General features: G+C 71.0%; 38 protein-coding genes and 3 pseudogenes (1 of these 41 cut by a window edge). 24 read left to right on the forward strand and 17 right to left on the reverse strand.

Features of this window, described 5'->3' with window-relative positions:
- Positions 1–102, forward strand: partial view of a serine hydroxymethyltransferase gene (gene glyA / locus ACIRU3_RS35965; RefSeq protein ID WP_404065674.1) — the end only. 1176 nt of this gene lie to the left of the window's left edge; 102 of the gene's 1278 nt are visible here — the last part of the coding sequence; its start codon lies off the left edge, out of view; the stop codon is at positions 100–102.
- 96 nt (positions 103–198) lie between these two features.
- Positions 199–1566, forward strand: a complete 1368-nt coding sequence (locus ACIRU3_RS35970) for an L-serine ammonia-lyase (protein WP_404065676.1) — start codon at positions 199–201, stop codon at positions 1564–1566.
- A 61-nt stretch (positions 1567–1627) separates the two neighbouring features.
- Here ACIRU3_RS35970 and ACIRU3_RS35975 read toward each other — a convergent pair whose 3' ends face one another.
- From ACIRU3_RS35975 to ACIRU3_RS35995, 5 genes and pseudogenes are all read right to left on the reverse strand, one after another.
- Entirely contained in the window at positions 1628–2071 is a 444-nt protein-coding gene (locus ACIRU3_RS35975) for a hypothetical protein (protein WP_404065679.1), read from the reverse strand.
- A 10-nt stretch (positions 2072–2081) separates the two neighbouring features.
- Positions 2082–2495 carry a DUF4279 domain-containing protein gene (locus ACIRU3_RS35980; RefSeq protein ID WP_404065681.1) on the reverse strand — a complete coding sequence of 138 codons (414 nt, stop codon included), beginning with the start codon at positions 2493–2495 and terminating at the stop codon, positions 2082–2084.
- Positions 2496–2522: 27 nt separating this feature from the next.
- Positions 2523–2954: pseudogene (locus ACIRU3_RS35985) on the reverse strand (putative adhesin).
- A 71-nt stretch (positions 2955–3025) separates the two neighbouring features.
- Positions 3026–4996 carry a phosphocholine-specific phospholipase C gene (locus ACIRU3_RS35990; RefSeq protein ID WP_404065683.1) on the reverse strand — a complete coding sequence of 657 codons (1971 nt, stop codon included), beginning with the start codon at positions 4994–4996 and terminating at the stop codon, positions 3026–3028.
- Positions 4997–5025: 29 nt separating this feature from the next.
- Positions 5026–6789: an endonuclease/exonuclease/phosphatase family protein gene (locus ACIRU3_RS35995; RefSeq protein WP_404065686.1), complete on the reverse strand. Its 1764-nt coding sequence runs from the start codon at positions 6787–6789 to the stop codon at positions 5026–5028.
- Between the two features lie 460 nt (positions 6790–7249).
- Between ACIRU3_RS35995 and ACIRU3_RS36000 the strand changes: the two genes are divergently transcribed.
- Together ACIRU3_RS36000 and ACIRU3_RS36005 are read left to right on the forward strand one after the other, a co-directional pair.
- Positions 7250–8281, forward strand: a complete 1032-nt coding sequence (locus ACIRU3_RS36000; RefSeq protein WP_404065688.1) for a phosphatidylinositol-specific phospholipase C domain-containing protein — start codon at positions 7250–7252, stop codon at positions 8279–8281.
- Positions 8282–8371: 90 nt separating this feature from the next.
- On the forward strand, positions 8372–8926 hold the full coding sequence (locus ACIRU3_RS36005; protein ID WP_404065691.1) for a GH25 family lysozyme: 555 nt from the start codon (positions 8372–8374) through the stop codon (positions 8924–8926).
- A gap of 21 nt (positions 8927–8947) precedes the next feature.
- On the opposite strand, the gene ACIRU3_RS36010 is transcribed toward ACIRU3_RS36005, so the two are convergent.
- The 3 genes and pseudogenes from ACIRU3_RS36010 to ACIRU3_RS36020 form a co-directional block, all read right to left on the reverse strand.
- Positions 8948–9799 (reverse strand): NADPH-dependent F420 reductase, encoded by an 852-nt coding sequence (locus ACIRU3_RS36010; RefSeq protein ID WP_404065693.1) that lies wholly within the window; start codon positions 9797–9799, stop codon positions 8948–8950.
- Positions 9796–10008, reverse strand: coding sequence for an EF-hand domain-containing protein (locus ACIRU3_RS36015; RefSeq protein WP_356156472.1), 213 nt, complete (start codon positions 10006–10008; stop codon positions 9796–9798). The genes ACIRU3_RS36010 and ACIRU3_RS36015 overlap by 4 nt, the downstream gene beginning before the upstream one ends.
- A gap of 59 nt (positions 10009–10067) precedes the next feature.
- A pseudogene (locus ACIRU3_RS36020) lies at positions 10068–10978 on the reverse strand (MerR family transcriptional regulator).
- A 48-nt stretch (positions 10979–11026) separates the two neighbouring features.
- Here ACIRU3_RS36020 and ACIRU3_RS36025 point away from each other — a divergent pair.
- Positions 11027–11686 (forward strand): GNAT family N-acetyltransferase, encoded by a 660-nt coding sequence (locus tag ACIRU3_RS36025; protein ID WP_404065696.1) that lies wholly within the window; start codon positions 11027–11029, stop codon positions 11684–11686.
- Here ACIRU3_RS36025 and ACIRU3_RS36030 read toward each other — a convergent pair.
- From ACIRU3_RS36030 to ACIRU3_RS36055, 6 genes are all read right to left on the reverse strand, one after another.
- Entirely contained in the window at positions 11653–12840 is a 1188-nt protein-coding gene (locus tag ACIRU3_RS36030) for a hypothetical protein (protein ID WP_404065699.1), read from the reverse strand. The genes ACIRU3_RS36025 and ACIRU3_RS36030 overlap by 34 nt on opposite strands.
- Positions 12840–13649: a polysaccharide deacetylase family protein gene (locus ACIRU3_RS36035; protein ID WP_404065702.1), complete on the reverse strand. Its 810-nt coding sequence runs from the start codon at positions 13647–13649 to the stop codon at positions 12840–12842. The genes ACIRU3_RS36030 and ACIRU3_RS36035 overlap by 1 nt, the downstream gene beginning before the upstream one ends.
- Before the next feature lie 97 nt (positions 13650–13746).
- Complete coding sequence (locus ACIRU3_RS36040; RefSeq protein WP_404065705.1) at positions 13747–14250, reverse strand: ATP-binding protein; 504 nt, start codon at positions 14248–14250, stop codon at positions 13747–13749.
- Between the two features lie 312 nt (positions 14251–14562).
- Positions 14563–15330, reverse strand: a complete 768-nt coding sequence (locus ACIRU3_RS36045) for an enoyl-CoA hydratase/isomerase family protein (protein ID WP_404065707.1) — start codon at positions 15328–15330, stop codon at positions 14563–14565.
- Between the two features lie 206 nt (positions 15331–15536).
- A complete protein-coding gene (locus ACIRU3_RS36050) occupies positions 15537–16772 on the reverse strand; it encodes an Ig-like domain-containing protein (RefSeq protein ID WP_404065709.1) in 1236 nt (411 codons plus the stop codon).
- A 159-nt stretch (positions 16773–16931) separates the two neighbouring features.
- The gene (locus tag ACIRU3_RS36055) at positions 16932–18155 is read right to left on the reverse strand and encodes an Ig-like domain-containing protein (RefSeq protein WP_404065712.1); all 1224 of its coding nucleotides are present in this window, start codon (positions 18153–18155) and stop codon (positions 16932–16934) included.
- Between the two features lie 234 nt (positions 18156–18389).
- Between ACIRU3_RS36055 and glgX the strand changes: the two genes are divergently transcribed.
- The 6 genes and pseudogenes from glgX (at position 18390) to ACIRU3_RS36085 (ending at position 24402) form a co-directional block, all read left to right on the forward strand.
- On the forward strand, positions 18390–20633 hold the full coding sequence (gene glgX, locus ACIRU3_RS36060) for a glycogen debranching protein GlgX (protein ID WP_404065714.1): 2244 nt from the start codon (positions 18390–18392) through the stop codon (positions 20631–20633).
- A 115-nt stretch (positions 20634–20748) separates the two neighbouring features.
- Positions 20749–21255: a SigE family RNA polymerase sigma factor gene (locus ACIRU3_RS36065; protein WP_404065716.1), complete on the forward strand. Its 507-nt coding sequence runs from the start codon at positions 20749–20751 to the stop codon at positions 21253–21255.
- Positions 21256–21266: 11 nt separating this feature from the next.
- Positions 21267–21794 carry a hypothetical protein gene (locus ACIRU3_RS36070; protein ID WP_404065719.1) on the forward strand — a complete coding sequence of 176 codons (528 nt, stop codon included), beginning with the start codon at positions 21267–21269 and terminating at the stop codon, positions 21792–21794.
- A gap of 140 nt (positions 21795–21934) precedes the next feature.
- Positions 21935–22657: pseudogene (locus tag ACIRU3_RS36075) on the forward strand (dolichyl-phosphate beta-glucosyltransferase); the annotation flags it as partial.
- A 26-nt stretch (positions 22658–22683) separates the two neighbouring features.
- A complete protein-coding gene (locus ACIRU3_RS36080; protein WP_404065722.1) occupies positions 22684–23934 on the forward strand; it encodes a hypothetical protein in 1251 nt (416 codons plus the stop codon).
- Between the two features lie 132 nt (positions 23935–24066).
- On the forward strand, positions 24067–24402 hold the full coding sequence (locus ACIRU3_RS36085) for a hypothetical protein (RefSeq protein ID WP_404065725.1): 336 nt from the start codon (positions 24067–24069) through the stop codon (positions 24400–24402).
- A 65-nt stretch (positions 24403–24467) separates the two neighbouring features.
- Here the strand turns inward: ACIRU3_RS36085 and ACIRU3_RS36090 are convergent, their stop codons facing one another.
- Positions 24468–26324 (reverse strand): ABC transporter ATP-binding protein, encoded by a 1857-nt coding sequence (locus ACIRU3_RS36090; RefSeq protein WP_404065727.1) that lies wholly within the window; start codon positions 26322–26324, stop codon positions 24468–24470.
- The gene (locus ACIRU3_RS36095; RefSeq protein ID WP_404065730.1) at positions 26321–28108 is read right to left on the reverse strand and encodes an ABC transporter ATP-binding protein; all 1788 of its coding nucleotides are present in this window, start codon (positions 28106–28108) and stop codon (positions 26321–26323) included. Before ACIRU3_RS36095 ends, ACIRU3_RS36090 begins: the two co-directional genes overlap by 4 nt.
- A 195-nt stretch (positions 28109–28303) precedes the next feature.
- Here ACIRU3_RS36095 and ACIRU3_RS36100 point away from each other — a divergent pair, with 195 nt between their 5' ends.
- The 12 genes from ACIRU3_RS36100 to ACIRU3_RS36155 all read left to right on the forward strand — a co-directional run bounded on the left by ACIRU3_RS36100 (position 28304) and on the right by ACIRU3_RS36155 (position 42616).
- A complete protein-coding gene (locus ACIRU3_RS36100; RefSeq protein WP_404065732.1) occupies positions 28304–29212 on the forward strand; it encodes an ATP-binding cassette domain-containing protein in 909 nt (302 codons plus the stop codon).
- Positions 29209–29943, forward strand: a complete 735-nt coding sequence (locus tag ACIRU3_RS36105) for an ABC transporter permease (protein WP_404065735.1) — start codon at positions 29209–29211, stop codon at positions 29941–29943. The genes ACIRU3_RS36100 and ACIRU3_RS36105 overlap by 4 nt, the downstream gene beginning before the upstream one ends.
- 25 nt (positions 29944–29968) lie before the next feature.
- Positions 29969–31249, forward strand: coding sequence for a sensor histidine kinase (locus ACIRU3_RS36110; RefSeq protein ID WP_404065738.1), 1281 nt, complete (start codon positions 29969–29971; stop codon positions 31247–31249).
- Positions 31239–31874: a response regulator gene (locus ACIRU3_RS36115; RefSeq protein ID WP_404065740.1), complete on the forward strand. Its 636-nt coding sequence runs from the start codon at positions 31239–31241 to the stop codon at positions 31872–31874. The genes ACIRU3_RS36110 and ACIRU3_RS36115 overlap by 11 nt, the downstream gene beginning before the upstream one ends.
- A 119-nt stretch (positions 31875–31993) precedes the next feature.
- Complete coding sequence (locus ACIRU3_RS36120) at positions 31994–33730, forward strand: ABC transporter transmembrane domain-containing protein (RefSeq protein ID WP_404065742.1); 1737 nt, start codon at positions 31994–31996, stop codon at positions 33728–33730.
- Positions 33727–35487, forward strand: coding sequence for an ABC transporter ATP-binding protein (locus ACIRU3_RS36125; protein ID WP_404065744.1), 1761 nt, complete (start codon positions 33727–33729; stop codon positions 35485–35487). The genes ACIRU3_RS36120 and ACIRU3_RS36125 overlap by 4 nt, the downstream gene beginning before the upstream one ends.
- A 265-nt stretch (positions 35488–35752) precedes the next feature.
- Positions 35753–37789: a M4 family metallopeptidase gene (locus ACIRU3_RS36130; RefSeq protein WP_404065746.1), complete on the forward strand. Its 2037-nt coding sequence runs from the start codon at positions 35753–35755 to the stop codon at positions 37787–37789.
- Between the two features lie 253 nt (positions 37790–38042).
- Positions 38043–39707, forward strand: coding sequence for a M4 family metallopeptidase (locus ACIRU3_RS36135; RefSeq protein WP_404065748.1), 1665 nt, complete (start codon positions 38043–38045; stop codon positions 39705–39707).
- A gap of 70 nt (positions 39708–39777) precedes the next feature.
- Positions 39778–40299 (forward strand): DUF1990 domain-containing protein, encoded by a 522-nt coding sequence (locus ACIRU3_RS36140; RefSeq protein WP_404065751.1) that lies wholly within the window; start codon positions 39778–39780, stop codon positions 40297–40299.
- A 183-nt stretch (positions 40300–40482) separates the two neighbouring features.
- On the forward strand, positions 40483–40932 hold the full coding sequence (locus ACIRU3_RS36145; RefSeq protein ID WP_404065754.1) for a hypothetical protein: 450 nt from the start codon (positions 40483–40485) through the stop codon (positions 40930–40932).
- Positions 40933–40934: 2 nt separating this feature from the next.
- A complete protein-coding gene (locus tag ACIRU3_RS36150) occupies positions 40935–42194 on the forward strand; it encodes an amidase domain-containing protein (RefSeq protein WP_404065768.1) in 1260 nt (419 codons plus the stop codon).
- Positions 42194–42616 carry a hypothetical protein gene (locus ACIRU3_RS36155; protein WP_404065757.1) on the forward strand — a complete coding sequence of 141 codons (423 nt, stop codon included), beginning with the start codon at positions 42194–42196 and terminating at the stop codon, positions 42614–42616. Before ACIRU3_RS36150 ends, ACIRU3_RS36155 begins: the two co-directional genes overlap by 1 nt.
- 52 nt (positions 42617–42668) lie before the next feature.
- Here ACIRU3_RS36155 and ACIRU3_RS36160 read toward each other — a convergent pair whose 3' ends face one another.
- Positions 42669–45287, reverse strand: coding sequence for a glycosyltransferase family 1 protein (locus ACIRU3_RS36160; RefSeq protein WP_404065760.1), 2619 nt, complete (start codon positions 45285–45287; stop codon positions 42669–42671).
- A gap of 361 nt (positions 45288–45648) precedes the next feature.
- Between ACIRU3_RS36160 and ACIRU3_RS36165 the strand changes: the two genes are divergently transcribed.
- Positions 45649–46371 (forward strand): maltotransferase domain-containing protein (locus ACIRU3_RS36165; protein WP_404065762.1); only part of this gene is annotated, 723 nt, incomplete at its 3' end.

Below are 46371 nucleotides of genomic sequence, written 5' to 3' on the forward strand. Positions count from 1 at the left end.
AAGGCGCCGTCCCCCTTCGGGGAGGCCCACGCCGAGGCTCTGAAGGCCCGGGTGAAGGCCCTGGCCGACAAGCACCCGCTGTACCCGGGTCTGAACAAGTAAGTCACCTTTTGCGGAGCACCGCGCACACTGAAAGAGCAGCGTGCGCGGTGCCCCCCGGCACCACCCCAGCACCACCCCCCGTATTGAGGAGTTCCCGTGGCCATCTCGGTCTTCGACCTGTTCTCGATCGGCATCGGCCCGTCCAGCTCCCACACGGTCGGCCCGATGCGCGCGGCACGCATGTTCGTCCGCAGGCTGCGCAACGAGGACCTGGTCGGTTCCGTCGCGTCCCTGCGCTGTGAGCTGTACGGCTCGCTCGGCGCCACCGGCCACGGCCACGGCACCCCGAAGGCGGTGCTGCTCGGCCTGGAGGGCGCCTCGCCGCGCACGGTGAACGTGGAGACGGCCGACGAGCGGGTGGAGGCGATCAAGAAGGCGGGCCGGATCTCGCTCCTCGACGAGCACGAGATCCCGTTCTCCTTCGACGACGACCTGATATTGCACCGCCGCAAGGCGCTCCCGTACCACGCCAACGGCATGACGCTCTGGGCGCACGACGCCGCGGGCACGGAACTGCTCTCCAAGACGTACTACTCGGTCGGCGGCGGCTTCGTCGTGGACGAGGACGCGGTCGGTGCCGACCGCATCAAGCTGGACGACACGGTCCTGAAGTACCCCTTCCGCACCGGCGACGAACTTCTCCGCCTCACCAAGGAAACGGGCCTGTCGATCTCCTCCCTCATGCTGGAGAACGAGCGGGCCTGGCGTACGGAGGAGGAGATCCGGGCGGGCCTGCTGGAGATCTGGCGCGTCATGCGCGAGTGCGTCCAGCGCGGCATGTCCCGCGAGGGCATCCTGCCCGGCGGCCTCAAGGTCCGCCGCCGCGCGGCCGTCTCGGCCCGCCAGCTGCGCGCCGAGGGCGACGCGCTCGCGCACGCGATGGAGTGGATCACGCTCTACGCGATGGCGGTGAACGAGGAGAACGCGGCGGGCGGCCGCGTGGTCACCGCCCCCACGAACGGCGCGGCGGGCATCATTCCGGCGGTCCTGCACTACTACATCAACTTCGTGCCCGGCGCCGACGAGGACGGTGTGGTCCGCTTCCTGCTGGCCGCGGGCGCCATCGGCATGCTGTTCAAGGAGAACGCCTCGATCTCCGGCGCCGAGGTCGGCTGCCAGGGCGAGGTCGGCTCCGCCTGCTCCATGGCCGCGGGCGCCCTGGCCGAGGTCCTGGGCGGCAGCCCGGAGCAGGTCGAGAACGCGGCCGAGATCGGCATGGAGCACAACCTCGGCCTGACCTGCGACCCGGTCGGCGGCCTGGTCCAGATCCCGTGCATCGAGCGCAACGGCATGGCCTCGGTGAAGGCGGTCACGGCGGCGAAGATGGCGATGCGCGGCGACGGCTCCCACAAGGTGTCCCTCGACAAGGTCATCAAGACGATGAAGGACACCGGGGCGGACATGAGCGTGAAGTACAAGGAGACGGCCCGGGGCGGGCTCGCGGTGAACATCATCGAGTGCTAGAGGGAAATCGGCCCTGACCAGCGCGTTCGTACCTTCCTGCGCTGTCAGGGCCGTCCGGGGTTCAGTCGAGCCAGGCGAGTGGGTCTTCCTCGTCCTCCCCGGATGCCCGGACCGTCGTGAAGGTGACAGGGACTCCCAGCTCTGCAAGACCTGCAAGAACGCCCGGCGAGACAAACAGTCCGGATCCTGACTCGGCAATGCCTGCCACATCGACCTTCACCGATTTTCCCGCCTCCTTCAGCGCGTCGAGCGCCGGCTTGCGAGGGCTGAGGAATCCGATGAGTTCCACGGCCTGTTCGTCGGCGTTTTCCGAGTGCCGCTCGTCGACGGTGAGCGTGGCCCAGCCGGGGCCGGAATAGATGTCCACACCTTCGGACGAAGAGAACTCTTCACTGTCCGCGAGTTGCAACTCGGCAAGCAGAAAAGCGGAATCCACTTCCTGACCCGATACGACCAGGGAGGTGCTCAAGTTACCCCACGGCTTCAACTTCGCTCCAGGTTCCATAACTGCTCCTTCAGCGCTCATTCATATTGGCCGCCACCCCGAGAGGGAATCCCAGGAGTGCTATTCGCCTGAGTTCATCCGACTGAAGGGCAAGGGTGCAGTCGTTCCCGGCGAATCCGTAGATTCCGACGGTCACCTCATATCCCTGTTCGGTCAGTTGCACCAGCTCGGTCCGCTTGCTTTCCATGGTGGAAAGGATATTGTCCAGCTGCTCGTTAAAGTCCCGGCTGACGTGCTCGTTGCAGCTGATGCTCCACAGTCCGTCGACGTCGCCCGGCCGAGCCCATTTGCTGGGACCCGGGTTGCGCACACCGGTGGGCTCGATACCGAGGAAGGGCGTGATCTCCCCCGGCCGGAGATCACGCCCCTTGATGACGAGTGACACATCCGTCAAGACCCAGTGGCGTTTTTCCGTTACATCCATGTACGGCTCCTCACAGGTTGGGATATTCTACTTGAGCTCACGACACGCCGCCCAGTGAACATTTCCCATGCCGGGCTTCAGCAGCTCGCTCAGTGCGGCCTCTTTGCCGACTGTCATCGAATTCTCGAACACACTGAAACCTCCGCCGTCCGATGAGGCGGGAGGCGTCAGATTTCAGTTCGGAATTACGTCGCCCGGTTTGCATGTCTCCACGTGGCCTCCCGGATGCACGCCTCGCTCGACGGTCAGGCCGTTGAGTCCGGGAAGTGCGTCTCCGTGCTGCACGTAGAAAGAAGAGATGTTGGTTCCCTCGGGGACCACGGTTTCGCCGGCCCTGTCTACGAGATACCCATGACCGGCGAAGACCCTCCCAACGGCCAGGGGGGTGGTTGGCCTCGGGCGACGCTTCACCGGACCGTCCGTGCACACGACGTACGCGCCGTTGTGGACCTCGTCCATGTGTCTCGTGCGCCCGGTGCCGGCCGGCACCGGGCGGTCCGGCTTCCGCGCCCGGTGCCGACCGGGGCTTCTCACACGGTGTGGACGGTTCCGGCGTACCGCTGGGCGAACCGGGTACCGGTGCCGGCGGTGACCGTCATGTCGTAGCGCCCCTCGTCGGTGCGCCAGGTCAGGCGGGTGCGGTCGCCCGGTCCGACCCACACGGTCCGCTCCTTGCCGGCGAAGTCGTTCGGCGTGATCGTGAACGCCACCTCGGTGCCGCCGGCGTTGCGCAGCTCCAGCTCCAGCGTGGCGTCATCCGGCCGCCCGGAGTTCCGCAGGGCCGCCGTCACCGACGGCACCGCCACGTCGTCCTGGCCCGTACGGACGACGGTGCCGGAGAAGCGGCGGACGAAGCCGTCGGCGCCGTACACGGAGAAGTCGTAGCGTCCGTCGGTGCCGGAGGCGTCCCACACATAGGTGCGGGACGAGCGCGGCGGGACGGTGAAGGGCGTGCCGGCGAAGGGCAGGGCGGTGTTCGGCAGCACGGTGAAGTGGTAGCCGACGCTGCCGTCGTTGGTGAGGGTGCAGGTGACCTTGCCGGTGGTCCGGTCGACCTTGACATCGGCCCATGGGCGGTAGGGCAGGGCGCGATGCGGTCGCGGGCCCTTCTCCTGGGCGGGCATGGACTGCTGGTCGGGTATCTTCACCGCCGGCAGGGAGTTGCCCGCGTCGGCCTTGGCCATCAGGGCGACCGTGTCGGGCAGTTCCGGAATGCTGTAGTCGGGCTCGCCGAAGTCGAAGCAGCTGGTGAGGTCGCCGCAGACGGTGCGCCGCCAGTCGGAGATGTTGGGCTCCCGCACACCGGTGACACGCTCCAGGAAGCGCACCACCGACGTGTGGTCGAAGACCTGGGAGTTGACCCAGCCGCCGCGCGACCATGGCGAGACGACCCACAGCGGTACCCGGCTGCCCAGGCCGATGGGCTTGCCGTTCGCGAACTCGTCCTTGGTTCCCGGCTCGGGGATCGGCGGGATGACGTGGTCGAAGTAGCCGTCGTTCTCGTCGTACATGAGCAGGAAGACGGTGTGCTTCCACACGTCGGGGTTGGAGAACAGCGACTGCAGCGCGGTGTTGACCCAGTGGGCGCCGTAGTCGGGGCTGGCGTTCGGGTGCTCGCAGAACAGGTAGGGCGCCACCAGCCAGGAGACGGTGGGCAGGGTGCCGTCCTTGCAGTGCTTGTCGAACGCCGTGAGGTCCCACTTCGTCATGGCGTTGATGTAGCGCGGGTCGTCCTCGGGGAACTCGTGGAACTGCTTGAAGTACGACAGCGCGTTGTCGTCGTAGTCCCCGTACCGGTCGTCGGAGCCGTCGGGGTTGTGGTAGACGCGCCAGGTGACGCCGGCCTGCTCAAGGCGCTCGGCGTACGTCGTCCAGTCGGCCACCGGGTTGCCGGTGACCGGCGTGTTGTCGGTCCACGGGCCGGTGGTGCCGTCGACGCCGGGGCCCGCGGTGCCGGTCCACAGATAGAGGCGGTTGGGGTCGGTGGGGCCGTTCAGCGAGCAGAAGTAGCCGTCGCAGAGGGTGAAGGCGTCGGCCAGCGCGTACTGGTAGGGGATGTCCTGCCGGGTGAAGTAGCCCATGGTCCGCTCGCCCTTGGCGGAGACCCACTTGTCCATGGCGCCGCCGTTGACGGCGCTGTGGCCGGAGTCCCAGTCGTGCGGGAGACCGCCCGCGTTCTGCGCGTTGTACTTCGTGGTGTCCATGCGGAAGGGCAGCAGGTGGCCCTCCTTGCGGCCTCGGTCGGGCTGGCGGAACACGGAGTCGCCGTTCGCGAGGGCGGTCGCCTGGCGGTCGCTGAAGCCGCGCACGCCGTTCAGGGTGCCGAAGTAGTGGTCGAAGCTGCGGTTCTCCTGCATCAGGATGACGACGTGCTTGACGTCGGCGATGCTGCCGTGGCGGGCGCCCTGGCCGGCGGCCTCCGCCGTGCCGGGGAGCCCGGCAGCGAGGGCGGCTCCGGCGGCGGCGGTGCCGATGAAGGAGCGGCGGCTGATCTCGGTCATGGGAGGAAGGTCCTTCGGATCGTTCGCGGTCAGCCGCGGGCGGACAGGGAGAAGGTGACGACGGCGGCGGCGTGGTCGGAGGGCCAGCCGTTGGCGGCGCTGTCCGGCACCGGCCGGGGCCAGCCGGTGAACAGGTTGTGCGCCTCCAGGACCTTGAGCCGCCCGGCGAACTGGATCTGGTCGATCCGGTCCTGCGGTTCCGTGCCGCCGCCCTCGCGCTGCGGTCTGACGGGGGACCAGGTGGTGCCGGGCGCCTTCTCCGGGCCGGGGTGGGCGTCACGGAAGGCGTCGACGAGGCCGGCCTTCTCCAGCGCCTCGGTGACGGGCCAGCGGACCCGGCCCACTCCCCGGTGCGCGGGCGCGGTCCGGCTCGTCCAGTCGTGGTGGGACGGCGAGGCGAGTCCGGCGGCCAGCACGACGGGGGTGCGGGCGGCGAGTTCGGGCCGCAGCGCGGAAACCAGCGCCTGCACCTGCCGGTAGCGGTTCGTCTCCTTCTCCGCGGCCTCGACCTGCGCGGGCGTCCGGCCCGCGAGCAGCGCGTACGGTCCGTAGTCGGCTTCGTCCAGCTGGGCCGTCCACAGGCGTACCGTGCGGGAGCCGGGCAGGTGCAGCGTCGCCGCGGCGGCCGGGAGCGCAGCGGTCGGAGCGACGATGTCGGTGAGCGGGTAGCGGCTCACGATGCCCAGGCCGCCGGCCTGGTGCGCGTGCCAGCCGAGCGCACCGGCGAGGTTCTCGGCCGCCTTGTCCCCGCATTCCTGGAGCGCCACGACGTCCAGGCCCTGGGCGAGCACCAGCCGCAGCTGCTTCTCCAGGAATCCGTCGATGTGGGTGCCGGCGTCCCAGAGGTTCAGCGTGGCCGCCTTCAGCCGGAGCCGCTCCCGGGAGGTGCGCACCGGCACCTGGACGGTGACGGTGTCGCTGTCGACGGCGCTGTCGGTGACGGCGGCCACCAGCCGGCCGGGTCTGCGGGGTGCGAAGAGCGGGGCCTTGCCGCTGACCGTGCCGTCCGCCGCCACCGACAGCCAGGAGTCGCCCCCGACACGCTTGAAGGTCGCGCTGCCCGCGGCGTTGCCCTCGGGCCTGATCCACAGACCGCCGAGCTTCACCGAGACGTCCGTGCCCGCGGTCTGCGGGGCGGTGGTGACGGCGTCGAGCACCGCGTGCGGGCGCGGGATCACGGGGCGGACCACGAAGCTGAACGGGACGGTGCGGGCCAGGATGCCGTAGCCGTCCTTGGCCAGCAGGTAGGCGGTGTACGGGCCGCCGCTGAGTCCGGAGGTGTCGATCGTGATGTCGCCGGAGGCACCGGGGGTGTACTCCCAGGCGAGGGAGGAGCCGTGCCCCGGCTGTCGGTCGCCGTCGTACACGCCGATCCAGTTCTTCGCGTCGGGCGTGTCCGTCGTCCAGTGGAAGGAGAGCTTGTCTCCCTCGTGCGGAGCGGGTGTCGTCAGCTTGACCGAGTCGCCGGCGTGCGTGCCGGCGAAGCTGAAGGCATCTGTCCTGGCGAGGACGCCGTAGCCGTCCTTGGCCAGCAGATACACGATGTACGGCCCGCCGCTCAGGCCGGAGGTGTCGAGGGTGGTCTGCCCGGACGCGCCGGGCACGTATGCCCACACCAGGGAGTTGCTGCCGCCGGCGGGCAGCCGGTCGGCGGGGTAGACGCCGATCCAGTTCTTGGGGTCGGGCGTGTCCGTCGCCCAGATGATGGCCAGTTTGTCGCCGCGCTGCGGGGGCGTCGTGGAGCCGATCGAGATGCTGCTCCCGGACGCGGCGGCCTGTGAGAGGGATGACACGGTGTTGGGTCCTCTCCGCCCCGGGTACCGCCGTGACGACACCCGGGTGAGCAAAGTTGTCTAGATAACTTCGTCCCCCAGGAAGCCGTCTCCCGACGACGCCCCCGTGAACAGGAGGTGGCCGCCGCCCGGGAAGGAGACGGAAATCTGAAGACTCCCCGTGTGGCCAGACAGGCCGAGAATCGGCTGGAAAATAGCATCTGACCTGCCAGTTTCCAAGATCGCCAGCCTCTGTCGCGCCCCCTGGAGGCCATCAGGGCCGCATACCGCCGCGCCGCCGTCCGGACGGGTGCGACACCTCGCGCCCTTCACGGGCGCACTCCCGATCTGTGCACAGCAATGGTCGGAGCGAACACAAGGAGACGGCACGGAACGGTTGATGTTGCCCCTGGGGCTACCGCGCGGTAACCGCTGCCCCCTACGCTGCCGCCAACTCAGCGACAGCAAAGGGGAATTGAGCATGCGCGTGATGAGACGACTGGCGGCGCTCGTGGGCGCCGCCGCTCTGCTGGCGGTGATACCGGCGAATGCCCGGGCGGCGTCGCCGAAGTTCTCCGAGACGACGGCGATCGGCACGCACAACGCGTACGACAAGGCCAAGTACACGTACTTCGCCCAGGCGTTGGACTCGGGCGCCTCGCTGCTCGAGCTGGATGTGTACGTGGACAGCCTGACCCACCGGTGGCGGGTGAGTCACAGCAACCCGTTCGGCAACGACAACAACTGCGAGGCCGCGAAGACGCCGGGCGAGCTGTACAGCAAGAACCGCAACCAGGACCTGGGCAGTTGCCTGGACAACATCGCGGCCTGGAACCAGCTCCACCCCGACCACCCGCCGATCGTCTTCAAGGTCGAGCTGAAGGTCGGCTTCAACAACAAGGCCGGCCTCGGCCCGGACGAGTTCGACACGCTGGTGTCGCAGAAGCTCGGCGGCAGCGTGTACAAGCCGGCCGACCTGCTGGGCGGGACGTACCCGTCCCTGGACGCGGCGGCCAAGGCCGACGCCTGGCCCTCCCGCGACTCCCTCAGGGGCAAGTTCCTCTTCGAGCTGATCCCCGGCACGGTGGAGCAGGCCAACCCGTTCGACCACTACTGGACGGACGAGGAGTACGGCGACCACCTGCGCGATCTGTACGCGGCGGGGAAGACCGCCGAGGCGCAGGCCTTCCCGGCAGCGCTCGGCGCCGAGAACGGCGACCCGCGCACCAGCCGTTACGACGCCTCGATCCGTCCCTGGTTCGTGTTCTTCGACGGGGACGCGGCGACGTACGTGAACAACGGGTACGACACCTCGTTCTACTCCGCGAACCACTACATCCTGATCACGACGGGCGCCGACGGCGTGTCCCCGGCGATCTCCTCGACCGATCCCACGGACGCCGAAGTCGCCGCCCGGCTCTCTCTGCTGGCCAAGGACCACGCCAGCCTCATCACTTCCGACTGGTCGGCCAAGTCGGCATCAGTGCTGGGTTCGGTGACGGGCCGAGGCTGATATTCCGGGTACACGGGCGGATCTCTCGTGCCAAGGTGGGGCATACATCAGTCAACTCCTGTCACCCCACTGACACTCAGGGAGTCCCCCATGCTCCACGGCATTGACGTCAGCGCCTACCAGTCGTCGTCGTACGGCACGGACGGCCTCTCCTTCGTCTTCATCAAGGCGACGGAGGGGCGTTCGTACGTCAACCCGAGACTCTCCGCCCAGACCAAGACCGGCCGCGACGCGGGACTCGTCGTCGGCTTCTACCACTTCCTGTGGCCGGGCCACATCGCCGCGCAGGCCGAGTACTTCGTCAAGCACGCTCCCGAGAAGGCGGGTGACCTGCTCGCCGTCGACTGGGAGACGACCAGCGAGGGCACGCACGCGAGCAACGCGGAGAAGGACCTGTTCATCCGCAAGGTGAAGGAACTCCGCCCCCACAACAAGGTCCTGCTCTACGCCAACCGGGACTACTGGCTGAACGTCGACGTCACCTCGTACGCCGGCGACGGCCTCTGGATCGCCGACTACGTGAGTGCGGGCAAGCCCCGCATCAAGGCCAAGTGGCGCTTCCACCAGTACAGCAGCGAGCCCCACGACAAGGACGTGGCCGACTTCGCCGACAAGAACGCCCTGCGGAAGTGGGCCACGTCCTAGGCCCGGGGAAAGGGCCGGGCCCTAGCCCCGGAAGTCCTCGGGGCGTTCCGGTGAAGCCTTCGCCAGAGCCTTCGTGACGGCCTCCAGGCCCGCCTGCAGGCCGTACACCGGGGTGCCCGGCTGCTGGCGCCAGGAGTCGTCGATGCCGCCCGCGTCGACGGTGTCGAAGCCCAGTTCGCCGACGAGGTCGCGGACGATCCGCTTGGCGGCCGCGTCGTCGCCGGCCACCGGCAGGGCCATGCGCCCGGGATCGCCGGCCGGGCGGGGGCGGTCCAGGATGTCCTGGGCGTAGGTGCCGTTGAAGGCCTTGATCACGGGGTGTCCGAGGTGGCGTTCCGTCCAGCGGCTCTCGGTCAGGCCGTCGTCCTCGATCGCGGCGATCCGGCCGTCCCGCTGCTGCGGGTAGTAGTTGCCGGTATCGATCACGGCGACGCCCTCGGCCGCACCGTCCAGCAGGCCGGAGGGGAGGTCCGGGACCCGCTTCAGAGGGACGGTGACCACGACCACCTGGGCGCCCCTGGCGGCCTCCTCGGCCCGGACCGGGGTGGCGCCGGTCTCCTCGGCCAGTGCCTTGAGCGTCTCGGGGCCCCGGGAGTTGGCCACGGACACGTCGTGACCGAGGGCGGTGAGCCGCCGGGTGAGGTTGCCGCCGATGTTGCCCGCGCCGATGATGCCGATCTTCATGGCAGACCCTTCCAGGATCGATGCATGTGCATACTTCCGTCGGTCGGCGACAACCCCGCGGGCAGCGGGACTATTCCGGCGGCTGCGGCAGACGGGTGAACCCCCCTCGGACCCGTGCGACGATCCTGCCCGCACAACGAAGGGGGTGCCCCTCCACGATGGGACGGGCACCCCCTTCGGGCGCGTCACTTGTTCAGGTAGGCCCAGAACTCGTCGAACGACAGGACCTTGTCGCCGTTGAGGTCGCGGCTCTTGATGATGGCCGCCGCCACCGTCTCGGTGACGTTCCAGTCACCCTCCTGGGCCAGGGCGGACTTGAACTCCGCTGCGGTGATGAATCCGTCACCGTCCGCGTCGATCCGCTGGAACTGCTTGCGTGCTTCCTCGATGTCCGCCACCGATCCGCCCCTTTTGTTCGTGTTTCTCATGCCGTGCCGGCGTACTGTCGCTGGTCAGATTAACGGCCCTGGCGAGCACGGAGTGCGGCGACCACCCAGGCGAAGTCCTCGGCGTGCGGGGGCGCGGGCTGCCGGTTCACGAGGGCGAGCAGTTCGCGGTAGCGGGCGACCCGTTCGTTGAAGCCCGCCGTCATGCGTTCCAGTACGTCGGTCCGGTCCGCGTCGCCGAACAGTTCCCGCAGCACCTCCTCGGCCTCGGGCGCCGCCGGGTCGGTGCCGCGCTCCCGCGCCGGGCCCACCAGTTCCACCAGACGCCTGGCGAACCACAGGGACTGCCCGCGCGGCGCCCCGCGCCCCCGGTCGGCGGCGTTGAACTCGACCGCCCGGCGCATCTGCGCCCGGAACTCCGGGTCCTGGAGCATCTCGGCCAGCTCCACCCAGGCGTCCACCTGCTCGGGCGTCGGGTTTCCGACAGGTCCACGGCGGTGCTCCGCATCCGCTCCCGGATGTCCGGGTCGACGGTGTCGAGGCCGTGCAGCGTCTCGGCCACGAACTCTTCCATGATCCGCTGCCGCTCGGCGGCCGACAGCCGCGCCAGTCTGTTCATCAAGGTCATCTCCTCCGCGCTCGAACCACGTCGTGCCACGCTCGACAGCACCGCCCTCGTCACCTTCAGCGACCGGATCTGCGCGTCCAGCGCCGCGACATGGGTGGCGGCGACCTCGGCCACGCTCCGCTCGCCGGCCAGCACCCGGTGCACGTCCTCCAGGCCGAGGCCCAGCTCGCGCAGGGTGCGGATCAGCTCCAGGCGGGCCACGGAAGCGGCGTCGTAGAGCCGGTAACCGCCCGCCGAGCGGCCCACCGGGGGCAGGACGCCCTCGTCGGACCAGTAGCGGATGGTGCGCACCGTCAGGCCGGTGGCCCGTGCCAGCGCTCCGATGGTGAAAAGTCCGGTGCCGTCGTCGATCACGTCTGCGAGTCTGGGCCTTCCAGTCGGTGGAGACTCAAGGAGCACGGTTTGGAGACCTTGCGGGACATTCTCGACGCTGCGGCGCGGGGCGTCTTCCCGCCGGCGGACGGCGGCACGACGGTCGTGCCCCAGCCCTCACCGCGGGACGCCGGTGTCCTGGCCCTCACCGCCCATTCGGTCGTGTTCACCGACGAGGATCCGGACTGGGTGCACGAGACGCTGCGCGCGGTCGGGGACGAGTGCGACGCGCTGGCCGCCACGATGAACCCGCGCTTCCTGACCGCCCTGATGGACCGGACGGGATGCCGTACGGACACGATCGACGTGGTGCTGGCCGGGCCCCCGCTGCCGGGCCGCCCGGCCCTCGCGCTGCGGGAGATCGCCGACCCGTCCCACCCCCGGGTGGTCAGCTCGCACCGGCGGCGCGACGACGTCCGGGTGTGGGTGGCGGACGGCGGTGTGCTCGTGCTGGGGCGCGGGGTGGCGGGCCGGCTGGAGGCGGCCGTCGAGGTGGACGACGCGGTACGGCACCGGGGGCTGGGCCGGGCGCTGGTGACGGCGGCGCGGCAGTTGGCCGGGGAGCCGGTGTGGGCCCAGGTGTCGGCGGGGAACGCCCGCAGTCTGCGGGCGTTCCAGGCGGCCGGATACCGTCCGGTGGGCTCGGAGGCGCTGCTTCAGCGGAAGATGCCGGTGTGCCCCAGTGAGTAGCGGCCCGGCTGCGGGTAGACCGCGAGGCCGTGCGGGCCGCTGCCGACCCTGATGCGGGCCAGTTCGGTGCCGGTGCGGGTGTCGATGGCGTACACCTCGGAGTTGTAGCGGCCGGAGAGCCACAGCACCTTGCCGTCGGCCGAGACACCGCCCATGTCGGGGCTGCCGCCGCCGGGCAGATGCCACTTCTTGGTGAGCCGGTTCTGGGCGAAGTCGAAGAGGGAGATGGTGCCCTCGCCGCGGTTGGAGATGTACATCTCGCGCGAGTCCCGGCTGATGTACAGCCCGTGGGCGCCCTTTCCGGTGGAGAGGAACTCCGGCTTGGCGAAGGTGTCCCCGTTCAGGATCCACATGCCGTTGGCCGCCATGTCGGCGATGTAGAACAGCTTGCCGTCCGGGGAGATCTTGACGTCCTGCGGCATCGCGCCGTCCAGCGGCAGCTTCTCCTGGGCCACGACCTCCATCCTCGCGGTGTCGACCTTGAGCACTTCGCCGCTGAACTCGCAGGAGACGATGAAGTAGCGGCCGTCGATGGAGAAGTCGGCGTGGTTGACGCCGTAGCAGCTGACCGGGACGGACTTGACGACCTCCATGGTGTGCGCGTCACGGAAGACGAGCCGGCGGTCCATGGAGGCCATGACGATCGCGTACTTGCCGTCGGGCGTGAAGTACAGGTTGTACGGGTCGTGCACGTCGACCGGTCGGCCGGCCCGCCCGGTCTTCGGGTCGATGGGGGTGAGGCTGTTGCCGAGGTCGTTGTTGACCCAGAGGGTCTTCAGGTCCCAGGACGGCACCACGTGCTGGGGCTGCCGGCCGACCGGAATGGTCTCGATGACCCGGTAGGTCTCGGGGTCGATGACGCTGACGGTGTCGGAGTTGGTGTTGGGGACGTACACCCGGGACGGGAAGTCCCTGACGGCCGGGGAGAGCCGGCCGGGCCGGTCGGCGGCGTAGATGTCGGTCGGGTCCTGCACCGGGGGCATCCCGGGCAACACGTCCACCTGCTGCTTCTTCACCTGCGGCTGGACCGGTGGCGCCTTGCTGCCGAGGGCCTCGCTCTCGTTGTGCTGGGCGCCGCCGCACGCGGACAGCAGCGCCAGGGCGGTGAGGGCGGCTCCGGCGGCCAGGAGGCGGGCGGCTTTCGTGGGTTGCATCAGCTCAGCAGCTCCGTGGTGGTGACCGCGCGCAGCCCGCGGCGGTCGAGTTCGTGGAGTACGGCGGGAACGGCGGCGACCGTGTCCGGATACCCGAAGTGCAGGCTCACCACCGACCCGTCGCGCACGTCGGCGAGGACCTTGCGGGTGATGGCGTCGGCGCCGGGGCGGGTGTAGTCGAGCGAGTCGACGTCGTACGAGAGCACATGCGGATAGCCCGCGGCGCGGGCGAGCCTGGCGACCATCGGGGAGGCGGTCGGCGAGCGGGAGGGGCGGAACCAGGTGCCGATGGATCCGGTGAGCCGCTCCAGGCGCTCGGCGCAGTCGGTGATCTCCTTGGCCGCCTCGGGCTCGGCCATGGCGTTGACGGAGATGTGCCGCTGGGTGTGGTTGCCGAGGTCGTGGCCGCCGTCGAGGATGCGGCGGGCGAGGGCCGGGTGTTCGTCCAGCCAGCTGCCGACGGCGAGCACGGTGAGCCGGGCGCCGCGCTGTTCGGCCGTGCTCAGCAGGGACTCGGCGAGGTCGGGGTCGCCCTGCCCGTGGAAGGTGAGGGCGACCTGGGGACGGGTGCGCGGGCCGTGCGTGATCTGGGCGGGCTGCCCGGCGTAGGTGCGGGGGGCGGGGGCGGAGTGGGACGTGGCCGCAGGTTGGCCGGACGCGCGGGCGGGCGGGGCGGACCCGGAGGTCGCGGCGGCGGGCGGGGCGTCCTGGCCGGCAGCCCCGCACCCGGCGGCGAGCGCGCCCCCGGCGACGAGCCCGGCACCCACGCGCAGCGCCCCGCGTCGGTTGGTCGTGGTCACGCGCACCATTTAAGGGGCGAAAAGCGAGAAAACGGCCGATTAGCCCGACCGAGGGGCGATTTCGGGTCGCCATGGCCTCACTGTCCCCAGGTGGTCCCGTCAGGGCCTAACGGTCGGCGACCCGCATCTCGAACCAGGTGGTCTTGCCGCGTGGCAGGAGGTCGACGCCCCAGCGGTCGGACAGTTTGTCCACCAGGAACAGGCCACGGCCGCTGACGTCCATCTCCTGAACCGGCATCAGACAGGGGAGCCCGCGCGAGGGATCACGGACCTCGACGCGGATCCAGCCGCGGCGGCGGCGCATCCGGAGGCCGAAGACCCGGGCCCCGGTGTGCCGGACGGCATTGCCGACGAGTTCGGAGACGAGTAAAACCGCGTCCTCGGTCATCTTGGGAGTCAGCCCCCAGTGCCGCAGTACGACGACCTGGGCCAGCCGGCGCGCGGTGGCCGCGGACTCCGGGCGGGACGGCAGCGGTACCTCCGCCTCCGTCGGGTTGCCGAACAGTTCGAGCGCCTGGAGCGCCCGTTCGTCCTCCACCGCGGGCGACCAGCGCGCCGCGGCCGCACGGCTGTGTCCCCGCGGCTGTTCGATGCCCTCCAGCCCCGCCATGCCCCCATGATGGCCGCCCGGAGCCGTCTCCGTGGCCGTTCCGGAGGAATACGCCCCCCGTACGCCCCTGCCCCGCTCCGGCCTTTCGGCATATGCCGACGGCATGTCGATCCCCGGAAGAGCCCTATTGACCTGCGGCGACGACTCACTTCCGGGCAACCGTCGGACTCCCTCGACGAGGCAGGTTTAAGGTTGCCTTAAGGCTCCCATACACCGCCCCATCGAGGGACCCGGATCAGACAACGCGTCAAGTGCAAGGACCCCCACGGGGGTTGCGGCAGGAGTTTCCGCGGAAATTCATCCCTTCGCGGCTCAGAGGAACTTCGCCTTGCCGGGCCCCTCCGCCACGAAGCTGCGCATGCCGCGCTCGCGGTCCTCGGTGGCGAACAGTCCGGCGAACCAGTTCCGCTCAACGGCGAGCCCGGTGTCGATGTCGGTCTCCAGGCCGGTGTCGATCGACTCCTTCGCCGCGCGCAGGGCGATCGCCGGCCCCTGGGCGAGCTTGGCTGCCCAGGCGTGCGCCTGCTCGTACACCTCGGCGGCCGGGACCACCCGGTCCACCAGGCCGATGGCGAGGGCCTCGTCGGCCTTCACCTGGCGGCCGGTGAAGATCAGGTCCTTGGCCTTGGAGGGACCGACCAGCCGGGGCAGGCGCTGGGTGCCGCCGGCGCCCGGAATGAGACCGAGCAGGATCTCGGGCTGGCCCAGCTTGGCGTTGTCGGCGGCGATGCGGAAATCGGCGCACAGGGCCAGCTCGCAGCCGCCGCCGAGCGCGTACCCGGTGACGGCAGCGACGACGGGCTTGGGGATGCGGGCCACGGCGGTGAAGGCGTCCTGCAGGGCGCGGGCGCGCAGGACCATCGCGGTGTGGTCCATGTCCTGCATCTCCTTGATGTCCGCGCCCGCCGCGAACACCCGCTCGCCGCCGTAGATCACCACGGCACGCACGTCCTCGCGGCGCGTGGCCTCCTCGGCGAGTTCCTTCAGCCGGTCCTGCGTGGCGATGTCCAGCGCGTTCATCGGCGGCCGGTCCAGACGCAGGGTTCCGACACCTTCGGCGACTTCGAGATTCACGGTCATGCAGAGCAGGTTAACGGTGACTAACGGCTACGGGGCCGGTGCGGTGGATCACACCCGGCCCGGGGTCCGGGGGTTGCCCCCGGGCAGGCACAGCACGGTGACCAACGACTACCGGGCCGGTGCGGTGGATCGCACCCGGCCCGGGACCGACGACAGCGGGCCCGGTGCCGTAGGTCACAGCACCGGGCCCGTGGCTCAGCGAGGGCTCACTTCTTCCAGTCGGCCCAGGACATGTTCCAGCCGTTGAGGCCGTTGTCCGGGGCCACCGTGCGGTCGTGGGAGTTCTTGACGACCACCACGTCGCCGCTCATCGAGTGGTTGAAGAACCATGCCGCCGGAACGGACTTGTCGTAGCCGCCGCGCACATCGCGCAGGCCGATGCAGCCGTGGCTGGCGTTGAAGTTGCCGAACGCGCCGCCACCCCAGTAGTTGCCGTGGATGAACGTTCCGGAGTCCGTGAGGCGGATGGCGTGCGGGACGTCCTTGATGTCGTACTCGCCGCCGTAGCCGACGGTCTCGCCGTTCATGCGGGTCACGACGAGCTTCTCACGCATGACCATCTGGCCGTTCCAGGTGTCGTAGCCCGGCTTGCCGGTGGTGACGGGGATGGTCTTGATGACCTTGCCGTCCTGGGTGACCTTCATCGTGTGCTTCTTGGCGTCCACGTAGGAGACCTGGTCGCGCCCGATGGTGAACTTCACCGTCTTGTGCTGCTCGCCGTAGACACCGTCACGGCCCTCGACGCCGTCGAGGTTGAGGTCGACGGTGACCTTCGTGCCTTCCTTCCAGTACTTCTCCGGGCGGAAGTCCAGACGGTCGTTGCCGAACCAGTGACCCTCGACGTCGACGGCCGGCTCGGTCTTGATCTTGATGGCCTTCTCGACGTCCTGCGGGTTGGTGATGCCCCGGGTGAAGCGGACGGAGAACGGCATGCCCACCCCGACGGTGGAGCCGTCCTCAGGGGTGAAGTTGCCGAGGAAGGTGTTCTTCGGGGTCAGCGTGGTGAAGCTGGAGTCCTCGGCGGCCTCGCGGCCCTCGGAGTCCTTGGCGACCGCATGCACGCTGTACTTGGTGCCGGCGGCCAGATGGGTCGACGGCGTCCAGGAGGCGCCGCCGCCCGCGATGGCGCCCTCGATCTTTGCGCCCTTGGCGTCCTTGACGGTGACCTCGGTCAGTTTGCCCTTGGTCACGTTCACCTTCAGGGCGCCGCTCGTGTCGACGCCCGAGGCACCGGACTTGGGCGAGATGCTGACGGCTGCCGTCGACTGCTTGCCCTGCTGCGTGTCGGGACCCTTGCTCTTTCCGTCCCCGGAACCGGACCCCGAGTCACCGCCGCCGCACGCGGTGAGAGTCACGAGCAGGGCGCCGGCTATGAGCGCCGCCCCCTTACGGCCTCTCCCCCGGCTCCGCACCGACGCCCCCGATATCGGCCGCACGTTCAAAGTCGTTCTCCCCTCGCCGGACCAGGTCAGGCCCGCTCCCCACCACACTTGGTGTGCGCATGTTAACCGCAGGGTTTTGAGCAAGGTGTCAGCCGAATGTCACCGTTCCGTCGCAACTTCAACCGACCACCGTCACCCGAAACCCCGCCCCTCATCTGGTTACTTGACCGCGCTGCCCGCTTTCCACTCCTTCCACGCCATGTTCCACCCTCCGAGGCCGTTGTCGGGAGAGACTGTTTTGTCCTTGCTGTTGACGACCTCGACGACGTCCCCGACGAGGCTGCGGTCGAAGAACCAGCCCGCCGGGGTGTCCGAACCGCCGCCCTTGACGTCCCTGAGGCCCACGCAGCCGTGGCTGACGTTCACCCGGCCGGGGGCGTCCGGGGACCAGTAGTTGCCGTGCAGGAAGGTGCCGGAGTCGGTGAGCTTCATGGCGTGCGGGACGTCCGGGATGTCGTACTCGCCGCCGAAGCCGACCGTCCGGCTGTTCATGCGGGTGACCTCCAGCATCTCCATCACCACCATCTTCCCGTTGTAGGTGGTGGTCTTGGGGGCGCCCGCGGTGATCGGCACGGTGGCGAGCAGCTGCCCGTCGCGCCGCACCTCCATCATGTGGTCGGACGCGTCCACCAGGGACACCTGGCTGCGGCCGACGGTGAAGGTGAACGTCTTGTCCTGCAGGCCGTAGGCGCCGGGTGCCCCTTCGACGTCCCTGAGGCCGAGGTCGACGGTGACCTCGGTGCCGGGCTTCCAGTAGCGCTCGGGGCGGAAGTCGAGGCGGTTGTTGCCGAACCAGTGCGGGCGGATCTCCACGGACGGCTTCGCGGTGACGCGTACGGCGCGTTCGACGGCGGCGCGGTCGGTGATCTCCCGGCTGAAGGAGAGGGAGACGATCATTCCGGTGCCGACGGTGGAGCGGTTCTCGGGGGTGACGTAGCCGATGAACCGCTCCTCGGGTACGTAGGTGGTGAAGGTGGTGTGCCGGGCGGAGCGGTGGCCGTGGGCGTCCAGCGCGACCGCGTCGACGGTGTACTTGGCGGCGAGTGCCAGCCGCTTGCCGTCCGGCTCCCAGGTCAGTCCGTCGGCGCTGATGTGCCCGGGGACCGGGGACTCCTGCGCGTCCTGGGACTTGACGACCTTCACCTTCTCCAGGCGCCCGTCGGGCACCCGCACCCGCAGCGGATCCCCCGGCCGGACGGCCTTGCCGCCGTCGTCGGGGGTGACCCGGATGACGTCCGCGGGGGACGGGGGTTTGCCCAGGACCCCGTCGATGCCCAGTCCACCGGAGCCGCCCGAGGAGCAGCCGGCGAGCAGCCCCGCCCATGTCAGTACCGCGGCCAGCGCGGCCCCCGCGCGCCGTGCGCGCCCTTGTACGTGCATCACGTGGGTCTCAACGACGGGGCCCGCTCCGGGGAAACGTGAGTGCGACGCCAGTGCTGGGCAGAACTGTGGGGAGGACGACGCGAAGGGGAGCCGCCGCGCCCACGTCGGAGCCGTCGGGGCGCAGCCGTACCGGGTGGCCGAGCTGTGCCCGGACCGGGAGGGTCCGGGCACGGTCGGCCCTTCGGCGCGGCCGACTGCGCCCCGGGGGCGAGCCACTGAAAGAGGGGCCGACTGGTGACGAGCGCAGCCGAGCAGCGGGCACTGGCCGAGGGGCGGGCCGCCGAGGGCGGGCACCCGGCGGCCGTGGTGAGCGGCGTCCGTCGCGCCCTGCCGCCCGCCCCGCCCGTGTGGCCGGGTGCGCCGACTCCGCTGGGGGCCCGGTTCCGGGTCGGGCCGGACGGGGTCGCGGGCACCAACTTCGCGCTGTGGGCGGGCGGGGCGGAGGCGGTCCGGCTGTGCCTGTTCGACGAGCGCGGCCGGGAGACACAGGCTCCGCTGACCGAACTGACGCACGAGATCTGGCACGGCTTCGTCCCGGGTGTGATGCCCGGGCAGCGGTACGGCTACCGCGTGGACGGCCGCTGGGACCCGTGGACCGGCGCCCGCTGGAACCCCGCGAAGCTGTTGCTCGACCCCTACGCGCGGGCGGTGGACGGCGAGTTCGGCCTGCCCCCCGAGGTGTACGGGCATGTCCGGGACTGGCCGGAGCAGCACGTCGCCGACACCGTGCGCGACGACCGGGACTCGGCGCCGCACGTCCCCAAGGGCGTCGTCGTCCACGATGACGACGACTGGTCCGACGACCGCCGCCCCAAGACGCCGTGGGCGGATTCGGTGATCTACGAGCTGCATGTGCGGGGCTTCACCAAGCTGCACCCGGGCATCCCGGAGGAGCTGCGGGGCACCTACGCCGGTCTGGCGCACCCGGCCGCCGTCGAGCATCTGGTGAAGCTGGGCGTCACGGCCGTGGAACTGCTCCCCGTCCACCAGTTCGCCCACGAGGACCATCTGCTGCGCCGCGGTCTGAGGAACTACTGGGGCTACAACTCGATCGGCTACTTCGCCCCGCACGCGGCCTACGCGGCCTCGGGTACGACGGGAGGGCAGGTCGGCGAGTTCAAGCGGATGGTCCGCGCGCTGCACACGGCGGGCATCGAGGTCATCCTCGACGTGGTCTACAACCACACCGCCGAGGCGGGCGAGCTCGGGCCCACGCTCTCCCTGAAGGGCATCGACAACCGCGGCTACTACCGTCTGCAGGACGACGCCCGCCGGTTCGCCGACTACACCGGCTGCGGCAACACCCTGCATGTCGTCCAGCCCCAGGTCCTGCGCCTGATCACGGACTCACTGCGCTACTGGGTGACGGAGATGGGCGTGGACGGCTTCCGCTTCGACCTGGCGGCGGCGCTCGCCCGCTCGATGCACGACGTCGACATGCTCTCCCCGTTCCTCGCGGTGATCGCCCAGGATCCGGTGCTGCGCCGGGTGAAGCTGATCGCCGAGCCGTGGGACATCGGCTCGGGGGGCTATCAGGTGGGCGCCTTCCCGCCGCTGTGGACGGAGTGGAACGACCGCTACCGCAACGCCGTACGGGACTTCTGGCGCCATGCGCTGCCCGACGTGCGGGAGATGGGGTACCGCCTGTCGGGCTCCAGCGACCTGTACGCCTGGGGCGGCCGCCGCCCCTACGCCTCGGTCAACTTCGTCACCGCGCACGACGGTTTCACCCTGCGCGACCTGGTGTCGTACGAGAGCAAGCACAACGAGGCGAACGGCGAGAACAATCGGGACGGTACGGACGACAACCGGGCCTGGAACTGCGGGGCGGAGGGGGAGACGGACGACGAGCGGGTACGGGCGCTGCGGCGCGGACAGCTGCGGAACCTCCTGACGACCCTCCTGCTCTCCACGGGCGTGCCCATGCTCGTCGCCGGCGACGAGCTCGGCCGCACCCAGCGCGGCAACAACAACGCCTACTGCCAGGACAACGAGATCAGCTGGCTGGACTGGTCCCTGCTGGACGACCCGGCCTGGCGCCCCCTGTTCGACCTGACCTCCCGGCTGATCGCCCTGCGTCACCGGCACCCGGTGCTGCGCCGCCGCGCCTTCTTCTCGGGACGCCACTCGGCGGACGGACTGCGCGACCTGGCCTGGTTCACCTCCCGGGGCGCGGAGATGACCGAGGGCGACTGGTACGCACCCGCCGCCACACTTGGCATGTATCTGTCCGGACGGGACATCCCGGGCCGGGACGAGCGGGGCGCGCCGGTCCTGGACGACAGCTTTCTCGCCGTCCTGCACGCGGGCGACCGCCCGACCGGCTTCGTCCTGCCGGGCCCGCCCTGGGCGGAGGGCTACGAGATCGTGATCGACACGTCCCGCGAGGACCAGGCGCAGGCCCCGGGTACGGTCCACCGGGCGGGTGCGGAGATCACGGTTCCGGCGCGGGCCGTGCTGCTGCTGCGGGTCGACTGACGCCGTGTGACCTCTGTGCGTGACGCGGATCACGCTCGCCGAGTGCAGCGCGGGAGGGGGGGCCAGGGCCTTTCCCCCTGTGAAGGGACAGCCGGCGAGAACGGGGACCGTGGGAATGGAGCAGGCTCGGGCCGGTGAGTACGACGCGTTCGTGGCGGCCCGCTGGTCGGTGTTGTTCCATCTCGCCCGTCTGCTCACCGGAGGGGATCGGCATCGGGCCGAGGACCTGTTGCAGGAGTCCTTGGTCAAGCTGTGGTTCGTCTGGCCGAAGGTCGCCGACGAGGCGCCGGAGGCGTACGTGCGCAAGGTGCTGGCGCGGGCCGCGGCCCGCTCGGCCCGCCGGCGCTGGTGGGGCGAGCGGCCCGTCGAGGAGCTGCCGGAGGTGGCGGCGGAGGGCGACATGTCCGCGACCGTCGCCGAGCGCTCCCGGCTGGAGGCGGCGCTCGCGCAGCTGAGCCCGCAGCAGCGGGCCGCCGTCGTGCTGCGCTACTACCAGGACCTGCCCGACCGGCAGGTCGCCGAGACCCTGGACTGCCCGGTGGGCACGGCCCGGTCCCATGCCGCGCGCGGGGTGGCCCGGCTGCGCCGGCTCCTGGCCGACGTCATCGAGCCGGTGGGGTGAGGGAAGAAGCCATGGATCACTTCGAGCGGCAGCTGACGCAGCTGATGCACAGCGCCCAGGAACACAGCCCCTTCGAGCCCAGACATCAGGACCGGCTGCACGCGGGAGTGCGCACCCGTCGCCGGGTGCGGGCGGCGCGCCGGGCCGCCGGGTCCGTGCTGGCGGTCGCCGGACTCGGCCTCGGGCTGTTCCTGTGGCCGCACGCGCCGGGCACCGACCGGCCCAGCGCGCCCCGTCCGCGGCCCGCCGTCAGCCCGGTGCCCAGCCCGACCACGTCCCCCTCGCCCGACGACTCGCCGAGTCCGCCGCCCAGCTCGACGGCGACCACGGGAGCGCCGGACCCGGGCGGGACGACGGAGACCTCCGAGCCTCCTCCGGCCTCCGGGAGTTCCGACCCGGCCTCGGGTCCCCCGCCCAGCAACACGGCCACGGCGACCGCCACCTCACGGGGCGCGGTCACCGACCCGCCGCCCACACAGTCCGCGACCCCGCCGGCCGATCCGTCGTACGACCCCCAGGTGGCCAGTCCGACCGGTTAGCGCGCCGCCCTCCTTCGTCACCCCACCGCCGCGCATTCCTTCAGCGCGCCTCGCACCCGAGAACACAAGGGACTTACGTGATAAATCTCCGCCCGAGTCGGACGACACCGGCCAGGACCCCCTTGCCCCGGCGTGCGCCGCTGCCGAGCCATCACGAGGAGCCGGTCCTGGACGTGGCCGTGCCGGTGTTCAACGAGGAGGCGGATCTGGAGCCGAACGTCCGGCGGCTGCACGCGCATCTGCGGGAGACCTTCCCCTACCCGTTCCGGATCACCGTCGCCGACAACGCCAGCACGGACCGCACCCCGCGCATCGCCGCCGGTCTCGCGGACGAGCTGGCCGAGGTGGAGTGGATACGGCTGCCCGAGAAGGGGCGCGGACGGGCGCTGCGCGCGGCCTGGTCGGGCTCGCGGGCGCCCGTGCTCGCCTACACCGACGTGGACCTGTCCACCGGGCTCGCGGCGCTGCTGCCGCTGGTCGCGCCGCTGATCTCGGGCCACTCCGACCTGGCCATCGGCACCCGCCTCGCGCCCGGCGCCCGGGTGGTACGGGGCCCGAAGCGGGAGGTCATCTCCCGCTGCTACAACGTCCTGCTGCGCTGCACGCTCGCCGTCGGCTTCTCTGATGCGCAGTGCGGGTTCAAGGCGGTGCGGCGCGATGTCGCCGAGCGACTGCTGCCGCTGGTGCGGGACGGGGAGTGGTTCTTCGACACCGAGCTGCTGGTGCTCGCCGAGCGGGCGGGCCTGCGGATCCACGAGGTGCCGGTGGACTGGGTGGACGACCCCGACAGCCGGGTCGACATCCTCGCCACCGCGCTGGCCGACCTGCGCGGGATCGCCCGGATGCGCCGCGAACTGGCCCGTCGCCGCCGTACCGGATCGAACGCCGCATGACCGCGACCCTGCCCCGCACGGAGGCGTTCTCCCCCGCCCCCAGGTCGGCGCCCGGCCCGCGTGAGCGGCTGCGTGCCGCCGCCCGCCGGCACGGCCCGGTGCTCGGCTTCTTCGGCGCCCTGAAGCTCGTGGGCTTCTGCTCCTTCATGTACCTGCTGGACTCGGCCGGTGACTTCCGCACCAGGCACCCGCGCTTCGGCGGCGGAGCGCACGCCTGGGACGTCCTGGCCACCTGGGACGGCTGGTGGTACCAGCAGATAGCGCTGCACGGCTACGACCCGAAGCTCGTCCAGATCCCCGGTGCCACCGGCCTGATCACCCTGGAGGGCAACTCGGCGGCGTTCTTCCCGCTCTACCCCGCGCTGATCCGGATGACGTCGGCGGTCACCGGCCTGGGTTCGTACGGCGCCGGTCTGCTGGTCTCCGTCGTCGCCTCGTTCGTGGCCGCGCTCGGGATCTACGCCGTCGCCGACTGGTTCGGCGGCCGGCGGGCCGGTCTCGCCGCCGCCGGGCTGTGGGCGGTCTGGCCAGGCTCCGGTGTGGAGTGGGCGGTCTACTCCGACTCGCTCTACATCGCCCTCGCCGCCTGGGCCTGCTACGCGGTGATGACCCGCCGCTGGCTCACCGCCGGGGTCCTCACCTTCGCGGCCGGCCTCAACCGCCCCACGGCCGCCGCGCTGATCGCCGCGCTCGCCGTCGCCGCGCTGTGCTCACTGCGCGACCGCCGCGACGGCGTGCTGCGCCCGCTCCTCGCCATGGGCATCGCCCCGCTCGGCCTGCTCGGCTACCTGGGCTGGGTGGGCCACCGGATGGGCGACTACGGCGGCTACTTCAAGCTCCAGTCCGGCGCCTGGGCGCACAGCTTCGACTACGGCGAGCAGACCCTCGACGTGCTGACGTCCGTGCCGGTGGGCCACTTCACCTACCTGTCGGCGTTCCCCTTCGCGGACGTCATCGGCGTCGGAGTCGTCCTGCTGGCGTTCGCCCTGGTCCCCCTGCTGCTGCGGCTGCGTCCGCCGGCGGTCCTGGTCGTCCACACCCTGCTCACGCTCGCCCTGGTCCTCGGCAGCCAGCAGATCTTCGCCAACGTCTCCCGCTATCTGCTCCCCTGCTTCCCGCTGTTCATCCCCCTGGCCGTCGCGATGCGCCGGCTCAGCCTGCGCGTGCAGTGCACGCTGCTCGGCATCGCCGCCCTGGCCTCCGGCTCGTACGCGGGGTACGCGCTCTTCGAACTCGGGGTGCCGTAAGGCCTGTTCTCGACGGGCCGAACGGGTGATTCGCGCATGTGACGGTGACATGTCGCGTTCATACCTGCTGCGATGGTTACGGCCCTCATGGGCCAACAGCGGCAATCATCCGCTTCAGGGAAGGGGACTCACATGCGCGCATGGCAGCGGCTGGCCAGAGTGACCGTCGTCGCAGGTTCGGCGATCATGCTGGTGGCGGGGGTGTCGACCAGTGCACAGGCGGCGACGGGCAAGTTCTCCTACACCCGGGCCGACACCGGCTTCCGGAGCTCGACCACGAACCCGCCCGACGACCTGTGCATCCCGCTGGAGGGCGGGGCGGGCACCGCGGACAACCTGACGGACACCCCGGCCATCCTCTTCCGGGACGAGGAGTGCAACGTCCCGCAGGACACGCTCCAGCCCAACGAGGGCGGCGCCTACGGCGGAGCCACCGTGCCGCACGCGGTGATCTTCCACGCCGGTTAGGGCCTGTCCGGCGGAGCGGACCGCCCCGGGGGCGCTGCCGGCACTCCCGAGGCGGTTCGCCCGCGCTACGCCAGACTGTCCCGCCACGCCCGGTGCAGATCCGCGAACCTTCCCGTACCCGCGATCAGTTCGTCCGGACGGCCGTCCTCGACGATCCGGCCGTGCTCCATCACCAGCACCCGGTCCGCGATCTCCACGGTGGACAGCCGGTGTGCGATCACCACCGCGGTACGGCCGCGCAGCACCGTCGACATCGCCCGCTGCACCGCCCGTTCGCCCGGGACGTCCAGGGAGCTGGTCGCCTCGTCCAGGATCAGCACCGCCGGGTCGGCGAGCAACGCCCGGGCGAAGGAGACCAGTTGGCGCTGCCCGGCCGAGATGCGCCCGCCGCGCTTGCGTACGTCGGTGTCGTATCCGTCGGGCAGTGCGCTGATGAACTCGTGCGCGCCGATCGCCTTCGCGGCCCGCTCGATCTCCTCGCGGGTGGCGTCGGGCCGGCCGATCGCGATGTTGTCCGCGACCGTGCCGGAGAACAGGAACGCCTCCTGCGTCACCATGATCACCCCGCGGCGCAGTTCGGGCACCGCCAGGTCGCGCAGGTCGGCGCCGTCCAGCAGCACCCGGCCGTCGGTGGGGTCGTAGAAACGGGCCAGCAGCTTGGCCAGGGTCGACTTGCCCGCGCCCGTGGAGCCGACGACGGCGACGGTCTGCCCGGCCGGGAGGGTCAGATCGAAGCGGGGCAGCACCTCGCCGCCGGTGCGGTAGGCGAAACGGACTCCGTCGAAGACGACCTCGCGGCCCGGGAACTCGCTTCTCGGCGCCGGAAGTTCGCGGGGCTCCGACGGCTCCGGCACGGACGGCGTCTGCGCCAGCAGCCCGGCGATCTTCTCCAGGGAGGCGGCCGCCGACTGGTAGGAGTTCAGGAACATGCCGAGCCGGTCGATCGGGTCGTACAGCCGCCGCAGATACAGCACCGCCGCAGCCAGCACACCCAGCTCCAGCGAGCCGGACGCCACCCGGTGGGCGCCCCACAGCACGATGGCGGCGACCGCCGTGTTGGCCACCAGCCGGGATCCGACCACGTACCGGGCCATCTCCAGCAGCGCGTCCCCGTTCGTCCGCTCGTGCCGCCGGTTGAGTACGGCGAACTCGGTGTCGTTCGCCGCCTCCCGGCGGAAGGTGCGCACCGGGCGGATGCCGTTCATGGTCTCCACGAACTTCACGATCACCGCCGCGATCGCCGTGGACCGGTTGCGGTACACCCGCCCCGCGCGCCGCTGGTAGACCCGGACGAGCAGATACAGCGGCACGAAGGAGGCCACCGCGACCGCGCCGAGGCCCAGATCCAGCCACAGCAGCATCGCCGAGATGTAGACGAAGGACAGCACGACGGTCACCAGCTCCTGGAGCCCCTCGTCGAGGAGTTCGCGCAGCGACTCCACGTCCGTCGTGGAACGGGAGATCAGCCGGCCCGAGGTGTAGCGCTCGTGGAAGTCGACGCTCAGCGCCTGCGCATGCCGGAAGATGCGGCCGCGCAGGTCCAGCAGCACGTCCTGGTTCACCCGGGCGGAGGCCTCGATGAACGCGAACTGCAGCCCGCCGGAGACCAGCGCGCACAGCAGATAGCCGACGGCGACCGCGATGAGCGGACCGTGGTCGTGGTCCCGGAACGCCGGTACGGCCTTGTCGATGGCGTACGCCACCAGCAGCGGACCCGCCTGCACGGCCGCCTGCTGGAGCAGCAGGAGGAAGGTGGTGAAGGTGACCCGGGCCCGCAACGGCGCGAGCAGCGAGCGCAGGAGGGAGGCCGTGGCGCCGGGCGGGGTGGGCAGGACGTCGTGGTCGAAGGGGTCGCCGGTCTTCTGTGGCCGGGGGTGGTGGTCGTCGTCCGTGGCGGGGGCGGCGGTCGTCGTCGTGGTCATCGCTGGTCCTCTTGTTCGCCTTGTTCGCCGGACATCAGGTGCGCGTACTCGCCGTTGGTGCGCAGCAGTTCCTGGTGGGTGCCGACGGCGGCGATCCGGCCGCCCGACAGCAGGGCGACCCGGTCGGCGAGCAGCACCGTGGACGGGCGGTGGGCCACGATCAGCGCGGTGGTGGCCGTGAGGACCTGCCGCAGCGCCGCCTCGACGGCGGCCTCCGTGTGCACGTCGAGGGCGGACAGCGGGTCGTCCAGCACGAGGAACTCCGGCCGGCCGACGACCGCGCGGGCCAGCGCGAGGCGCTGGCGCTGGCCGCCGGACAGGCTCAGGCCCTGTTCGCCGACCTGGGTGCCGGTGCCCTGCGGAAGGGCGTGCGCGAACTCGGCCTGCGCCACGGCCAGGGCGCGGTCGAGGTCCGCCTCCCCGGCGCCGTCCACGGCGCCCATGAGCACGTTCTCGCCGACGCTCGCCGAGAACAGGGTGGGTTCCTCGAAGGCGACGGCGACCTTGGCGCGCAGCTCCTCGCGGGACATCGCGGTGATGTCGACGCCGTCCAGGGTGATGCGGCCGGAGGTGATCTCGTAGAGGCGGGGGACGAGGGCGGTGAGGGTCGTCTTCCCGCTGCCGGTGGCTCCGACGAGGGCCATGGACTCGCCGGGGCGTACATGCAGGTCGATGCGGTCGAGGAGGGGCTGGGAGCCGGGTGGGGCGTCGGGGTAGCGGAACCGGACGTTCTCGAAGCGGAGTCCGGCCGCCTGTGCGTCGGCGGTGCTGTCCGCGGCCACGCCGGCACTTTCCGGCTCCTCGTCCATCACCTCGAAGTATCGTTCGGTCGCCGTCGCCGCCTCCTGGCTCATCGCCAGCAGGAAGCCGATGGAGTCCACCGGCCAGCGCAGGGCGAGGGCCGTGCTGAGGAAGGCGACCAGCGTGCCCGTGGACAGGTCGCCGTCGGCCACCCGTACGGCGCCGAGCACCAGCGCCGCCCCGATCGCGACTTCCGGAAGCGTCACGATGATGCCCCAGATGGTCGCCAGCAGCCGCGCCTTGCGCAGTTCCGTACCGCGCAGCGATCCCGCCAGTTCCCGGAACGCGCGTGCCTGGCTGCGGTGCCGGCCGAAGCCCTTGATGATGCGGATGCCGAGCACGCTCTCCTCGACCACCGTCGTCAGGTCCCCGACCTGGTCCTGGGCGCGCCGCGCCACCCCGGCGTACCGCCGCTCGAAGACCACGCAGGTCCACATCACCGGGACGGCGGGCCCGAGGATGACCAGCCCGAGCACCCAGTCCTGCATCAGCATGATCACCACGCCGACGAGGATCGTCACCCCGTTGACCAGCAGGAAGGTCAGCGGGAAGGCGAGGAACATGCGCACCAGCATCAGGTCGGTCGTGCCCCGGGAGAGCAACTGGCCGGACGCCCACTGGTCGTGGAACGACACGGGCAGCCGTTGCAGACGGCGGTAGAGGCCGGCCCGCATCCCGGCCTCGACGTGCGACAGCGGCCGGGCCACCAGCCAGCGCCGTATGCCGAACAGAACCGCCTCGGCGATGCCGAGCAGCAGCAGGTACAGCGCCCCGAGCCACACCCCGGCCGGATCCCGGTCGGCGACCGGTCCGTCGACCATCCACTTCAGGACGAGCGGGATCACCAGTCCCGTACAGGAGGCGACGATCGCGACGAACGCGGCCGTGAACAGCCGGGCCCGCACGGGGCGGACGTACGGCCACAGCCGCAGAAGGGTGCGTACGGCGGAGCGGTCCTGGGTGGTTGCACGTGTCGTGGGCATCATCGCGAGCCTACGGATCGGCACTGACATCGCCCACCGAGTTTTGGCCGGACCCAGGTCCGCCGCTGGTCCTACGACCAGCGCGTTCGAGGGGTCGTAGCGGGTGGTCGTAGTCCCCCGTCAACCGATCGGACGATGCCGCCTCGAGCGCGACGGCCGATGTGCCGGACCCCGCCCGGCCGGGATTCTCGGTCCATGCCATCCGTCATCGAAGTCACCGATCTGCGCAAGTCCTACGGCGGCCGGACCGTCGTGGACGGCGTCTCGTTCGCCGTCGAGGAGGGCGAGATCTTCGGCGTCCTCGGCCCCAACGGCGCCGGCAAGACCACCACCGTCGAGTGCGTCGAGGGGCTGCGCGTCCCCGACACCGGGCGCATCCGCGTCACCGGCCTCGACCCCGTCGCCGACCACGAGCAGGTCGCGCAGGTCCTCGGCGCCCAGCTCCAGCAGAGCGAACTGCAGCCCAAGCTCACCGTGCGGGAGGCGCTGGAGCTGTACGCGTCCTTCTATCCGCACCCGGCCGACTGGCGGCCGCTCGCCGAACGGCTGGGCCTGACCCCGAAGCTGGACACCCGGTTCGCCAAGCTCTCCGGAGGCCAGCAGCAGCGCCTCTTCATCGCGCTGGCGCTGATCGGCAGCCCGCGGGTCGTCGTACTGGACGAGCTGACCACCGGGCTCGATCCGCGCGCCCGCCGTGACACCTGGCAGCTCATCGAGGACGTCCGCGCGAACGGGGTCACCGTCCTCCTCGTCACCCATTTCATGGAGGAGGCGCAGCGGCTCTGCGACCGCATCGCGGTGATCGACAGGGGCCGGATCGCCGCGCTGGACACGCCGGCCGGACTCATCCGCCGTTCGGCGGGCGCGACCGTCATCAGCTTCACCCCCTCCGCGCCGCTGGACGAGCGTGAACTGGCCGCCCTGCCCGCGCTCGCCTCGGTCGAGCACAAGGACGGCCGCGTCACGCTCTCCGGGACCGACGAGACCGTCGACGCGGTCATCTCCCTGCTCGCCCGGCACCACGTCACCGCCCATCAGCTGCGCGTCCTGGACGCCACCCTCGACGACGCGTTCCTGGATCTGACCAAGGAGGCCGCGGCATGAACACCGCCGTCCTGCGCACCGAGTTCCGCCTCTTCCGCCGTGAGCCCGCCGCCGTCTTCTGGATCTTCCTGTTCCCGACGCTGCTGCTGGTGGTCCTCGGCTCGATCCCGTCGTTCCGGGACACCGACACGTCCCTGGGCGGTCTGCGGCCGATCGACGCCTATGTGCCCGTGGCCGTGCTGATCGCCCTGATCATGTCCGGTGTCCAGTCGCTGCCGCAGGCGCTCACCGGTCACCGGGAGAGGGGCATCCTGCGCCGCATGTCCCTCACCCCCGTACGGCCGTCCGCGCTGCTGTTCGCGCAGATGGTGGTGCAGGGCGTGGTGGCACTGGCCTCGGCGCTGCTCGCGCTCGTCGTCGGGCGGCTCGTCTTCGACGTACGGCTGCCCGAGCAGCCGGCCGGCTATCTGCTCGCCCTCGTCCTCGCGGTGCCGGCGGCCCTGGCCCTCGGTTCCGTCGTCTCGGCGCTGTCCCGGACGACGAAGATCGCGAGCGCCATCGGGTCGGCGGTGTTCTTCCCGATGATGTTCTGCGCGGGCGTGTGGCTGCCGGTTCAGGCCATGCCGCACACGATGGCCCGCGTGGTCGGTCTGACCCCCTTCGGCTCGGCGGCCCGTGCCCTCGGCGAGGCGGCCGCCGGCCACTGGCCCGGCTGGATCCACCTGGGCGTGCTCGCCGTCTGGACGATCCTGCTGACCGCCGGGGCCGCCCGCTGGTTCCGCTGGGAGTAGGCGACCGGCCGTGCAGACTGGGGACATGACCACGGTGGACAGCCGGCTGGACCGACGCTGGGAGCAGTTGCACACCTGGGGGCCGTACGGGCTGCTCGGCATCAGTACCGTCCTCGGGGTCGCCTCCGCCGACCCGCACACCGGCCCCGCCAAGTGGTACACCGCCTGGGCCCTGATCGGTTCCGCGGTGCTGCTCCAGCTGTGGTGGCACGGCACTCGATCCCGGCGGCCCGGCCGCGGCCGTACGCCGACCCCGGCCGGGACGGGGTACTACGCCGTCCGCTGGGCACTCGCCTTCGCCCTCACCTGGCTCAGCCCGTTCTTCGCGTTCTACGCCGCCACCGGCTACATGGACGCCGACGAGTTGCTTCCGCGCCCGTGGCGGCGGCTCGGACTGCTCGCGAGCGCGGCCACCGTGGCCGGCGCGCAGGCCGGCGGACTCCCGTTCGGGAGCGGGCTCCAGTGGGTCGTCTTCGCCGGACTGCTGGTCGCCAACTCCGGTCTGCAGATGGCGATCGCCCATCTCACCGAGCAGGAAGCACTGCGGACCCGCAACCGCACCGAGACCATCGCCGCCCTGCAGCAGGCCCTCGACGAGAACGCCGCCCTGCACGCCCAGCTCCTCGTCCAGGCACGGGAGGCCGGGGTCGCCGACGAGCGCCGCAGGCTCGCCGCCGAGATCCACGACACCATCGCCCAGGGCCTGACCGGCGTCATCGCCCAGCTCCAGGTCGTGGCGAACGCGCCCGACCCGGACATCGCCCGCACGCACCTCGAACGCGCCTCCGCGCTCGCCCGGCACAGCCTCGGCGAGGCCCGGCGCTCGGTGCACAACCTCGCCCCGGTGGCGCTGGAGCACGACGGACTGCCGGAAGCCCTGACGAAGACGGTCGCCGAGTGGGGCGAACGCGTCGGCGTGCAGGCCGGGTTCACGGTCACGGGCACCGTGGAGCAACTGCACGAGGAGGTCGCGGCCACGTTGCTGCGCATCGCCCAGGAGGCGCTGTCCAACACGTCCCGGCACGCGCGCGCCACGCGTGTCGGCGTCACCCTGTCCTTCCTCGGTGACGAGGTCATCCTGGACATCCGCGACGACGGCCGCGGCTTCGACCCGCTCGCCGTCCCCGCACGCAGCCTCCCCCACTCTCGATTTCGCTCGAGCGGGGGGACCCCCATCGGCGGCTTCGGCCTCGACGGCATGCGCGTCCGCGCAGAACGCATCGCGGGCTCTCTCACCGTGGAGTCCGAGCCCGGCCACGGCACGGCGCTGTCGGCTCGCGTACCGTTGGTCCGCCATGACCCGTGACACCGGCATCTCTGTACTGATCGTCGACGACCATCCCGTCGTACGCGACGGCCTGCGCGGCATGTTCGACGCCGCGCCGGGCTTCCACGTACTCGGCGAGGCTTCCGACGGCGCCGAGGCCCTCGAACGGGCCGCCGCCCTGGACCCGGACGTCATCCTCATGGATCTGCGGATGCCGGGCGGCGGCGGAGTGGACGCGATCGCCGAACTGACCCGGCGCAACGCCCGCGCCAAGGTCCTCGTGCTGACGACGTACGACACCGACTCCGACACCCTCCCGGCGATCGAGGCGGGCGCCACCGGCTACCTCCTCAAGGACGCCTTGCCCGACGAGCTGTTCACCGCCGTCCGGGCCGCCGCCGAGGGCCGGACGGTCCTCTCCCCGGCCGTGGCCTCGCGCCTGGTCCACGCGGTCCGCGCCCCGGGCAACGAACCGCTCTCCGCCCGCGAACGCGAGGTGCTGACGCTGGTCGCGAAGGGCACGTCCAACCGCGAGATCGCCCGCGAGCTGTTCATCAGCGAGGCGACGGTGAAGACGCATCTCACGCACCTCTACGCCAAGTTGGGCGTGAAGGACCGGGCCGCGGCGGTGGCGGTGGCCTACGACCGGGGGATCCTCGGCTGAGGCGTCCGCTCCGGGGTGCTCTTATTCGATGGAGCGACCATCCATACCCTGGGTACCTTCGACGTCTCCTGTCCGGCTCGCCATTCCGGTGAGGCCGAGGGGAACGGGGGCAGGGCGGAATGATCGACGCGTACGAGGATCCCGGCACACCCGACACCCGCGGCGGCTGGCACTACCTGTGGTGGCTCGTGCTGCGCCAGCGGGTGCGGTCGCTGGTCGGCGCGCTGCTGGGCAGCACGTGGATGGTGCTGCTGGCGGCGCAGCCGTACATGATGGCGCGGGCCGTCGACGACGGGCTGGTGCCGGACCGGATGGATGTGCTGGTCCGGTGGACCGTCGCGATGTTCGTGGTCGGCGCGGTGAACGCCTGGCTGAGCATCATGCGGCACCGCACGATGACCCGGGTACGGATGGACGCCAACTTCCGCACGCTCAAGCTGGTCGTCGGGCACGCGGCCCGGCTGGGAGCGGTACTGCCGCGGCGGGCCGGGGCCGGGGAGGTCGTCACCATCGGGGTCGGCGACGTGCAGACCCTCGCCCAGGCGCTGACCGTGGTCGGGCCCGGAGTGGGCTCGATCGTGGTGTACCTGGTGGTGGCCGGGGTGCTGCTGTCGATCTCGGCGCCGCTCGCCGCCGTGGTGCTGCTCGGGGTGCCGGTGATCGCGCTGCTCACCGGGCCGCTGACGCTGCGGCTGCAGGGCGCGGAGAGCGAGTACCGGGAGCGGCAGGGCGTGCTGACTGCGCGGATCGGCGACCTCGCGGGCGGGCTGCGGGTCCTCAACGGCCTGGGCGGCAAGGGGCTGTTCTCGGACGCCTTCCGGAAGGACTCGCAGCGGCTGCGCGTGCAGGGGTACCGGGTGGGCGCGGTGGCCAGCTGGGTGCAGGCGCTCGGCGTGGGCCTGCCCACGCTGTTCCTGGCCGTGGTGACCTGGCTCGCGGCCCGGCTGGCCGCCCAGGGGTCCATCAGCATCGGCGAGCTGGTGGCGGTGTACGGCTATGTGGCGGTGCTGATCGGGCCGGTGGCGTTCTTCGTGCAGATGGCCTACGAGCTGAACCGGGGTGTGGTCGCCGCCCGCCGGGTCGTACGGCTGCTGCGGCTGGAGCCGGAGCCGGACGTGGGCGGGCTGCCCGCGCCGGACGGGCCGGCCGAGCTGTGCGACCCGGTGTCCGGGGTGCGGGTGGCGCCGGGCCGGCTGCTCGCGCTGGCCGCCGCCCGCCCGGCGGAGGCCGCCGCCGTGGTCGACCGGCTGGGCCGGTACGGACCCACCGAGGCCACCTGGGGCGGGGTACGGCTGGACGCGGTCCCGCTGGCCGACGTACGGACCCGGATCCTGGTCGCCGACAACGAGGCGGACCTGTTCGCCGGACCGCTCAGGGAGGTCGTGGCGGCCGAGCACACGGCCGACGGGGCGGCGGTGCGCCGGGCGGTGCACGCGGCCGCCGCCGAGGATGTCGTACGAGGGCTGCCGGACGGACTGAACTCCGCGGTGGCCGGGCAGGGCCGCAGCCTCTCCGGCGGGCAGCGGCAGCGGATCCGGCTGGTGCGGGCGTTGCTGGCCGACCCCGAGGTGCTGCTCGCCGTCGAGCCGACCTCGGCGCTGGACGCGCACACGGAGGCCACGGTCGCCGAGCGGCTGCGGGCGGCGCGGGAGGGCCGGACGACGGTGGTGGTGAGCACCTCGCCGCTGATGCTGGACCGGGCCGACACCGTCCTGTTCCTGACCGACGGAAAGGTGACGGCAAGCGGCCCGCACCAGCGGCTGCTCGCCCAGGAACCGGGCTACCGGACCCTGGTGGCACGAGACGCCGAGAACGCCACCGGAGCCGCCGAAGCAGCCGAGGGGGCCACACGGTGACGACGGATACGAAGCTGCTGCCGGTCGCGGACCGGGCCGGGGTGCGGCGGGCGACCGTGCGACTGCTGCGGGCCGACAGGCGGGCGTTCGCCGCCGCGCTGGTGCTGAACGCGGCGTCGGCCGGGGCGGGCCTCGCCGGGCCGTGGCTGGTCGGGCGGATCGTCGACGAGGTGCGGGCGGGTCACGGGGCCGGGGCGGTGGACCGGCTGGCGCTGTGGATCCTGCTCTGCTCGCTGGCCCAGCTGCTGCTGGCGCGCTGGGCGCGGTACGTGGGGCACCGGTTCGGGGAGCGGACGCTGGCCCGGGTGCGCGAGGAGTACGTCGACCGGGTGCTGGCGCTGCCCGCGTCCACGGTGGAGCGGGCCGGCACCGGCGACCTGACCGCGCGCGGCACGGCCGACGTGGCGACCGTCGGCACCACGCTGCGGGACGTCGGCCCGGAGCTGCTCGTGTGCGCCGTGCAGGCGTTGTTCGTGCTCGGCGCGGTGTTCGCGCTCGACCCGCTGCTGGGCCTGTTCGGCCTGCTGGGCCTGACCCCCATCCAGCTGGCGCTGCGCTGGTATCTGCGCCGGGCCCGGGACGGCTATCTCGCCGAGGGCGCCGCCACCTCGGAGGTCGCCGAGATCGTGGCGGCGACGGCGGCCGGGGCACGGACCGTCGAGGCGTTCCGGCTCCTGCGGCGGCGGATCACGGCGAGCCGGGACGCGCTGGAGACGTCCCGCCGCACCCGCTTCTACACCCTCTACCTGCGGTCGGTGTTCTTTCCCGCGGTCGAGGTGACGTACACGGTCCCGGTGGTGGGCGTGCTGCTGCTCGGCGGGTGGCTGCACCAGCGGGGCGCGGTCGGCGTGGGCGCGGTGGTGGCCGCGGCCCTCTACCTCCGGCAGTTCACGGAACCCCTGGACCAGATCCTGATGCGGGTGGAGCAACTGCAGAGCAGCAGCGCCTCGTTCGCGCGGGTGGAGGGGCTGGCGCAGGCGCCCCGGGCGGAGGCGGAAGGCGGTTGCCCGGAGCCGGCGGACGACCGGATCGACGTGCGCGGGGTGCGGTACGCCTACGAGCGCGGTGGCGAGGTGCTGCGCGGGGTGGACCTGACGGTGCGCCCCGGAGAACGGCTCGCCGTGGTCGGCCCGTCCGGGGCCGGCAAGACGACCCTGAGCAGGCTCCTCGCGGGCATCGACACCCCCGGGGCGGGCACGGTGACGGTCGGCGGAGTCCCGATCGCGTCCCTGGAGCCGGAACGCCTGCGCCGTCAGGTCGTCCTGGTCACCCAGGAACACCACGTCTTCCTCGGCACGGTCCGCGACAACCTCCTGATCGCCGAACCCACCGCCACCGACGCCGACCTGTGGGCGGCCCTCACGGCAGTGGGCGCCGCCGACTGGGTCCGCGCGCTCCCCTCCTCCCTCGACACTCCCCTGGGCCCGAACGCCCACCCCACGGACGGCTCCCAGGCCCAGCAACTGGCCCTGGCCCGGGTCGTGCTGGCCGACCCCCACACCCTCATCCTGGACGAGGCCACCGCCCTCCTCGACCCCACCACGGCCCGCCACACCGAACGCGCCCTGGCCGCGGTCCTGGAGTCCCGCACGGTCATCGCCATCGCCCACCGGCTCCACACGGCGCACGACGCGGACCGCGTGGCCGTGATGGAGGACGGCCGTCTGACAGAGCTGGGCACCCATGAGGAGCTGGTGGCGGCGGACGGGGCGTACGCGGCGCTGTGGCGGACTTGGCATGGGGACGCGTCCTCCTGAAGGAACAGTCCGCATATCGAACATGAACATCCGGTCAACGGAGCATTTCCGGCCAAGTTTGTGACGCGGTCCTGACAGACAGCGTGATCCCCTGCCACTCTTCCCACGGCCGACCCACAGCAACCCCACAGCTCCGCATGCTCTGCGCGGGCCGGCCCTGCACCTGCACGTGGTTCCGCGAAACGCCCTGTTCTGCCCGGACGTCCCAACCCACCGTCCGGTCTCCCCTGGCCGCGCGACCCGCGGTCACGCAGAAGGAGTCAGTGTGAGTAGCACCTCTCGCAGACGCACCTCCCACATCGCGCACCGCCGCACCGCCACCGTCGCCCTCGCGGGCGTGGCCGCGCTCATCGCCGCGGCCCTCCAGTCGGGTGCGGCGTCCGCCGCCCCCACGAAGCCGCAGGCCGGCAAGGTCAACCCCGCCCATGTGGCCCTCAAGCTCACGCCCTCGCAGCGCGCCGAGCTGATCCGGCACGCGGACGCCGAGAAGGCCGCGACGGCACGGTCCATAGGCCTCGGCGCCAAGGAGAAGCTGGTCGTCCACGACGTCGTCAAGGACGCGGACGGCACCCTGCACACCCGCTACGAGCGCACGTACGCGGGCCTGCCGGTGCTCGGCGGCGACCTCATCGTGGACACCGCCAAGTCCGGTGCCACGAAGTCCGTCACGAAGGCCACCAGCGCCTCGCTGAAGGTCGCGGACCTCACCCCGGCCGTGTCGAAGGCCTCGGTCGAGAAGCAGGCGGTCCAGCGGGCCAAGGCCCTCGGCGGCAGCAAGTCGGCCGCGGACAGCGTGCGCAAGGTGATCTGGGCCGGCTCCGGCAAGCCCGTCCTGGCCTACGAGACCGTCGTCGGCGGCCTCCAGGACGACGGCACCCCGAACCAGCTCCACATCGTCACCGACGCCGCCACCGGCAAGAAGCTCTTCGAGTACCAGGGCATCAAGAACGGCGTCGGCAACACCCAGTACAGCGGCCAGGTGACGCTGACCACGACCCAGTCGGGGTCGAACTACACGCTGAACGACGGGGCGCGCGGCAACCACAAGACGTACAACCTGAACCACGGCAGCTCGGGCACCGGCACCCTGTTCTCCCAGACCAACGACACCTGGGGCAACGGCACGACGTCCAACGCCGCCACCGCGGGCGCGGACGCCCACTACGGCGCCGCGGTCACCTGGGACTTCTACAAGAACACCTTCGGCCGCAGCGGCATCAAGAACAACGGCGTCGGCGCCTACTCCCGCGTCCACTACGGCAACTCGTACGTGAACGCCTTCTGGGACGACGGCTGCTTCTGCATGACCTACGGCGACGGCTCCGGCAACGCCGACCCGCTGACCTCGCTGGACGTCGCGGGGCACGAAATGAGCCACGGCGTCACGTCCAACACCGCGGGCCTCAACTACAGCGGTGAGTCCGGCGGCCTGAACGAGGCCACCTCCGACATCATGGGCACCGGCGTGGAGTTCTACGCCAACAACAGCTCGGACGTCGGCGACTACCTCATCGGCGAGAAGATCGACATCAACGGCGACGGCACCCCGCTGCGCTACATGGACAAGCCCAGCAAGGACGGCGCGTCCAAGGACAGCTGGTACTCCGGGATCGGCGGCATCGACGTGCACTACTCGTCGGGCCCCGCGAACCACTTCTTCTACCTGCTGAGCGAGGGCAGCGGCACCAAGGTCATCAACGGTGTCACCTACAACTCGTCGACCGCGGACGGCCTCCCGGTCACCGGCATCGGCCGCGACAAGGCACTGCAGATCTGGTACCGGGCGCTGACCACCAAGTGGACGTCCACCACCAACTACGCGGGTGCCCGCACCGGCACCCTCGCGGCGGCCGGCGAGCTGTACGGCACCACCAGCGCCGAGTACAAGGCGGTGCAGGACGCCTGGGCGGGCGTGGCGGTCGGTTCGCGCTCCGGTGGCGGCGGGGGCGGCGGCACCTCGTACGAGAACACCTCGCCGGTGTCGATACCGGACAACGGTCCCGCGGTCACCTCGAACATCACCGTCTCCGGCAGGAGCGGAAACGCGCCAAGCAACCTCTCGGTGAGCGTCGACATCACGCACACCTGGCGCGGTGACCTGGTGATCGATCTGGTCGGCCCGTCGGGTACCTCGTACCGCCTGAAGAGCTTCAGCTCCTCCGACTCGGCGGACAACGTGAACGCGACCTACACGGTCAACGCCTCCTCCGAATCGGCCAATGGCACCTGGAAGTTGAAGGTCCAGGACCAGGCCGCGCAGGACGTCGGCAAGATCAACAGCTGGAAGATCACGTTCCCGTAAACCGCACGCCACAGGCCGGGGAACAAGGCGCCGCCCGAGAGGTTCGCACCTCTCGGGCGGCGCCCGTGTTACACGCCTGAAACGTTCACGGGACAGTCGACTTTCGGCCAACATCACTTCAAGGTCATGACATGTACGCGCCCTTGATGCCACTCTCTCTCCACCCGCCGCAGCAGCACAGCAACTTCACCACGTCACACTCTCCGGCCAGTAACCCCACACTGTCCGGTCTCCCCCACGAGAAGGAGCTTCTGTGAGCCCCCTCTACGCGCGTCACAAGCGCACCACTCTGGCCATCGCCACCGCTGTCGCGGCCGGAGCCCTGCTCTCCACCGGTCTGACCACCAGTGCCAACGCCCAGACCCCGGCCGAGTCCGCCGCAGCCAAGCCGCTCGCGGCCGCCCCGACCGCGCTGTCCGCCGCGGCCCGCACCACCCTGATCCAGAAGGCCCAGGCCGGCGCGGCCGAGACCGCGCAGCAGATAGGCCTCGGCGCCAAGGAGAAGCTGGTCGTCAAGGACGTCGTCAAGGACGCCGACGGCACCGTCCACACCCGCTACGAGCGCACCTACGCGGGCCTGCCGGTGCTCGGCGGCGACCTGGTCGTCCACACCGCGAAGTCCGGCAAGAGCGAGGGCGTCACCAAGGCGACCAAGGCGGCCGTCAAGGTGGCCTCGCTCACGCCGCAGATCACCGCCGCCAAGGCGGAGAAGCAGGCCGTGAGCGCCGCGAAGACCCTGGGTTCCGCCAAGACCTCCGCGGACGGCGCACGCAAGGTGATCTGGGCCGGCTCCGGCAAGCCCGTTCTCGCCTACGAGACGGTCGTCGGCGGCCTCCAGGACGACGGCACTCCGAACCAGCTGCACGTCATCACCGACGCGGCCACCGGCAAGAAGCTCTTCGAGTACCAGGGCATCGAGAACGCGACCGGCACCGGCAAGACGCTGTACTCGGGCAGCGTCAGCCTCACCACCACCCAGTCGGGCTCGACGTACTCGCTGACCGACGCCTCGCGCGGTGGTCACAAGACGTACAACCTGAAGCACACCACGAGCTCCGGCACCGGCACCCTGTTCACCGACGCGGACAACACGTGGGGCACCGGCACCGCCTCCAGCTCCACCACCGACCAGACCGCGGCCGCCGACGCCGCCTACGGCGCGCAGGAGACCTGGGACTTCTACAAGTCCACCTTCGGCCGCAGCGGCATCAAGAACAACGGTGTCGGCGCCTACTCCCGCGTCCACTACGGCAGCTCGTACGTCAACGCCTTCTGGGACGACGACTGCTTCTGCATGACCTACGGCGACGGCGAGAGCAACACGCACCCGCTGACCTCGCTGGACGTGGCCGGCCACGAGATGAGCCACGGCGTCACCGCGAACACCGCGGGCCTGGAGTACTCCGGTGAGTCCGGCGGACTCAACGAGGCGACCTCCGACATCTTCGGCACCGGCGTCGAGTTCTACGCCAACAACGCGTCCGACAAGGGCGACTACCTCATCGGCGAGAAGATCGACATCAACGGCGACGGCACCCCGCTGCGCTACATGGACAAGCCCAGCAAGGACGGCGGCTCGGCGGACAACTGGTCCTCCTCGGTCGGCAACAAGGACGTCCACTACTCGTCCGGCGTCGCCAACCACTTCTTCTACCTCCTGTCCGAGGGCAGCGGCGCGAAGACGATCAACGGGGTGTCGTACAACTCCCCGACCTCCAACGGCTCCACGGTCACCGGCATCGGCCGCGCCAAGGCGCTGCAGATCTGGTACAAGGCGCTGACGACGTACATGACGTCGACGACCAAATACAAGGCGGCCCGCACGGCGACCCTGAGCGCGGCGTCCGCGCTGTACGGCGCCGGCAGCACCGAGTACAAGACGGTGGCGGCGGCCTGGTCGGCGGTCAACGTCAGCTGACCCCAGGGCGATCTTGCAGGGCGGTACCCGGGCGAACGGCGTCCCGGGTGCCGCCCTACCCTTGTGACCCATGTCCCCGGCGCCCTTCACCTACGAGCCGGTCGGCGCGACCCGCGACGACCTGGCCGTCTGCCCTCCCGGCTTCCACCCCCTGCTCGTGCGCACGCGCCTCGGCGAGGGCCCGGAGGTCTTCCGCCGGGCCGCCGACGCGGTCCTCACCTGGGAGATGCACCGCTCGATGGGCGTGGGCATCGACACCACCGCCGACCGCGCGGCCCCCGACGTCGACGTCACGGTCAACCTGGCCGGCCTCATCAAGGCCCCCTGCCGCGTCGTCTGGACGGTCGACGAACCCCGCCGCGCCGGCTGGGCCTACGGCACCCTGGAGGGCCACCCCGAGTGCGGCGAGGAGGCCTTCGTGGTCGACCGCACCGGTGACGGCACCGTCTGGCTGACCGTGGCCGCCTTCAGCCGCGCCCGGAAGTGGTACGCCCGCGCCGGCGGGGCGGCGACGAGAGGGCTGCAGCATGCGTACGCACGACGGTGCGGGGCGACACTGAAGCGCCTGTGCGCTCCGCTCGATGCGGACTGACCGCACTCTCCGGTCACCCGGTGGCCCGGTCACCCGGTCACGAAACATCCACCCCGCTCCTTGACGTGCCCACCACCACTGTCTGCTACGTTCGAACAGGATCGTGAATTCACTGCAAACACGGCTTCACAGTCGGCCGGACCTGCAGAAGCGGCCAGGCACACACGGGGGAGGCACACGCCCATGGCGTGGGAAGAGTGGGAACAGCTGAAAGCCGCGGCTGCGGCACGGCAGCAGAGCTCCGCGGGCTCAGCCGCCCAGGCGCAGACACGCATGCAACTGAACCACGTGGACGAAGGCGGCGGACGCCGTCCGGACATCGACATCAAGACCCAGGGCGTGCACGGCGCCGCCGACGACACGGAGACACTGTCCCGCCAGGCCATGCTGCGCCTGAGCCACTCCCTCGACACGAGCGACGAGGTGTACGGGGCCCACTACGGCAACGGCTGGCTGAGCCCGGTCCAGCTCAAGGTGTGCGCCCTGGACTGGGAGGAGCACATGGTGTCCCTCGTCAAGCAACTCGGTGATCTCAGCGCCAAGCTGAAGGATTCCGCCAACGGTTACGACAGCGCCGACGCCGAGGCCGAGGCACGGCTGCGCGCGGCCGTCGAGGATCTGCGGAAGGCTTGAGCATGGTCTCGTACGAAGGGATCCAGAACGCCCTCCCCAAGAAGTGGAAGACGGCCGGGGACGAGTGGCACGCACTGGCCAAGTACGCGCTCGAAGCCACGAAGGATCTGCGCGACCTGGGGATCAAGCCGCTGGCCGAGAACTGGACCGACGAGGTCGGGGCGGCCGCTGCGGGCAAGTTCGAGAAGCTGGCCAACCAGCTCGAGTCGGCCTACGACATCCTGCTCGCCGTCAAGATGGTCGTCGAGGGCATGACCACCACCATCGAGACCGCGCACAGCACCATGCGCGAGGCGAACGAGCTCGCGGCCCGGTACGGCCTGACGATCAACAGCGACGGCACGGTCACCGGTCCGCCCGTGCACAGCCGTACGGAGGCCGAGGAACTCGCTCCCTACCGGACGCAGGTACTGGATCTCGTCAACCAGGCCGTGGATCAGGTGACGAACGCCGACAAGCTGGCCGCGAGCGAATTCACCAGGCTCGCCGCCCAGACCGAGCTGTCCGACCCGGACAAGGCGCTCAACGAGCTGCAGACCCACGCCTCGCAGGTCGAGATGCAGATGCTGGCCGCCGACGTCCCGGTCGGCCAGGACCCGACCACCGTGCGCCAGTGGTGGGACGGCCTGACCGCCCAGCAGCGCAAGACCATGATGCTGGCCGAGCCGGTCATGATCGCCAACCTCGACGGCATACCGGCCGACGTGCGCCAGGACCTGCGCGGCAACGGCAAGTACGACCGGGTCAAAATGGTCCAGTACGCCCTGGACAACTGGGACAAGGGCGACCCCACCGACTTCGGCAACAACTGCACCAACTTCGTCTCCAACGCCCTGCATGCCGCGGGGATGAAGGAGAAGACCTCGATCTGGGGAACCACCGACGACGACAGCTGGATGATCGGCAACCGGACCGGCATCGACGCGGTCGACAAGCGGCTCGCGTACTCCGACACCTGGGCCGCCGCCGAGAACAACCAGAACTTCATGCTCAAGCACGGCGGTCAGGAGATTCCGCCGGGCGAGGTGAAGCCGGGCGACATCATCTACTACGAACAGTCCGGCCCCAACGAGCACATCGAGAAGGGCAACACCCACCACGCGGCGATCGTCACCGCGGTGATGCCGGACGGCGAGATCAAGTACACGCAGCACAGCGACCCGAACCAGAATGTCAGTCTGGAAGGGCGCATCAACTCCACCGAGAAGCACGAAGGTGCGCAGAACCTGCGGTTCGTCCGCCCCAACCCGGACTGGTACTGATGACCCCACCCCTGCACGCCCCGTCACCCGCCGCGTCCGCCACGGCCTGGCGCCGGCGAGCGCTGCTCGTACCGCTGCTGGCGGCGGCCTCGGCCGGACTGCTGGCCGCCCGGCTGGCCTGGGACTCCGACACGTTCCAGGACTGCCACTACCTGGGCCCCTCGACGCGGATGTACGTCACCTCGTGGGCCGGTCTTGCCTGTGCCCTGGGCTCCCTGCTGGTGTTCGCGGCACTGCGCCGCGCCACGCACGGGCGGGGGGTGCCCACCGGGGCGACGTGGCGGCAAGGGCTGGCCACGGCGGCCGCGGCGGCCGGCCTGCTGCTGGCGTTGGCGCTGCTCGCGACCGTCTACTGGCTGTACTCCGCGGATCCCGCCGGGGGGAACGACTGCTCGGGCCTGGTGCGCCTGGTCGTGCCGTAGAGCGGGGCGAAGCCCTCCGGTGGGAGGGCTTGCCACACCCGGTACGGAGTTCCTACCGCAGCAGCACCCCCGCCCCCTGCACGGCTTCCTCCGACGGCACCGTCACCAGTCCCAGTTCCGCGCCCGCCGCGAGCAGCCGGTGGGCCGGCAGGATGCGGATCGTGTAGCCGTAGGGCCCGGTGCGGTCCAGACAGAGCGGGCCCTCGTAGAGACGGCGGCCCTCCAGGTCCGGGGCGCCGGTCGGCTTCAGCGGCACCGCGGTGGCGTCGGTGATGCGGTCCTCCTCGTCGACCCGGCCCGACACCGCCTGGACCTCCACGTCGTCCGGTTCGAGATCGCCCAGCCCCACCCGCACCCGCAGCCCCACGGTCGTGCCGAGTTCCGCGGTGGCCGTCGGAGCCGTCGTCTCCACGTGGCCGACGGTCACTGAGGGCCAGGCGGTGCGCACCCTGGCCTTCCAGGCGGCCAGTTCACGGGCCGTGTCCGGGGTCAGCGCGCGGTGCGACAGGGCCGCGGGCGCGTACAGGCGGTCGACGTACTCCCGGACCATGCGGCCCGCCAGCACCTTCGGGCCCAGCAGGGTGAGGGTCTGGCGGACCATGTCGATCCAGCGGTCGGGCAGCCCGCCCCGGCCCTGCTCGTAGAACCGCGGGGTCACCCGCTGCTCCATCAGGTCGTACAGGGCCGCGGCCTCGATGTCGTCACGGCGGTCCGGGTCGGTGCCCACGCCGTCCGCGGTCGGGACGGCCCAGCCGAAGTCCGGCTGGAACCACTCGTCCCACCAGCCGTCCAGCACCGACAGGTTGAGGCAGCCGTTGAGCGCGGCCTTCATCCCGGAGGTGCCGCAGGCCTCCAGCGGGCGCAGGGGGTTGTTCAGCCAGACGTCGCAGCCGGGGTAGAGCCGCTGCGCCATCGCCATGCCGTAGTCGGGCAGGAAGACGATCCGGTGCCGCACGCGCGGGTCGTCGGCGAACCGCACCAGCTCCTGCACCAGTCGCTTCCCGCCGTCGTCCGCCGGATGCGCCTTGCCCGCGACGACGATCTGGATCGGCCGCTCCGGGTGCAGCAGCAGCTCCATCAGCCGGTCCCGGTCGCGCAGCATCAGCGTGAGCCGCTTGTACGACGGCACGCGCCGCGCGAACCCGATCGTCAGCACATCGGGGTCGAGCACACCGTCGATCCAGCCCAGCTCCGCGTTCCCCGCACCACGCTGCCGCCAGGCGACCCGAAGCCGCTCCCGCACCTCGAGCACCAGCTGTTCGCGCAGGGTGCGGCGCAGCTCCCAGATCTCCTGGTCCGGGATGTCCGCGACCGGGTCCCAGCGCTCGCTGCCGCCGACACTCAGCGCGTCCTCGGCCCGCTGGGGGCCGATCTGCCGGGTACCGAGCCCGAGCACCTCGGGGGCGACCCAGGTCGGGGCGTGCACCCCGTTGGTCACGGAGGTGATCGGCACCTCCGTGGCGTCGAATCCCGGCCACAGTCCGGCGAACATCTCGCGGCTGACCTGCCCGTGCAGCAGCGACACCCCGTTCGCGCGCTGGGCCAGCCTGAGTCCCATCACGGCCATGTTGAACAGATTCGGCTCGCCGCCCGGATAGGTCTCCATGCCGAGGGCCAGGATCCGCTGCACGTCGATGCGCGGGAGTTCGGCGTCCGGCCCGAAGTGCCGGGCGACCAGCTCCCGGTCGAAGCGGTCGATGCCGGCCGGCACGGGGGTGTGCGTGGTGAACACGGTCCCGCCCCGTACCGCCTCCAGTGCCGGGTCGAAGTCCAGTCCCCCCTCGCACAGTTCGGCGATCCGCTCAAGGCCGAGGAAGCCCGCGTGCCCCTCGTTGGTGTGGAACACCTCGGGCTCCGGGTGCCCGGTGAGCCGGCAGTACGTCCGCACGGCCCGGACACCCCCTATCCCCAGCAGCATCTCCTGCAGCAGCCGGTGCTCGCTGCCACCGCCGTACAGCCGGTCGGTCACCCCGCGTTCGCCGAGGTCGTTCTCCTCCACGTCCGAGTCGAGCATCAGCAACGGCACCCGGCCCACCTGTGCCAGCCAGATCCGGGCGTGCAGCTCCCGGCCGCCGGGCAGGGCGAGCGATACCCGGGCCGGGCCGCCGTCGGCCTCCTTCAGCAGGCTGACGGGCAGCTCGTGCGGGTCGAGCACCGGGTAGTGCTCCTGCTGCCAGCCGTCCCGGGACAGGGTCTGGCGGAAGTACCCGTGCCGGTACAGCAGCCCGACGCCGATCAGCGGTACTCCGAGGTCGCTGGCCGCCTTGAGATGGTCGCCGGCCAGGATGCCGAGGCCGCCCGAGTACTGGGGCAGCGCGGCCGTGATGCCGAACTCGGGCGAGAAATAGGCGACGGCGGCGGGGAGCCCGTCGTCCTGGTGCTGGTACCAGCGCTCGCCGGTCACATAGTCGTTGAGGTCGTCGGCGACCGCGGTCAGGCGGCGCAGAAACCGCCGGTCCCCGGCCAGCTCGGCCAGCCGGCCCGGGCGCACCCCGCCCAGCAACCGCACCGGGTCGCCCTCGGCGGCGGCCCAGCGTTCGGGGTCGACGGACTGGAACAGTTCGCGCGTTTCCGCATGCCAGGACCAGCGCAGATTGCGCGCCAGGTCGCTCAGCGGCCGGAGGGGTTCGGGGAGAACGGGACGGACGGTGAACCGACGGATCGCCTTCACATTCCACCTCGGACGCGTTACGGGGTGAGACGCACGGCGCTGTACGTCTCGTGGTCAGTGTCGACGGTAGTGGTTACCGGGGGGTCGGTGGGGACGCGCCCGGCGCGGGTGTCGGGGCGCGGCGGGGCACGGGAGGGGTCGCGGCGGGGGCGTGACGGCCTCGGCTGCGGGCACCCGGAAAAAGGGGCTGGACTTGTGTGTAGACATACGCGTGAGTAGTTAACAAAGTGCCGGATTGCCCACCCGAATAGGGTGGGAAGGCTCCTCCGGTACGCCCCACAGCCGCACCACTGCTCACCCGCAGGACCCACCTCCCCACATCCATCCGCCCACACCCACGTTGACGCGGACAGGAGCGGTCATGCCCGCCACGCACCACTCGTCACCACCCCCGACAAGCAGCAAGGCGGCCGGAAGGAAGACTTCGGGCCAGAAATCCGGACAGCCGGCGCAGGAGAGTCCGGCCCCGGCTCCGGCCACGCCCCGGGAGCGCCCCGCGCCGCCCGGTACCACCGCCATCGGCCGGATCCCCGTCCTCGACGTACGCCCCGTGGTCCAGCACGGGCGCAGGCCCGCGAAGGCCGTCGCCGGGGAGTGCTTCGAGGTGTCGGCCACCGTGTTCCGCGAGGGCCACGACGCCGTCGCCGCGAACGTCGTCCTGCGGGACCCCGGGGGCCGCGCGGGCCCTTGGACCCCGATGCGTGAACTCGCCCCGGGCACCGACCGCTGGGGCGCCACCGTCACCGTGGGCGAGCCCGGCCGCTGGAGCTACACGGTGGAGGCCTGGTCGGACCCGGTCGCCACCTGGCGGCACCACGCACGGATCAAGATTCCGGCGGGCATCGACACCGGCCTGGTCCTGGAGGAAGGCGCACGGCTCCACGAGCGGGCGGCCGCCGGAGTCCCGAAGGAGGAACAGGAGGTCGTACGGGAGGTCGCTGCCGCGCTGCGGGACGAGGACCGCCCGGCCGCCTGGCGGCTCGCCGCGGCGCTGTCGCCCGGGGTGGGCGCGGTGTTGTCCCGGTATCCGCTGCGGGAGCTGGTCACCGTGTCCGAGGCGATGCCGCTTCTGGTGGAGCGGGAG

It is taken from the genome of Streptomyces sp. NPDC101151 (assembly GCF_044768335.1).
Lineage (GTDB): Bacteria > Actinomycetota > Actinomycetes > Streptomycetales > Streptomycetaceae > Streptomyces.

Coding starts and splice junctions, on each gene's coding strand:
- ACIRU3_RS35975 (WP_404065679.1), bottom strand. CDS start 2,071: ATGGAACCTGGAGCGAAGTTGAAGCCGTGGGGTAACTTGAGCACCTCC.
- ACIRU3_RS35980 (WP_404065681.1), bottom strand. CDS start 2,495: ATGGATGTAACGGAAAAACGCCACTGGGTCTTGACGGATGTGTCACTC.
- ACIRU3_RS35990 (WP_404065683.1), bottom strand. CDS start 4,996: ATGACCGAGATCAGCCGCCGCTCCTTCATCGGCACCGCCGCCGCCGGA.
- ACIRU3_RS36000 (WP_404065688.1), top strand. CDS start 7,250: ATGCGCGTGATGAGACGACTGGCGGCGCTCGTGGGCGCCGCCGCTCTG.
- ACIRU3_RS36005 (WP_404065691.1), top strand. CDS start 8,372: ATGCTCCACGGCATTGACGTCAGCGCCTACCAGTCGTCGTCGTACGGC.
- ACIRU3_RS36030 (WP_404065699.1), bottom strand. CDS start 12,840: ATGCAACCCACGAAAGCCGCCCGCCTCCTGGCCGCCGGAGCCGCCCTC.
- ACIRU3_RS36035 (WP_404065702.1), bottom strand. CDS start 13,649: ATGGTGCGCGTGACCACGACCAACCGACGCGGGGCGCTGCGCGTGGGT.
- ACIRU3_RS36040 (WP_404065705.1), bottom strand. CDS start 14,250: ATGGCGGGGCTGGAGGGCATCGAACAGCCGCGGGGACACAGCCGTGCG.
- ACIRU3_RS36045 (WP_404065707.1), bottom strand. CDS start 15,330: ATGACCGTGAATCTCGAAGTCGCCGAAGGTGTCGGAACCCTGCGTCTG.
- ACIRU3_RS36065 (WP_404065716.1), top strand. CDS start 20,749: ATGGAGCAGGCTCGGGCCGGTGAGTACGACGCGTTCGTGGCGGCCCGC.
- ACIRU3_RS36070 (WP_404065719.1), top strand. CDS start 21,267: ATGGATCACTTCGAGCGGCAGCTGACGCAGCTGATGCACAGCGCCCAG.
- ACIRU3_RS36080 (WP_404065722.1), top strand. CDS start 22,684: ATGACCGCGACCCTGCCCCGCACGGAGGCGTTCTCCCCCGCCCCCAGG.
- ACIRU3_RS36085 (WP_404065725.1), top strand. CDS start 24,067: ATGCGCGCATGGCAGCGGCTGGCCAGAGTGACCGTCGTCGCAGGTTCG.
- ACIRU3_RS36090 (WP_404065727.1), bottom strand. CDS start 26,324: ATGACCACGACGACGACCGCCGCCCCCGCCACGGACGACGACCACCAC.
- ACIRU3_RS36095 (WP_404065730.1), bottom strand. CDS start 28,108: ATGCCCACGACACGTGCAACCACCCAGGACCGCTCCGCCGTACGCACC.
- ACIRU3_RS36100 (WP_404065732.1), top strand. CDS start 28,304: ATGCCATCCGTCATCGAAGTCACCGATCTGCGCAAGTCCTACGGCGGC.
- ACIRU3_RS36105 (WP_404065735.1), top strand. CDS start 29,209: ATGAACACCGCCGTCCTGCGCACCGAGTTCCGCCTCTTCCGCCGTGAG.
- ACIRU3_RS36110 (WP_404065738.1), top strand. CDS start 29,969: ATGACCACGGTGGACAGCCGGCTGGACCGACGCTGGGAGCAGTTGCAC.
- ACIRU3_RS36115 (WP_404065740.1), top strand. CDS start 31,239: ATGACCCGTGACACCGGCATCTCTGTACTGATCGTCGACGACCATCCC.
- ACIRU3_RS36120 (WP_404065742.1), top strand. CDS start 31,994: ATGATCGACGCGTACGAGGATCCCGGCACACCCGACACCCGCGGCGGC.
- ACIRU3_RS36140 (WP_404065751.1), top strand. CDS start 39,778: ATGTCCCCGGCGCCCTTCACCTACGAGCCGGTCGGCGCGACCCGCGAC.
- ACIRU3_RS36145 (WP_404065754.1), top strand. CDS start 40,483: ATGGCGTGGGAAGAGTGGGAACAGCTGAAAGCCGCGGCTGCGGCACGG.
- ACIRU3_RS36150 (WP_404065768.1), top strand. CDS start 40,935: ATGGTCTCGTACGAAGGGATCCAGAACGCCCTCCCCAAGAAGTGGAAG.
- ACIRU3_RS36155 (WP_404065757.1), top strand. CDS start 42,194: ATGACCCCACCCCTGCACGCCCCGTCACCCGCCGCGTCCGCCACGGCC.